The organism is Pseudomonas sp. S30_BP2TU TE3576 (assembly GCF_050436025.1).
In the GTDB taxonomy this organism is placed as follows: domain Bacteria; phylum Pseudomonadota; class Gammaproteobacteria; order Pseudomonadales; family Pseudomonadaceae; genus Aquipseudomonas.
In genome coordinates, this window is record NZ_JBNDLK010000001.1 from 2127731 (window position 1) to 2185401 (window position 57671).

The 57671-nt window shown below is 59.6% G+C and carries 56 protein-coding genes and 1 tRNA gene (2 of these 57 running past the window's edge); 15 read left to right on the top strand and 42 right to left on the bottom strand.

Translation table 11 applies throughout. The features are described 5' to 3' along the window. Positions 1-2076 carry the 5' portion of a phosphoribosylformylglycinamidine synthase gene (purL, locus tag ABIA48_RS09660; protein ID WP_429488236.1) on the bottom strand. The gene continues 1821 nt to the left of window position 1, outside the view, so the window shows 2076 of its 3897 coding nt (coding positions 1-2076); it begins with the start codon at positions 2074-2076; its stop codon lies beyond the left edge, outside the window. Positions 2077-2361: 285 nt separating this feature from the next. Between purL and mltF the strand changes: the two genes are divergently transcribed. Continuing rightward, entirely contained in the window at positions 2362-3822 is a 1461-nt protein-coding gene (mltF, locus tag ABIA48_RS09665) for a membrane-bound lytic murein transglycosylase MltF (RefSeq protein WP_429488238.1), read from the top strand. A 125-nt stretch (positions 3823-3947) separates the two neighbouring features. Here mltF and pdxJ read toward each other — a convergent pair whose 3' ends face one another. The 8 genes from pdxJ to lptF all read right to left on the bottom strand — a co-directional run bounded on the left by pdxJ (position 3948) and on the right by lptF (position 12370). Beyond that, the gene (gene pdxJ / locus ABIA48_RS09670) at positions 3948-4694 is read right to left on the bottom strand and encodes a pyridoxine 5'-phosphate synthase (RefSeq protein ID WP_429488240.1); all 747 of its coding nucleotides are present in this window, start codon (positions 4692-4694) and stop codon (positions 3948-3950) included. A gap of 51 nt (positions 4695-4745) precedes the next feature. Beyond that, on the bottom strand, positions 4746-5435 hold the full coding sequence (gene recO, locus ABIA48_RS09675; protein ID WP_429488242.1) for a DNA repair protein RecO: 690 nt from the start codon (positions 5433-5435) through the stop codon (positions 4746-4748). A gap of 161 nt (positions 5436-5596) precedes the next feature. Beyond that, positions 5597-6499, bottom strand: a complete 903-nt coding sequence (gene era / locus ABIA48_RS09680; protein WP_007994846.1) for a GTPase Era — start codon at positions 6497-6499, stop codon at positions 5597-5599. Next, entirely contained in the window at positions 6492-7181 is a 690-nt protein-coding gene (gene rnc / locus ABIA48_RS09685; RefSeq protein ID WP_007973960.1) for a ribonuclease III, read from the bottom strand. The genes era and rnc overlap by 8 nt, the downstream gene beginning before the upstream one ends. A gap of 185 nt (positions 7182-7366) precedes the next feature. After that, positions 7367-8221 carry a signal peptidase I gene (gene lepB / locus ABIA48_RS09690; RefSeq protein WP_429488245.1) on the bottom strand — a complete coding sequence of 285 codons (855 nt, stop codon included), beginning with the start codon at positions 8219-8221 and terminating at the stop codon, positions 7367-7369. A 5-nt stretch (positions 8222-8226) separates the two neighbouring features. Then, positions 8227-10026, bottom strand: a complete 1800-nt coding sequence (lepA, locus tag ABIA48_RS09695; RefSeq protein WP_007982793.1) for a translation elongation factor 4 — start codon at positions 10024-10026, stop codon at positions 8227-8229. A 171-nt stretch (positions 10027-10197) separates the two neighbouring features. Next, positions 10198-11259: an LPS export ABC transporter permease LptG gene (gene lptG, locus ABIA48_RS09700; protein ID WP_429488248.1), complete on the bottom strand. Its 1062-nt coding sequence runs from the start codon at positions 11257-11259 to the stop codon at positions 10198-10200. Continuing rightward, positions 11252-12370: an LPS export ABC transporter permease LptF gene (lptF, locus tag ABIA48_RS09705; protein ID WP_429488250.1), complete on the bottom strand. Its 1119-nt coding sequence runs from the start codon at positions 12368-12370 to the stop codon at positions 11252-11254. Before lptF ends, lptG begins: the two co-directional genes overlap by 8 nt. Positions 12371-12764: 394 nt before the next feature. Here lptF and ABIA48_RS09710 point away from each other — a divergent pair, with 394 nt between their 5' ends. From ABIA48_RS09710 to ABIA48_RS09720, 3 genes are all read left to right on the top strand, one after another. Further along, on the top strand, positions 12765-14255 hold the full coding sequence (locus tag ABIA48_RS09710; protein ID WP_033063104.1) for a leucyl aminopeptidase: 1491 nt from the start codon (positions 12765-12767) through the stop codon (positions 14253-14255). Positions 14256-14316: 61 nt separating this feature from the next. Beyond that, entirely contained in the window at positions 14317-14745 is a 429-nt protein-coding gene (locus ABIA48_RS09715; protein ID WP_429488252.1) for a DNA polymerase III subunit chi, read from the top strand. 8 nt (positions 14746-14753) lie between these two features. Then, positions 14754-15161, top strand: a complete 408-nt coding sequence (locus ABIA48_RS09720; protein ID WP_108228034.1) for a DNA polymerase III subunit chi — start codon at positions 14754-14756, stop codon at positions 15159-15161. 138 nt (positions 15162-15299) lie between these two features. Here ABIA48_RS09720 and ABIA48_RS09725 read toward each other — a convergent pair whose 3' ends face one another. Then, positions 15300-16067 carry a sulfite exporter TauE/SafE family protein gene (locus ABIA48_RS09725; RefSeq protein ID WP_429488254.1) on the bottom strand — a complete coding sequence of 256 codons (768 nt, stop codon included), beginning with the start codon at positions 16065-16067 and terminating at the stop codon, positions 15300-15302. Between the two features lie 200 nt (positions 16068-16267). Between ABIA48_RS09725 and xseA the strand changes: the two genes are divergently transcribed. The 3 genes from xseA (at position 16268) to leuA (ending at position 20610) form a co-directional block, all read left to right on the top strand. Beyond that, positions 16268-17647, top strand: coding sequence for an exodeoxyribonuclease VII large subunit (xseA, locus tag ABIA48_RS09730; protein WP_429488256.1), 1380 nt, complete (start codon positions 16268-16270; stop codon positions 17645-17647). A 3-nt stretch (positions 17648-17650) separates the two neighbouring features. Then, entirely contained in the window at positions 17651-18472 is an 822-nt protein-coding gene (locus ABIA48_RS09735; protein ID WP_429488258.1) for a peptidoglycan DD-metalloendopeptidase family protein, read from the top strand. Positions 18473-18930: 458 nt separating this feature from the next. Then, positions 18931-20610, top strand: coding sequence for a 2-isopropylmalate synthase (leuA, locus tag ABIA48_RS09740; protein ID WP_429488260.1), 1680 nt, complete (start codon positions 18931-18933; stop codon positions 20608-20610). Positions 20611-20795: 185 nt separating this feature from the next. Here the strand turns inward: leuA and ABIA48_RS09745 are convergent, their stop codons facing one another. The 21 genes from ABIA48_RS09745 to trmJ all read right to left on the bottom strand — a co-directional run bounded on the left by ABIA48_RS09745 (position 20796) and on the right by trmJ (position 39686). Continuing rightward, on the bottom strand, positions 20796-21587 hold the full coding sequence (locus tag ABIA48_RS09745) for an amidohydrolase (protein ID WP_429488262.1): 792 nt from the start codon (positions 21585-21587) through the stop codon (positions 20796-20798). Continuing rightward, positions 21575-22723, bottom strand: a complete 1149-nt coding sequence (locus tag ABIA48_RS09750; RefSeq protein WP_429488264.1) for a pyridoxal phosphate-dependent aminotransferase — start codon at positions 22721-22723, stop codon at positions 21575-21577. Before ABIA48_RS09750 ends, ABIA48_RS09745 begins: the two co-directional genes overlap by 13 nt. A gap of 131 nt (positions 22724-22854) precedes the next feature. After that, a complete protein-coding gene (gene der, locus ABIA48_RS09755) occupies positions 22855-24327 on the bottom strand; it encodes a ribosome biogenesis GTPase Der (RefSeq protein ID WP_007973987.1) in 1473 nt (490 codons plus the stop codon). A gap of 219 nt (positions 24328-24546) precedes the next feature. Next, positions 24547-25698 carry an outer membrane protein assembly factor BamB gene (gene bamB / locus ABIA48_RS09760; RefSeq protein ID WP_033063099.1) on the bottom strand — a complete coding sequence of 384 codons (1152 nt, stop codon included), beginning with the start codon at positions 25696-25698 and terminating at the stop codon, positions 24547-24549. Beyond that, entirely contained in the window at positions 25691-26332 is a 642-nt protein-coding gene (locus ABIA48_RS09765; RefSeq protein ID WP_429488267.1) for a YfgM family protein, read from the bottom strand. Before ABIA48_RS09765 ends, bamB begins: the two co-directional genes overlap by 8 nt. 41 nt (positions 26333-26373) lie before the next feature. Next, positions 26374-27663 carry a histidine--tRNA ligase gene (gene hisS / locus ABIA48_RS09770; protein ID WP_429488269.1) on the bottom strand — a complete coding sequence of 430 codons (1290 nt, stop codon included), beginning with the start codon at positions 27661-27663 and terminating at the stop codon, positions 26374-26376. A 38-nt stretch (positions 27664-27701) separates the two neighbouring features. Then, complete coding sequence (ispG, locus tag ABIA48_RS09775; RefSeq protein ID WP_003185136.1) at positions 27702-28811, bottom strand: flavodoxin-dependent (E)-4-hydroxy-3-methylbut-2-enyl-diphosphate synthase; 1110 nt, start codon at positions 28809-28811, stop codon at positions 27702-27704. A 3-nt stretch (positions 28812-28814) separates the two neighbouring features. Next, entirely contained in the window at positions 28815-29834 is a 1020-nt protein-coding gene (locus ABIA48_RS09780) for a RodZ domain-containing protein (RefSeq protein ID WP_429488272.1), read from the bottom strand. Continuing rightward, on the bottom strand, positions 29834-30592 hold the full coding sequence (gene pilW, locus ABIA48_RS09785; RefSeq protein WP_429488273.1) for a type IV pilus biogenesis/stability protein PilW: 759 nt from the start codon (positions 30590-30592) through the stop codon (positions 29834-29836). Before pilW ends, ABIA48_RS09780 begins: the two co-directional genes overlap by 1 nt. Before the next feature lie 16 nt (positions 30593-30608). Next, positions 30609-31751 carry a 23S rRNA (adenine(2503)-C(2))-methyltransferase RlmN gene (rlmN, locus tag ABIA48_RS09790; protein WP_007982757.1) on the bottom strand — a complete coding sequence of 381 codons (1143 nt, stop codon included), beginning with the start codon at positions 31749-31751 and terminating at the stop codon, positions 30609-30611. A gap of 28 nt (positions 31752-31779) precedes the next feature. Beyond that, positions 31780-32205, bottom strand: a complete 426-nt coding sequence (gene ndk / locus ABIA48_RS09795; protein WP_108216518.1) for a nucleoside-diphosphate kinase — start codon at positions 32203-32205, stop codon at positions 31780-31782. Positions 32206-32293: 88 nt separating this feature from the next. Beyond that, positions 32294-32494: a Fe-S cluster assembly protein IscX gene (gene iscX, locus ABIA48_RS09800; RefSeq protein ID WP_429488275.1), complete on the bottom strand. Its 201-nt coding sequence runs from the start codon at positions 32492-32494 to the stop codon at positions 32294-32296. A gap of 14 nt (positions 32495-32508) precedes the next feature. Beyond that, a complete protein-coding gene (gene fdx, locus ABIA48_RS09805; protein ID WP_223460248.1) occupies positions 32509-32850 on the bottom strand; it encodes an ISC system 2Fe-2S type ferredoxin in 342 nt (113 codons plus the stop codon). 2 nt (positions 32851-32852) lie between these two features. Then, the gene (hscA, locus tag ABIA48_RS09810; protein WP_429488278.1) at positions 32853-34715 is read right to left on the bottom strand and encodes a Fe-S protein assembly chaperone HscA; all 1863 of its coding nucleotides are present in this window, start codon (positions 34713-34715) and stop codon (positions 32853-32855) included. A gap of 51 nt (positions 34716-34766) precedes the next feature. Next, positions 34767-35288: a co-chaperone HscB gene (gene hscB, locus ABIA48_RS09815; protein WP_429488279.1), complete on the bottom strand. Its 522-nt coding sequence runs from the start codon at positions 35286-35288 to the stop codon at positions 34767-34769. An 8-nt stretch (positions 35289-35296) separates the two neighbouring features. After that, positions 35297-35620 carry an iron-sulfur cluster assembly protein IscA gene (iscA, locus tag ABIA48_RS09820; RefSeq protein WP_003227904.1) on the bottom strand — a complete coding sequence of 108 codons (324 nt, stop codon included), beginning with the start codon at positions 35618-35620 and terminating at the stop codon, positions 35297-35299. Positions 35621-35654: 34 nt separating this feature from the next. Beyond that, the gene (gene iscU / locus ABIA48_RS09825; protein ID WP_007982746.1) at positions 35655-36041 is read right to left on the bottom strand and encodes a Fe-S cluster assembly scaffold IscU; all 387 of its coding nucleotides are present in this window, start codon (positions 36039-36041) and stop codon (positions 35655-35657) included. A 101-nt stretch (positions 36042-36142) separates the two neighbouring features. After that, complete coding sequence (locus ABIA48_RS09830) at positions 36143-37357, bottom strand: IscS subfamily cysteine desulfurase (RefSeq protein WP_429488281.1); 1215 nt, start codon at positions 37355-37357, stop codon at positions 36143-36145. Positions 37358-37407: 50 nt separating this feature from the next. Continuing rightward, positions 37408-37899, bottom strand: coding sequence for a Fe-S cluster assembly transcriptional regulator IscR (gene iscR / locus ABIA48_RS09835; protein ID WP_007982741.1), 492 nt, complete (start codon positions 37897-37899; stop codon positions 37408-37410). Between the two features lie 237 nt (positions 37900-38136). Then, entirely contained in the window at positions 38137-38913 is a 777-nt protein-coding gene (gene cysE / locus ABIA48_RS09840; RefSeq protein WP_116260466.1) for a serine O-acetyltransferase, read from the bottom strand. 2 nt (positions 38914-38915) lie between these two features. Further along, a complete protein-coding gene (gene trmJ / locus ABIA48_RS09845) occupies positions 38916-39686 on the bottom strand; it encodes a tRNA (cytosine(32)/uridine(32)-2'-O)-methyltransferase TrmJ (protein WP_310057126.1) in 771 nt (256 codons plus the stop codon). Positions 39687-39832: 146 nt separating this feature from the next. Between trmJ and suhB the strand changes: the two genes are divergently transcribed. After that, positions 39833-40651 (top strand): type III secretion system regulator SuhB, encoded by an 819-nt coding sequence (suhB, locus tag ABIA48_RS09850; protein WP_007982736.1) that lies wholly within the window; start codon positions 39833-39835, stop codon positions 40649-40651. A 251-nt stretch (positions 40652-40902) separates the two neighbouring features. Here the strand turns inward: suhB and ABIA48_RS09855 are convergent, their stop codons facing one another. The 6 genes from ABIA48_RS09855 to queA all read right to left on the bottom strand — a co-directional run bounded on the left by ABIA48_RS09855 (position 40903) and on the right by queA (position 46994). Continuing rightward, the gene (locus ABIA48_RS09855; protein WP_116260464.1) at positions 40903-41454 is read right to left on the bottom strand and encodes a glycine zipper 2TM domain-containing protein; all 552 of its coding nucleotides are present in this window, start codon (positions 41452-41454) and stop codon (positions 40903-40905) included. Positions 41455-41575: 121 nt separating this feature from the next. Continuing rightward, the gene (gene secF / locus ABIA48_RS09860; RefSeq protein WP_007982733.1) at positions 41576-42490 is read right to left on the bottom strand and encodes a protein translocase subunit SecF; all 915 of its coding nucleotides are present in this window, start codon (positions 42488-42490) and stop codon (positions 41576-41578) included. A 9-nt stretch (positions 42491-42499) separates the two neighbouring features. After that, complete coding sequence (gene secD / locus ABIA48_RS09865; protein WP_429488285.1) at positions 42500-44368, bottom strand: protein translocase subunit SecD; 1869 nt, start codon at positions 44366-44368, stop codon at positions 42500-42502. 64 nt (positions 44369-44432) lie between these two features. Further along, complete coding sequence (gene yajC / locus ABIA48_RS09870) at positions 44433-44771, bottom strand: preprotein translocase subunit YajC (protein WP_016773317.1); 339 nt, start codon at positions 44769-44771, stop codon at positions 44433-44435. A gap of 43 nt (positions 44772-44814) precedes the next feature. Beyond that, complete coding sequence (gene tgt, locus ABIA48_RS09875; RefSeq protein WP_162130405.1) at positions 44815-45930, bottom strand: tRNA guanosine(34) transglycosylase Tgt; 1116 nt, start codon at positions 45928-45930, stop codon at positions 44815-44817. 14 nt (positions 45931-45944) lie between these two features. Further along, positions 45945-46994: a tRNA preQ1(34) S-adenosylmethionine ribosyltransferase-isomerase QueA gene (gene queA / locus ABIA48_RS09880; protein WP_102702730.1), complete on the bottom strand. Its 1050-nt coding sequence runs from the start codon at positions 46992-46994 to the stop codon at positions 45945-45947. 107 nt (positions 46995-47101) lie between these two features. On the opposite strand from queA, the gene ABIA48_RS09885 reads away from it, so the two are divergent. Both ABIA48_RS09885 and ABIA48_RS09890 read left to right on the top strand, forming a co-directional pair. Further along, positions 47102-47186 (top strand) — tRNA-Leu (locus tag ABIA48_RS09885). A gap of 162 nt (positions 47187-47348) precedes the next feature. Then, on the top strand, positions 47349-47678 hold the full coding sequence (locus ABIA48_RS09890; RefSeq protein WP_429488288.1) for a hypothetical protein: 330 nt from the start codon (positions 47349-47351) through the stop codon (positions 47676-47678). An 89-nt stretch (positions 47679-47767) separates the two neighbouring features. On the opposite strand, the gene ABIA48_RS09895 is transcribed toward ABIA48_RS09890, so the two are convergent. The 3 genes from ABIA48_RS09895 to ABIA48_RS09905 form a co-directional block, all read right to left on the bottom strand. Then, positions 47768-48481, bottom strand: a complete 714-nt coding sequence (locus ABIA48_RS09895) for a hypothetical protein (protein ID WP_429488289.1) — start codon at positions 48479-48481, stop codon at positions 47768-47770. Between the two features lie 98 nt (positions 48482-48579). Next, positions 48580-49077, bottom strand: coding sequence for a DUF4411 family protein (locus tag ABIA48_RS09900; RefSeq protein ID WP_429488291.1), 498 nt, complete (start codon positions 49075-49077; stop codon positions 48580-48582). Then, positions 49074-50210 carry an ImmA/IrrE family metallo-endopeptidase gene (locus ABIA48_RS09905; protein ID WP_429488293.1) on the bottom strand — a complete coding sequence of 379 codons (1137 nt, stop codon included), beginning with the start codon at positions 50208-50210 and terminating at the stop codon, positions 49074-49076. The genes ABIA48_RS09900 and ABIA48_RS09905 overlap by 4 nt, the downstream gene beginning before the upstream one ends. A 658-nt stretch (positions 50211-50868) precedes the next feature. Between ABIA48_RS09905 and ABIA48_RS09910 the strand changes: the two genes are divergently transcribed. The 5 genes from ABIA48_RS09910 to ABIA48_RS09930 all read left to right on the top strand — a co-directional run bounded on the left by ABIA48_RS09910 (position 50869) and on the right by ABIA48_RS09930 (position 56898). Continuing rightward, positions 50869-51180: a DUF3077 domain-containing protein gene (locus ABIA48_RS09910; RefSeq protein ID WP_429488295.1), complete on the top strand. Its 312-nt coding sequence runs from the start codon at positions 50869-50871 to the stop codon at positions 51178-51180. A gap of 594 nt (positions 51181-51774) precedes the next feature. Beyond that, positions 51775-52251 carry a formate dehydrogenase subunit gamma gene (locus ABIA48_RS09915; RefSeq protein WP_056855147.1) on the top strand — a complete coding sequence of 159 codons (477 nt, stop codon included), beginning with the start codon at positions 51775-51777 and terminating at the stop codon, positions 52249-52251. Next, on the top strand, positions 52251-53810 hold the full coding sequence (locus tag ABIA48_RS09920; RefSeq protein WP_429488297.1) for a formate dehydrogenase beta subunit: 1560 nt from the start codon (positions 52251-52253) through the stop codon (positions 53808-53810). Before ABIA48_RS09915 ends, ABIA48_RS09920 begins: the two co-directional genes overlap by 1 nt. Further along, on the top strand, positions 53807-56680 hold the full coding sequence (fdhF, locus tag ABIA48_RS09925; RefSeq protein WP_429488299.1) for a formate dehydrogenase subunit alpha: 2874 nt from the start codon (positions 53807-53809) through the stop codon (positions 56678-56680). Before ABIA48_RS09920 ends, fdhF begins: the two co-directional genes overlap by 4 nt. Further along, positions 56677-56898 carry a formate dehydrogenase subunit delta gene (locus ABIA48_RS09930; RefSeq protein WP_111281100.1) on the top strand — a complete coding sequence of 74 codons (222 nt, stop codon included), beginning with the start codon at positions 56677-56679 and terminating at the stop codon, positions 56896-56898. Before fdhF ends, ABIA48_RS09930 begins: the two co-directional genes overlap by 4 nt. Positions 56899-57027: 129 nt before the next feature. Here the strand turns inward: ABIA48_RS09930 and ABIA48_RS09935 are convergent, their stop codons facing one another. Together ABIA48_RS09935 and ABIA48_RS09940 are read right to left on the bottom strand one after the other, a co-directional pair. Next, positions 57028-57372 (bottom strand): potassium channel family protein, encoded by a 345-nt coding sequence (locus tag ABIA48_RS09935; protein WP_429488302.1) that lies wholly within the window; start codon positions 57370-57372, stop codon positions 57028-57030. 286 nt (positions 57373-57658) lie between these two features. Further along, positions 57659-57671, bottom strand: the 3' portion of a protein-coding gene (locus ABIA48_RS09940; protein ID WP_429488304.1) for a fatty acid--CoA ligase. It continues 1631 nt past the right edge of the window; only the last 13 of its 1644 coding nucleotides appear in the window; the start codon falls outside the window, past its right edge; the stop codon is at positions 57659-57661.

Genomic DNA, 57671 nt, shown 5'->3' on the forward strand with positions numbered 1-57671 from the left:
GGCTTCACCGGTGTAGACGTCGAAGCTGGTGGCGGTGACGGCAACGTCGGCCACCGGAACCTGCCACGGGCCGACCATCTGGTCACGGGCCACGAGGCCGGTGATGGTGCGGTCGCCGATGGTGATCAGGAAGCTCTTGCTCGCCACGGCCGGGTGATGCAGGACGCGCTCGACGCATTCGGCAATGTTCAGGGTCGAAGGATCGAAGTCGTCGCCCAGTTCGGCTTCACGAACCACCGAACGGTGCATGCGCGGCGCCTTGCCCAGCAACACTTCCAGTGGCATGTCCACCGGGCTGTTGCCGAAGTGGCTGTCAGTCACGGTCAGCTGTGGTTCGGCAGTGGCTTCGCCGACCACGGCAAACGGGCAGCGCTCACGTTCGCAGATCGCCTTGAAGCGTTCGAAATCCGCCGGCCCGACCGCCAGGACATAACGCTCCTGGGATTCGTTGGACCAGATTTCGTGCGGGGCCATGCCCGGTTCGTCGTTTGGAATGTTGCGCAGTTCGAAACGGCCACCGCGGTCGCCGTCGTTGACCAGTTCCGGGAAAGCGTTGGACAGACCGCCCGCACCCACGTCGTGGATGAAGCTGATCGGGTTTTTGTCGCCCAGTTGCCAGCAACGGTCGATGACTTCCTGGCAGCGACGTTCCATTTCCGGGTTTTCGCGCTGTACCGAAGCAAAGTCCAGGTCCGCCGAGCTGGTGCCGGTGGCCATGGAGGAAGCCGCGCCGCCGCCCAGGCCGATCAGCATCGCCGGGCCACCAAGCACGATCAGCTTGGAGCCGACAACGATCTCGCCTTTCTTGACGTGCTCTTCACGGATGTTGCCCATGCCGCCAGCCAGCATGATCGGCTTGTGGTAGCCGCGAACTTCGTCACCGTGTGGCGTGGTAATCGATTGTTCGAAGGTACGGAAGTAACCGGTCAGGGCCGGACGGCCGAATTCGTTGTTGAACGCGGCGCCGCCCAACGGGCCTTCGATCATGATGTCCAGCGCGGTAACGATGCGCTCAGGCTTGCCGTACGGCACTTCCCACGGCTGTTCGAAGCCCGGGATCTGCAGGTTCGACACGGTGAAACCGGTCAGGCCGGCCTTTGGCTTGGCGCCACGACCGGTCGCGCCTTCGTCGCGGATTTCGCCACCGGAACCGGTGGACGCGCCCGGGAACGGGGCAATCGCGGTCGGGTGGTTGTGGGTTTCAACCTTCATCAGGATGTGCACCGGTTCCTGTACCGCGCCGTACTGGCGGGTTTCAGGGTCCGGGAAGAAGCGACCGGCCACGGAGCCGACGATCACCGAAGCGTTGTCCTTATAAGCCGACAGGACACCTTCGTTGTGCATCTGATAGGTGTTCTTGATCATGCCGAACAGGCTTTTTTCCTGGCTCTCGCCGTCGATATCCCAACTGGCGTTGAAGATCTTGTGACGGCAGTGCTCGGAGTTCGCCTGGGCGAACATCATCAGTTCGATGTCATGCGGGTTGCGCGAAAGGCCCACGAAGGCGTTGACCAGATAGTCGATCTCGTCTTCGGCCAGGGCCAGGCCCAGCTCGGTGTTGGCTTTTTCCAGCGCGGCGCGGCCGCCACCCAGCACGTCAATGGCGGTCAGGGGTTTCGGTTCGGCGTGGCTGAACAGGCCGGCGGCCTGTTCGAGGTTGCCCAGGACGATCTGGGTCATGCGGTCGTGCAGACCGTCAGCGATCAACCGGGCTTCGGCATCGCTGAACTGGCCGGCCACGTAGAACGCGATGCCGCGCTCCAGGCGCTGGATTTTCGCCAGGCCGCAGTTGCGGGCGATGTCGCTGGCCTTGCTCGACCATGGCGAGATGGTGCCGAAACGCGGCAACACCAGGAACAGACGACCGGTCGGCTCCTGTACCGGAACGCTTGGACCGTACTTCAGAAGGCGCGCAAGCACCTGCTGTTCGTCGCCGGTCAGGACGCCGGTAACTTCGGCGAAGTGAGCGAATTCAGCATACAGGCCGCTGACAGCCGGAACCTTCTGGCTCAGTTGCTCAAGGAGCTTGCTGTGGCGAAAGGCGGAAAGGGCAGGAGCGCCGCGCAGGATCAACATCTTCGGGACAGCCTCGGGAAGGGGTGTGCTTTGAGGCCGTGCATTCTAGCCTAAACAGCCCGCGACATCACCCGAAACGCTACGCACGGTTGCACTCGGGTGTCGATTTGTGTTTCTGCCTCGAAAGTCAGGTTAACCAGGCATGTGACGACAGCTTATTTTTACTGTAACAAAATGCAGACAAGGCCCGTTCCTGCGGGGTTTCGGCCGGATTTGTGATCTCTAGCAGACTAGCCCTTCGCTGTCGAGATATGGCGCCCGTGGTCCTTTGCGTATACTGCGCAGATGTTTTTCCCAACGGCTTTACGTCCGCGGTACGCCAAATGGCTGATCGCAACCGGACTCTTCCTGATGCTCGGTGGCTGTGTTGATAAACCCAACACGCTCGAGCGCGTAAAGGAGGATGGTGTGCTGCGGGTGGTTACCCGAAACAGCCCCGCCACCTACTTTCAGGATCGCAACGGTGAAACCGGCTTCGAATACGAGCTGGTGAAGCGCTTCGCCGACGATCTGGGGGTCGAACTCAAGATCGAGACCGCCGACAACCTCGATGACCTGTTCAATCAGGTAGGCAAGCCCAACGGCCCGGTGCTGGCGGCTGCCGGCCTGGTCAGCAGCGACGAACGCAAGAAGCAGGTGCGCTTCTCGCACTCCTACCTGGAAGTCACCCCGCAGATCATCTACCGCAACGGTCAGTCACGACCGACCGATGCGAAGGATCTGGTGGGCAAGAAAATCATGGTGCTCAAGGGCAGCACCCACGCCGAACAACTGGCGCAGTTGAAACAGAATTTTCCCGGCATCGAATACGAAGAGTCTGACGCGGTCGAGGTCGTCGATCTCCTGCGCATGGTGGACGAAGGTCAGATCGACCTGACCCTGGTCGACTCCAACGAAGTCGCGATGAACCAGGTGTATTTCACCAATATCCGGGTCGCCTTCGACCTCGGTGACGCCAGCAACCAGAGCTGGGCCGTCGCGCCGGGCGACGACAACAGCCTGCTCAACGAAATCAACGAATACCTCGACAAGGTCAAGAAAAACGGCACCCTGCAACGCCTCAAGGACCGCTACTACGGGCATGTCGACGTTCTCGGCTACATGGGCGCCACCACGTTTGCCCAGCACTTGCAGCAACGCTTGCCCAAGTACGAACAGCACTTCAAATCGTACGCCAAGAAAGAGAAAGTTGACTGGCGCCTGTTGGCGGCCATCGGTTACCAGGAGTCGTTATGGCAAGCGGCCGTCACGTCCAAGACCGGCGTGCGTGGCCTGATGATGCTGACCCAGAACACCGCGCAGGCCATGGGCGTGTCCAACCGCCTGGACCCCAAGCAGAGCATCATGGGCGGCGCCAAGTACCTGGCCTACATGAAAGACCAGCTCGACGCATCGATTCAGGAGCCGGACCGCACCTGGTTTGCCCTGGCGGCCTACAACGTCGGCAGCGGCCACCTGGATGACGCCCGCAAACTGGCGGCCAAGGAAGGGTTGAACCCGGACAAATGGCTGGATGTGAAGAAGATCCTGCCGCGCCTGTCGGAAAAGAAGTGGTACAGCAAGACCCGTTACGGCTACGCCCGTGGCGGCGAACCGGTGCATTTCGTGGCGAACATCCGTCGCTACTACGACATCCTGACCTGGGTTACACAGCCGCAGCTTGAAGGCGACCAGGTTGCCGAGGGCAAACTGCTTGTCCCGGGGATCGACAAGACCAAGCCGGCGCAGGAACCTTCGCCGCTCTGACAGAACAACCTGGATCAAATGTGGGAGCGGGCTTGCTCGCGAAAGCGGTTTCTCATTCAACATCTCTGTTGGCTGACACTCCGCTTTCGCGAGCAAGCCCGCTCCCCAGGGTTTTGTGTTGGCTTTCAGGCCTTGGCAGCCGCCGCCAGAATCAGCGTCTTCATCTCCGAAACAGCCGACTTGAAGCCAACGAACAGCGCATGGGCCACCAGCGCATGGCCGATGTTCAGTTCGTTGATGCCCTTGATCGCCGCCACGGCTTCGACATTGTGATAGTGCAGGCCATGGCCGGCATTGACGATCAGGCCCTGGGCCAGGCCAAAGGCCACGCCATCGGCCACACGCTTGAGCTCTTCGGCGACTTCGGTCGGCGTCTCGGCATCGGCGTATCGCCCGGTGTGCAGTTCGATGGCTGGCGCGCCGATACGGCGAGAGGCTTCGATCTGCCGCTCATCGGCGTCAATGAACAGCGACACTTCGGAGCCGATCTTCGACAGGCGCTCGACCGCCGCCTTGATCCGCGCCTCCTGACCCGCCACGTCCAGGCCACCTTCGGTGGTCAGTTCCTGACGGGTTTCCGGCACCAGGCAAATGTGTGCCGGGCGGATGCGCTCGGCAAACTGCATCATTTCTTCGGTGACGCCCATTTCGAAGTTCATGCGGGTTTGCAGCACGTCCTTGAGCACCAGCACGTCGCGTTCCTGGATGTGCCGACGATCTTCGCGCAGGTGCACGGTAATGCCATCAGCGCCCGCCTCTTCCGCGTCCAGTGCGGCCTTGACCGGATCCGGGTAACGGGTGCCCCGGGCCTGACGCAGGGTGGCAACGTGGTCGATGTTCACGCCAAGAAGAATGCGGGTGCTGGTGGTCACGGAAGCGCTCCAGAAGAAGAGAAAGTTCGGTGCACAGCATACATGCAGAATTTACGGTTTTCGAAACAACTCGCGGGAAACCAAAGGTCGGCCCCCAAGATGCACTGCCAGTGCCTGACGCATCAAGCGTTTGGCCGCCGACAGCGCGCCAGGAGCGGACCAGTCCGCCTCAGCCATGGCCAGCAGTTCAGTGCCGTTGAAGAGACCCGGTTGCAGTAGATAGACCTGCTCCAGCCCGGCATCCACCTGCAAACGGTAAAGACCGTTCGGCGCAATGGGATCACCGTGAATGTCGGTATTGAGGGAAAAGCCGTAGCCAAGATCATCGAGCAATCGCCACTCGAAAGAGCGCAGCAACGGCTCCAGCGGCCGACCTTCAGCCAGGGCCAGCAAAGTCGCGGCGTAATGATCGAATACACCGGGATGCGGATCTTCGGCGGGCAACAGGCGAATCAACAGCTCATTGAGGTAAAGGCCACTGAACAACGCCTCACCGTTGAGCCAGGTGGAAACACCGGCACTTTCCATGCGCCCGACGTTCTTCAACTCACCACGTCCACGGAACTCGACCTCCAACGGCACGAACGGCCGAGCGAGCGTCCCGGCCTTGCCCCGCGCACTGCGCAACACCGCCCGCAGCCGACCTTGCGGCGTGAGGAAATCCACCAAAGCACTGTTTTCGCGGTAGGCGCGGGAGTGCAGGACGTAGGCGGGCTGGCCGATTGGCGGGGTTGAGGACATGGGTATCTCGTTGGAGGAGCGCCATCGTGAGATCAACACAAACCAAATGTGGGAGCGGGCTTGCTCGCGAAGGCGGCGTGACAGTCAACCAGGATGTTGAATGTTAAACCGCTTTCGCGAGCAAGCCCGCTCCCACATTTGAATCTTTGTACAGTCTGAGATTACAGGTCGCCGTAACCCAGCGAACGCAAGGCACGTTCGTCGTCGGACCAGCCGCCCTTAACCTTGACCCACAGGTTGAGCATGATCTTGGAGTCGAACAGCAGCTCCATGTCCTTGCGCGCTTCGGTGCCGATGCGCTTGATACGCTCGCCCTTGTCGCCAATGATGATTTTCTTCTGGCCATCGCGCTCAACGAGGATCAAGGCATGAATGTGCAGGGTCTTGCCCTGCTGCTTGAACTCTTCGATTTCGACGGTGATCTGGTACGGCAGCTCGGCGCCCATCTGGCGCATGATTTTCTCGCGCACAAGCTCCGCGGCGAGGAAACGGCTGCTGCGGTCGGTGATCTGGTCTTCCGGGAAGAAGTGATCGTTTTCCGGCAGATGCCCGGCAATCACTCGCTCCAGCGCATCGAGGTTGTGCCCGTGCTGCGCGGAAATCGGCATGATCTGCGCATTCGGCAGCTGCTCCTGCAACCAGCTCAGGTGCGGCATCAGCTCGGCTTTGTCTTCGATGCGATCGGTCTTGTTCAGCGCCACGATCAGTGGGCCGGTCACGTACTGGACGCGCTCGAGAACCATCTGGTCTTCTTCGGTCCACTTGGTGCGATCGACCACAAAGATCACCACGTCGACGTCTTTCAACGCCGCCGAAGCGGTCTTGTTCATGTAGCGGTTCAGGGCCTTTTCGCCACCCTTGTGCATACCAGGGGTGTCGACGTAGATCGCCTGCACATCACCCTCGGTCTTGATACCGAGCATGTTGTGACGGGTGGTCTGCGGCTTGCGCGAGGTGATTGCCAGCTTCTGGCCAAGAATGTGGTTCAGCAGCGTGGACTTGCCCACGTTCGGACGGCCGACGATGGCAACATAGCCACAGCGAGTTGCAGTTGTATCAGTCATTGCCATTCTCCACACCCAGGGCAATCAGTGCTGCGGCGGCCGCTACCTGTTCGGCAATACGACGGCTCACACCCTGACCTCGGCTTTTTTCATTCAGTAAGATGATTTCGCATTCGACGAAGAACGTCCGGCAATGCGGTTCACCCTGGATATCCACCACTTCGTAACGCGGCAGCTCACAACCACGGGACTGCAGAAACTCCTGCAGGCGGGTCTTTGGATCTTTGTTGGTATCGACCAGCGTCAGGCCTTCGAACTCTCCGGCCAGCCAGGCGAGTACACGCTCGCGGGCCACTTCCATGCCGGCATCGAGGTAGATCGCACCGATCAGCGCTTCCAGGGCGTCGGCCAGAATCGACTCGCGACGGAAACCGCCGCTTTTCAGTTCACCGGAGCCCAGGCGCAGGTATTCGCCCAAATCGAAACCACGAGCCAGTACGGCCAGGGTCTCACCTTTCACCAGGCGCGCGCGCAAACGCGACAACTGGCCTTCGCGGGCCAGCGGGAAACGCTCGAACAGCGCCTCACCGGCGACGAAGTTGAGGATGGCGTCACCGAGGAATTCCAGGCGTTCGTTGTTACGCCCGGCAAAACTGCGGTGAGTCAGGGCCAGGACCATCAGTTCCTGATCCTTGAAGGTGTAGCCGAGCTGACGCTCTAGACGGCTTAAGGAGACGCTCACGGTTTACCCACGCTGAGTTCGTGGCTGGATTCCACCGCCATCGCCGTGATGGGGCGCAGGCTTGGGACAATTAACGCTGTGTTCAAAAATTACGTCCTGAATATCATTGGCTTCATGCTTTCAGGCCCCGAATGTGCCGGTTCCAGAAATGCATTCGGCGCTGTGTTCAACAGCGCCGTGTTTGATTACTTGATCAGGCCAACCCGCGAGAAATTCGGCAGGTGGCTGAGTTTTGGTTCCGGCCAGCTCATCCAGACCGCAAAGGCCTTGCCGACGATATTCTTGTCGGGAACCATGCCCAGCAGATCCTTGGGAATGCTCGGATCATCCCAGTAGCGACTGTCGTTCGAGTTGTCGCGGTTGTCGCCCATCATGAAGTAGTGCCCGGCCGGCACAGTCCATGAATGGTCCGGCGTTGCACGGTAGCGGCTCATTTCCTTGCGGATCATGTGCTCGACAGCGCCGAGTTTTTCCTTGTAGAGCTCAGCGCTGCCCAGCGTTCCCGGCTCGGAGCCGACCAATTGTTCGGCAATCGATTGACCGTTGACGAACAGACGCTTGTCGGCGGTATAACGAACCGTGTCGCCCGGCAGGCCGACTACACGCTTGATGTAGTTGACGTTCGGATCGCTCGGGTAACGGAACACCATGACATCGCCGCGCTGTGGATCACCGACCTCGATGATTTTCTTGTCGATCACCGGCAAGCGGATCCCGTAAGAAAACTTGCTCACCAGAATGAAGTCGCCGACATCCAGGGTTGGCTTCATCGAGCCGGAAGGAATCTGGAACGGTTCCACCAGGAACGAACGCAGCACCAGCACGATGAACAACACCGGGAAGAACGACTTGCCGTATTCAACCAGCAGCGGCTCTTTATTCAGCTTCTCGACCACGACCATGTCAGGCTGGCTAACGCTGTCCTGATAGGAGGCGATGGCGGCGCGCCGACGTGGCGCCAGGATCAACAGATCGAGCAACGCCAACAGGCCGCAGACGAACACGGCGATGACCAGCAACAGCGGGAAATTTAGTGACATAGGACCTAACTATCCAACCTGAGCACTGCAAGGAAGGCTTCCTGTGGAATTTCCACGTTGCCGACTTGCTTCATGCGTTTTTTACCGGCCTTTTGCTTTTCCAGCAGCTTTTTCTTACGACTGACGTCACCGCCGTAGCATTTGGCCAATACGTTCTTTCTGAGCGCCTTGACGGTTGTCCGCGCCACAATCTGCCCGCCAATGGCGGCCTGGATTGCCACGTCGAACATCTGCCGCGGAATCAGATCCTTCATTTTCTCGGTCAACTGGCGACCTTTGTAGTGCGAGTTGTCGCGGTGCACGATCAGCGCCAGGGCGTCGACCTTGTCGCCGTTGATCAGCACGTCCAGTTTCACCAGGCTGGCCGATTGGTAACGATCGAAATGGTAGTCCAGAGAAGCATAGCCGCGACTGGTGGATTTCAGACGATCGAAGAAGTCCAGCACCACTTCGTTCATCGGCAAGTCGTAGGTCACTTGTACCTGGGAGCCGAGGAACAGCATGTCGACCTGTACGCCGCGTTTTTCGATGCACAGGGTAATGACGTTGCCCAGGTGCTCTTGCGGCACAAGAATATTGGCGCGCACGATCGGCTCGCGCATGTCTTCGATGGCGGACAGGTCCGGCAGCTTCGACGGGTTGTCGACGTAGATCGTCTCGCCGGTCTTGAGCAGCAGCTCGAAGATTACCGTCGGCGCGGTGGTAATCAGGTCCAGGTTGTACTCGCGCTCCAGGCGCTCCTGGATGATTTCCATGTGCAACATGCCGAGGAAGCCGCAACGGAAGCCGAAGCCCAGTGCGTCGGAGCTTTCAGGCGTGTATTGCAGCGACGAATCGTTGAGGGTGAGCTTTTGCAGCGCCTCGCGGAAGTCTTCGAAGTCGTCGGAGCTGACCGGAAACAGACCGGCGTACACCTGCGGCTGGATGCGTTTGAACCCCGGCAGCACGTCGACGTCCGGCGTCGTGCTCAAGGTCAGGGTATCGCCCACTGGTGCACCGTGAATGTCCTTGATGCTGGCGATGATGAAGCCCACTTCACCAGCCTTCAGGTCGGCGGTAGGGGTGTGTTTCGGGTTGAACACGCCGACGCTGTCCACCAGGTGGATCTTGCCGGTGGACTTGACCAGAATCTTGTCACCCTTCTTCACGCGGCCGTGGCGAACGCGAACCAGGGAGACAACGCCCAGGTAGTTATCGAACCAGGAGTCGATGATCAACGCTTGCAGCGGATCTTCGATGTTACCGGTCGGCGCCGGAATGGTGGTTACCAGGCGCTCGAGCACTTCATCGACGCCCAGACCGGTCTTGGCAGAGCAAGTGACCGCGTCAGTGGCATCGATGCCGATGATTTTTTCGATTTCTTCCTTGACGCGCTCCGGATCGGCCTGTGGCAGGTCGATCTTGTTCAGCACCGGCATTACTTCCAGGCCCTGTTCGATCGCTGTGTAGCAGTTGGCAACCGACTGCGCTTCAACGCCCTGACCGGCATCGACCACCAGCAGCGCGCCTTCACAGGCAGCCAGCGAACGGCTCACCTCATAAGTGAAGTCAACGTGGCCGGGGGTATCAATGAAGTTGAGCTGGTAGTTGATACCGTCTTTGGCTTTGTAATACAGAGTAACGCTGTGCGCCTTGATGGTGATCCCGCGTTCGCGCTCGAGGTCCATGGAGTCCAGGACCTGGGCTTCCATTTCGCGCTCGGCCAGGCCGCCACACATCTGGATGAAGCGATCGGCCAGCGTCGACTTGCCATGGTCAATGTGGGCGATGATGGAGAAATTGCGGATATGACTCAAATCACTCACGGATCAACACTCAAAAAGGCTGCAGGCATAGCCCGCCGAAAAATAGCCGGGAATTGTACCTGATCCACGGCGCAAGCGTCACGTTCGCAGGTCAGACGGCACCTACAAAAACGCCCCGGTCTGGCGACAAGGGCGTTTTTCATCGTCAAAACGGTCGGGAAATGCCCGCCATCAGCCTGCCCGGCGCATCAACCAGAGCCCCGCCACGGCACAAATACCCGCTGGCACCAGCACCGAAAGCAAGGGAGGGAAGCCGAACACCTGGCTCGACGGCCCCAGCAGATCCTGAACGATACGGAAGGTGAAACCCACCAGCACGCCGGTGAACACTCGTTGACCCAAGGTCACCGAACGCAGCGGACCGAAGATGAAGGAAATCGCCATCAACACCAGGGCGGCGGTCACCAGCGGCTGCAACACCTTGACCCAAAATGCCAGCCAATAGCGGCTGTTGTTCAACCCCTGCTCCGCCAGATAGTGGATATAACTCCACAGACCGCTGATCGACAGCGACTCCGGCACCATGACCACGGTGCTCAGCAATTGCGGACTCAAGGCTACTTCCCAGCGCTCGATCGGAGTTGACACCACTTCAGTGCTGCTCTCGTGGAACAGCGTGGTCGTGACGTCCGTCAACTGCCAGTGATCCGTGTCGAACTCGGCACGTTTGGCGAAGCTCGCCGACAGCATGTGCCGTTCGTTGTCGAAACGGTAGCGGGTCACGCCGTACAAGATACCGTTGGGTTGCACCGAGTTGACGTGAATGAACTCGTCGCCCTGGCGGTGCCACAAGCCGTGCTTGGCGCTTTGTGCATCGCCGCTGCCCTGGGCCAGCGAGCGATTGGCCTGTGCGGCGGTTTCGGCAGGCGGTGCGATGTACTCGCCGACCAGCACACCGGCGAGCATCAATACCAGCATCGGCTTCATGACCGCCCAGACGATCCGGCCGATCGACACACCGGCGGCGCGCATGACGGTCAGTTCACTGTTGCTGGCCAGACTGCCCAGACCGATCAGGCAGCCGATCAGCGCAGCCATCGGCAGCATTTCGTACATCCGGCGTGGCGCAGTCAGCGTCACATAACTCAGAACATCGAGCAGGGTGTAGGTATCGCTGACTTCACTCATCTCGTCGATGAAGGCAAACAGTGTCGCCAGGCCAAGAATGATCCCGAGCACTGCCAGAATCGCCATGAACACGCTGCTACCAATGTAGCGATCCAGCTTAACCACGGGCCACCTCCAGCGCGCTGCGGCGACTCGCCCTCTTCAATCGCAAGGGTTCCCAATAGAGCAGGCCCAGGCCGATGGCCAGGAAAATCCCGTGTACCCACCACAAACCCAGTGCCGCGGGGATCTTGCCCTTGTCCAGGGCGCCGCGGGCGGCAATCAGAATGGTCAGGTAAGCCATATAAAGAAGAATCGCCGGCAGTAATTTGAGGAAGCGGCCCTGACGCGGGTTGACCCGCGACAGCGGCACCGCCATCAAGGTCACGATGAACACCAGCAATGGCAGTGACATACGCCATTGCAATTCGGCGCGCAAACGAATGTCTTCACTGCCGACCAACGTACTGGTCGGCATCGCATCACGGTCGGTGACTTCGTCACTGACGTCGGGTTTTGGCAGCAACACACCGTACTCGTCGTACTTGATCGCCCGGTAGTCGGCCTGCCCCGGACTACCGTCGTAGCGATAGCCGTTATCAAGGATCAGGTAGCGGTTACCGTCCGGGCGAATTTCCTGACGTCCCTTTTCTGCCACCAGGACAGAGATGCCGCGATCCTTGTTATTGGAACTGATGTTTTTTTGCGAGATGAACACACCACCCAGATTGACGCGGTCATCGGACATGCGCTCGGTGTAGGTAACCCGGGTACCGTCACGCAGGGCCTGGAAGCGCCCCGGCTCCAGGGTATCGAATTCGGTCAGGGCATCCTGCTTGTTCAGCAGCAGTTGAAACTGATTGGCCCCCTGTGGCGCCAGGCTCAAGCTCAACCACGCCACGACGATCGCAACCAGGGTGGCCGGAAAAAGGGTCATGCAAACCAGCCGCTGCTGGCTCATGCCAGTGGCCGAGAGCACGGTCATTTCACTTTCGAGGTACAGGCGCCCGTAGGACAACAGGATCCCGAGAAACAGCCCCAACGGCAGGATCAGCTGCAGGAACCCCGGCAGGCGAAAGCCCATGATCAGGAACAGCGAGCCCGGATCCAGCAGGCCCGAGGCCGCCTGGGCGAGGTATTTGATGAAGCGACCGCTCATGATGATGACCAGCAGCACGGCACTGACGGCGCTCAAGGTCAACAGGACTTCGCGGGATAGATAACGGAAGACGATCAAACCAGACACTCCAGGGTTGTCAGGCTAAGGCGGCCAAACAAGCAAACGTATCGGACAGCCCGCAAGACAGAGCCGCCGAAAAAAGATGGCGCATTATCCTGTGATTGGGTGCGCCTGTCACTGCGCAATGCATGGGGGCGGTGTGCAGGAGCGAGCTCGCTCGCGAGAGTCGTCAACGATAACGCGCAAAGCCTGAAACCCCGCGCGACCTCAGGTTCTTCGCGGGCAAGCTCGCTCCGACAATCGTACAACCGAGGGTTGTCAGGCGCCGGTAGCGAGGTTCAAACTGCGGCCTTTGTCGCCGGTCGATCCTGGCGCCTTTCTATTTATAGGCAAGTGACGCACATACGGTGTCGGGCGCTTGCGTGCTAACCATCAATTCAGGGACCCGGACATGGAACTGGTTGTAAAAAGCGTCAACCCGGAAACGTTGAAGACCGCCACGCTGGTGGTTTCCGTCGGCGAGGGCCGCAAGCTCGGTACGGTTGCCAAGCAACTCGACGAATTGAGCGGCGGCGCGATCAGCGCAGTGCTCAAGCGCGGCGACCTGGCCGGCAAGGTTGGCCAGAGCCTGTTGCTGCACAGCCTGCCGAACCTCAAGGCCGAGCGCGTGCTGCTGGTGGGCGTGGGCAAGGACGACGAACTGGGTGACCGCCCGTTCCGCAAAATCATCGCGGGCATCCTCAATACCCTCAAAGGCCTGGGCGGCAGCGATGCGGTGCTGGCCCTGGATGAAGTGGTTGTCAAAGGCCGCGACAGCTATGGCAAGACCCGCCTGCTGGCCGAAACCCTGGTGGACGGCGAGTACACCTTCGAGCAGTTCAAGAGCCAGAAAGCCGATCCCCGCGCCCTGAAAAAAATCACCCTGCTGACCATCAAGGCCGCTCAGGCTGAAGTGCAACGCGCCGTGACCCACGCCACCGCCATCGCCAACGGCATGGCCTTCACCCGTAATCTGGGCAACCTGCCGCCGAACATCTGCCACCCGACCTTCCTCGGTGAGCAGGCAAAAGAGCTGGGTAAAGAGTTCAAGGACCTGAAAGTCGAAGTCCTCGACGAGAAGAAGATCAAGGCTTTGGGCATGGGTTCGTTCTACGCCGTAGGCCAGGGCAGCGCCCAACCGCCGCGCCTGATCGTCATGCAATACAACGGTGGCAAGAAATCCGAGAAGCCGTACGCGCTGGTCGGCAAGGGCATCACCTTCGACACTGGCGGCATCAGCCTCAAGCCGGGCGCCGGCATGGATGAAATGAAGTACGACATGGGCGGCGCCGCCAGCGTGTTCGGCACCCTGCGCGCCGTGCTCGAACTGAAACTGCCGGTCAACCTGGTGTGCATCCTGGCCTGCGCCGAGAACATGCCAAGCGGCAATGCTTCGCGTCCAGGTGACATCGTCACCACCATGAGCGGCCAGACCGTGGAAATCCTCAACACCGACGCCGAAGGCCGTCTGGTGCTGTGCGACGCCCTGACCTACTCCGAGCGTTTCAAGCCACAAGCCGTTATCGACATCGCGACCCTGACCGGCGCCTGCGTGGTCGCCCTGGGTTCCCACACTTCGGGCCTGCTGGGTAACAATGACGAACTGATCGGCCAACTGCTGAGCGCCGGCAAGGCTGCCGACGACCGCGCCTGGCAACTGCCGCTGTTCGATGAGTACCAGGAACAGCTGGACAGCCCGTTCGCCGACATCGCCAACATTGGCGGCCCGAAGGCCGGCACCATCACCGCGGCCTGCTTCCTGTCACGCTTCACCAAGAACCTGAACTGGGCGCACCTGGATATCGCAGGCACTGCCTGGACCAGCGGCGGCAAGGACAAGGGCGCCACTGGCCGTCCGGTTCCCCTGCTGACCCAATACCTGCTGGATCGCGCCAAAGCCTGAAACCGATGACTTCACGTGGCGTCACTTATGCGGTGACGCCAGGTGAAGCTCAGGAACCGCAATGACCAAAGTCGACTTCTATATCCTGCCCAGCGCCGATCCATCGGCACGCCTGGATTTCGCCTGCAAGCTCACCGAAAAAGCCTGGCGCATGGGTCACAGTGTCTACCTGCATTGCAGCGACGCCTCCCAGCGCGACGATCTCGACGCGCGCCTCTGGGCATTCAAAGGTGAAAGCTTCGTGCCCCACGGTCCCGCCGAAAACGAACCGGACGGCTTGATCGTCCTGGGTCTGGGTGACGATTGCGGTCAGCATCAGGACCTGCTGGTCAATCTTGACCTGAAAGTCCCGGCCTTTGCCCAGCATTTCGCCCGCGTGGCAGAAGTGGTGGTGGAAGACCCGACGATTCGCCAGGCCGCGCGGGAGAGTTTCCGTTTCTACCGCGAACAGGGCTATCCTCTGCAAGATCACCGTTTACAGCGACTCTGAGCCTTCCAATGGACACTCCAAAACCGCTGCAACAGTCCGCGCACCTGCTGGACGACCTTGAGTCGATCCGCCAATTGCTCGGCGATGACAACCTGCAACCGCCCCTGCTGACCGACACGGTCGAGGAAGGCGATCAGGAACAGATTCCCATGTTGTTCGACGCCGTGAGCGAGCCTTCGCCGCCCGTCGTAGCGACACCCCCTGCCCCGATCGTTGAACCCGTCGCCGCGGCGACGTCGACACCGGCCGCCAGCAAGAACCCGGATGACTTGCTGCACCTGGACAGCGAATTGCGCGCCGCCGCGCAGTTGATCATGCAAGACGTGATCGACGATTTCGCCCCGCACATCGAAACCGAAATCAAACGCCGCCTCAGTGCACGACTTGAGCGATTGTTGAGCCAGTACAACGACTGAACAACTTGCGGCGAGGGCTCTACTGTGGGAGCGAGCTTGCTCGCGATAGCGGTCGAACAGACACATCAATGTTGAATGTGACGCCCTCATCGCGAGCAAGCTCGCTCCCACAAAAAGCCCCCGCCACAGGTTGAATCTTCAGGTACTGAGATAGCGCCCGATCAACGCGATCCCGCTGGCCAGCACCAGCCACGTCACCAGGCGCACGAACGCCTCGCGGGACAAGCGCATGGTCAACCGTCGACCGAACCACAGCCCCAGCGCCATGGCCGGCAACAGACACACCGCCAGCGCCAGCAATGGCAAATCGGCGTACACACCGGCGATTGCAAACAGGCTCAAACGCACCACCGTACTGCAACTGATCAATGCACTCTGGGTCGCCCGGGCCGCCTCCTTGGGTAAACGGCTGTTCAGATAGATCGCATAGAGAAAGCCGCCGCTGCCAAACAACGCGCCAAACATTCCGCCCACCGTTCCCATCGGCAGCGCCCACACGGCGGACAGTTGAGTCGGGCGGACTTTGATCCACAGGCTGTAAATCGCATAGGCGGTGATGAACAACCCCATCAAAAGCAGCAACAAGTCGGACTTGAGGTTCAGCAGAAAAATCACTCCAAGCGTGCACCCCACCGCCATACAGGGCAGCAACCGCAACAACTCCGGCCTCGCCACATCGCGCCGCGAAGGCAGCAGATTGCCGAATGCCGCGACAAAATCGAGCAACACCAGCAACGGCACGATCTTCGACAGCGGCATGAACAGGATCAGAATCGGCCCCGCCACCAGTGCGGTGCCGAAACCGGCGATGCCGAACACGATGTAGGCCAGGGCGATGCCCGCACCGATGACCAGCCAGTCCAGCGAGCCGAATGGCCACTGGTTCAACAGTTCAAACACATTCATTCACGTATCTTCCTTGAGTACCCGTCGGTGACTTTACCCTTGTGGGAGCGGGCTTGCTCGCGAAAGCGGACTAACATCCCGGATCAACGTGGCTGACACACCGCCTTCGCGAGCAAGCCCGCTCCCACATCAAGCGGCGCCACAAGGGATTTATGCTGGGCCATGGAGATTGCCGGGCAAATGCCTTTAAACTGCGCCCCATGATTAAAGATCCCTTTGCAAGACTCGGCCTGGACCGCGAAGTCCTGACCGTCAGCCAGCTCAACGGCCGCGCGCGGGTGTTGCTCGAAGACGTGTTCAGCAACATCTGGGTCGAAGGCGAAATCTCCAACCTCGCCCGCCCGGCGTCGGGCCACGTGTATTTCACCCTCAAGGACAGCGGCGCCCAGGTGCGTTGCGCGCTGTTCCGGCAGAACGCGGCACGGGTTCGCCAGGCGTTGAAGGACGGGCTCGCGGTCAAGGTGCGCGGCAAAGTCTCGCTGTTCGAAGGGCGCGGTGATTATCAGTTGATCCTCGACACCGTGGAGCCGGCCGGCGACGGTGCCTTGCGCCTGGCCTTCGATGCACTCAAGGAAAAACTCAGCGCCGAAGGTCTGTTCAGTGCCGAGCGCAAGGTCCCGCTACCGGCGCATCCGCAACGCATCGGCATCATCAGTTCGCCCACCGGCGCGGTGATCCGCGACATCATCAGTGTGTTCCGCCGTCGCGCACCGCAGGTGCAGTTGACGCTGATCCCCACCGCCGTACAGGGCCGCGAAGCCACCGCACAGATTGTCCGCGCCCTGAAACTGGCGGATGCCCGCGGTTTCGACGCCCTGATCCTGGCCCGGGGCGGCGGTTCGCTGGAAGACCTCTGGTGCTTCAACGAAGAAGCCGTGGCTCGCGCCGTAGACGCTTGCGTGACGCCGATTGTCAGCGCGGTCGGCCATGAAACCGACGTGTCGATCAGCGACTTCGTGGCCGACGTTCGCGCCCCCACCCCCTCCGCTGCCGCCGAATTGCTGGCACCGGACTCCAGCGATCTGGTGCGTCGGGTCGACAGCCTGCATCGACGATTGGTGATGCGCATGCGTGACCGTTTGATGCGCGATCGACTGCGCCTGGAAGGTATCTCTCGCCGCCTGCGCCATCCCGGCGAGCGTCTGCGCCAGCAAGCGCAACGCCTGGATGACCTGGACATGCGCATGCGCCGTGCGTTCGAGCGTAGCCTCAACACCCGTCGCGAACGCTTGATCCGCCTGGAAACCCGTCTGGCCGCACAACATCCAGGCCGGCAATTGGCAATGCTGCGCCAGCGCCTCGACAGCCTGGCCGAACGTCTGCCGCGCGCCATCCGCGAAGGCTTGAAGAACCGTCGCCTTCAGTTGCAAAGCCAGATGCAGACATTGCATGTGGTCAGCCCGCTGGCGACCCTCGGCCGTGGTTACAGTATTTTGCTGGATGAGCGCGGCAACGCGATCCGCAGCGCCGCGCAGACCCATACCGGTCAACGCCTGAAAGCCAAACTGAGCGAAGGCGAACTGCAAGTGCGGGTCGAAGACAATCACCTGACGCCCGTCACCCTTTCTTTACTGGACTGATCCATGCCGCGCTTCCTGGCTCCATTGCTGTTGCTGTGCCTGACCTTCAATGCCCACGCCGATAGCTACATCACCCGCCTGTTGAACAAACCGGTGCCGGGCGGCGTTGCGGTGGTGGACCTGGGCACATCCGCCCAGGCGCCAAAAGCCAGTTATCAAGGCAAACCGGTGCTGGTGGTCAGGGAACAGGAAAACTGGCTGGCCATCGTCGGCGTGCCGCTGACGGTCAAACCAGGGGCTCAATCGATCAGCAGCGGCGGTCGTAATCTGAATTTCACGGTTGGCAGCAAGACATACCCGGAACAGCGCATCACCCTGAAGAACACCCAACAGGTCAATCCGGACCCGGAAAACCTCAAGCGCATCGAGCGTGAATTGGCCGAACAGATTGCCGCTTACCGCACGTTCAGCCCCAACACCCCGAGCAACGTGCTGCTGGACAAACCGGTGAACGGGCCGCTGTCGAGCAAGTTCGGCGTGCGTCGTTTCTTCAACGGTGAGGAGCGTAATCCTCATTCGGGTCTGGATTTCGCCGTGGGCGCCGGCACGCCGATCAAGACCCCGGCCGCGGGCAAGGTAATCCTGATCGGCAACTACTTCTTCAATGGCAACACGGTGTTCGTCGACCATGGCCAGGGCTTTATCAGCATGTTCTGCCACATGTCGAAAATCGACGTGAAGGTGGGGCAGCCACTGGCCCGTGGTGACGTGGTCGGCAAAGTCGGCGCGACTGGCCGCGCGACCGGGCCGCACATGCACTGGAACGTCAGCCTGAATGATGTGCGGGTGGATCCGGCCATCTTTATTGGCGCATTTCAGCCCTGATTTTTCGCTGAGGCTTCTGGCCCCTTCGCGAGCAAGCCCGCTCCCACAGTGTCCGTGTTCACGCAGATCCAATGTGGGAGCGAGCTTGCTCGCGATGGCAATTTCACAGGCACCGAAAGTCGTCCAGCCATGCCCCACACCAATTGCGCACCACTCAAACCTTGCGCAAACAACAAAACAATCATTGCCAATCACAGCAATAAAATCTCGATAAATACTCGCTCACGAGTATTCCTCTCAATTTTTTTCGACTGCTTGCCAACCTTCACCCCCGCGGTTAGGGTTGAGGCATGAAAACCTCTCACACCCTCATTCAGCTCCGCCAGCACAGCAGCCTGTGCCTTGTCAGCGCACGACTGCCGGGCTGAATCGTGGTGCCTCGTCCCAAGCGTTACTCCAAGAACTTTTGATCCACCGGCAGGCCGCCTTTTTTCGGCCCACACAATAAGGATTTCCTGATGAGCATGCTCAAAGACCCGTCTTCGAAATACCGCGCGTTCCCGACCATCGACATTCCGGACCGCACCTGGCCATCGAAAACCATCACCGCCGCGCCGATCTGGTGCAGCTCCGACCTGCGCGACGGCAACCAGTCGCTGATCGAGCCGATGGACGCGGTCAAGAAGCTGCGCTTCTGGAAAACCCTGGTTCAGGTCGGCGTGAAGGAAATCGAAGCGTCGTTCCCGGCCGCGTCGCAAACCGACTTCGACTTCGTCCGCACCCTGATCGAAGGCAACCACATCCCGGACGACACCACCATCCAGGTGCTGACCCAGGGCCGTGAAGACCTGATCGAGCGCACCTTCGAATCCCTGCGCGGCGCGAAGAAAGCCATCGTTCACCTGTACAACGCGACCTCCCCTTCCTTCCGCCGCATTGTCTTCAACCAGGACAAGGACGGGATCAAGGCCATCGCCGTGAACGCCGCCAAGCTGTTCGTCAAATATGCGGCCATGCAGCCGGACACCGAGTGGACCTTCGAATACTCGCCAGAAACCTTCAGCGCTACCGAACTGGAGTTCGCCAAGGAAGTCTGCGACGCGGTGATCGAAGTCTGGAACCCGACGCCCGAGCACAAGATGATCCTCAACCTGCCGGCCACCGTCGAATGCGCGACGCCGAACATCTATGCCGACCAGATCGAATGGTTCGGCCGTCACATCAACCGTCGTGACAGCGTGATCATCAGCCTGCACACCCACAACGACCGTGGCACTGGCGTTGCAGCAACCGAGCTGGGCCTGATGGCTGGCGCCGACCGTGTCGAAGGCTGCCTGTTCGGCAACGGCGAGCGTACCGGTAACGTCGACCTCGTGACCGTGGCCCTGAACCTCTACACCCAGGGCGTGAACCCTGAGCTGGACTTCTCCGACATCGACGGCGTGCGCAAAGTCGTCGAAGAGTGCAACCAGATCCAGGTGCACCCGCGTCACCCGTACGTCGGCGACCTGGTGCATACCGCGTTCTCCGGCTCGCACCAGGATGCGATCCGCAAGGGCTTTGCCCAGCAGAAACCGGACGAGTTGTGGGAAGTGCCATACCTGCCGATCGACCCGGCCGACATCGGCCGTAGCTACGAGGCGGTCATCCGCGTCAACAGCCAATCGGGCAAGGGTGGTATCGCCTACCTCCTGGAACAGGAATATGGCATCAGCCTGCCGCGCCGCATGCAAATCGAGTTCAGCCAGGTCGTGCAGCGTGAAACCGACCGCCTGGGCCTGGAAATGACCGCCCAGCAAATCCACGCGCTGCTGCACAGCGAATACTTGCAGGCCAACACCCCGTACGCGCTGGTCAGCCATCGCCTGCAGGAAGAGAACGGCCACAGCGCGGTGGAAGTCGAAGTCGCCAGCCAGGGCCAGGGCGAAACCAACCTGCACTGGCGCGGCAAGGGCAACGGCGCCCTGGAAGCGCTGGTAGCCGGCCTGCCGGTACCGGTGGAAATCATGGACTACAACGAGCACGCCATCGGTGCGGGCACCAACGCAAAGGCCGCGGCCTACATTGAACTGCGCGTCAACGGTGAACGTGCGGTACACGGTGTCGGCATCGACGAAAACTTCACCACCGCCAGCTTCAAGGCCCTGTTCAGCGCGCTGAACCGTTCGCTGAGCCAGCCGGAAGCGAAAGCGGCGTAAGCTGTTAGCCGAAAAGCAAAAGGCCCCGATGGTGTGAACCCCGGGGCCTTTTTTTGCCTGCTTGTTTTATGTTGTTTGTCCCGGCCCCATCGCGAGCAAGCTCGCTCCCACAGTTGTTCAATGTGAACACGGACAATGTGGGAGCGAGCTTGCTCGCGATGGGGCCCTGTCAGTCAGCGAAAATCTCAGGTGAACTCGAACGTGTCCGCATCCAGATTCGCCGGAAACCGCTGCCGATACGCCGCCAGTTCCACCGCATCCAAAGTCACCTTGAACACCCCGTCAGCCTCTCCGGCACCGAGCAACGTTTCGCCCTGGAAATCCAGTACCTGACTGTCACCGGTATACGCAAAGCCCTTGCCATCAGTCCCGATGCGATTGACCGCCGCCACGTAGCACAGGTTTTCGATCGCTCGCGCAGGCAGCAAGCGGTTCCAGTGCTGACGTCGAGCGCCCGGCCAGTTCGCGGTGTACAGCAGCAGGTCCGTGTCCTGAGCGTCGCGACTCCACACCGGGAAGCGCAAGTCGTAGCAAATCAGCGGCCGCACTCGCCAGCCCTTGAGCTCAAACTGCACCTGGCGCTCGCCGGGGGTGTAGTGGTTGTGCTCGCCGGCCATGCGGAACAGGTGACGCTTGTCGTAGTGCAACACTTCGCCGTCCGGACGCGCCCACAGCAGACGATTGCGGTGGCTGCCGTCGGCAGCCTGAACGATGACACTACCGGTGATCACCGCATCCAGCTTCGCCGCCTGAACCCGCAGCCACTTGCTGGTGGGACCGTTTTCCGGCTCGGCGAGTGTCTCGGATTCCATGGAGAACCCAGTGGTAAACATTTCCGGCAGGATGATCAGGTCAGCGCCGCGAGCCTGCTCCAGCAACGGTTCGAAATGCTCCAGGTTAGCCTGACGGTCGTGCCAGGCCAGGGATGTCTGGATCAGCGCCACGTTCAGATTGGGCAATGCACTCAGATCACGCATAGTTTTTCCGCTGCCTCACGCAGGGTCTCCTCACGCTTGGCAAAGCACAGCCGCACCAGGCGCTGGCCTTCAGGAGGCGTCTGGTAGAACACCGAGATCGGGATACTTGCCACGCCATGCTCGCGAGTCATCCACAGGGCCATCTCGACGTCATTGAGGTCCGGGCGGATCTGTGAGTAATCGACCAACTGGAAATAAGTACCGGTCACCCGGGTGAAGCTGAAGCGCGACGGCGCCAGCAGATCGCAAAACAAATCACGCTTGGCCTGATAGAAGTCCGGCAGCTCTTCGACGTGTTCCGGGTGTTCGGCCATGAAGTCGGCCAAGGCGTATTGCAGCGGCGTCACACCACAGAAATTGACGTACTGGTGCACCTTGCGCAATTCCGCCGTCAGGGCCGGCGGCGCGACCACGTAGCCGGTTTTCCAGCCGGTGACGTGGTAGGTCTTGCCGAACGAGCTGACCACGAAAGCACGCTGATACAGCTCTTCATGGGCCAGCACGCTGACATGGGGCACACCGTCATACACCAGGTGTTCGTAGACTTCGTCGCTGATCAGATAGATGTCGCGATCGCGGATCAACGTCGCCAACTGGTCCAGTTCGGCACGACTGATCAGCGCACCACTGGGGTTGTGCGGGGAGTTGAGAATGATCATCCGCGTGCGCGGGCTCAGTGCCTGAGCAAGCTTCTCGAAGTCGATACTGAAATCGTTCAAGCCCAGTTGTACGTGCACGCAACGACCGCCGGCCAGCTCTACCGAAGGCTCGTAGCTGTCGTATGCCGGGTCAAACACGATGACTTCGTCGCCGCTGTGGATAACCGCCTGAATGGCACAGAAAATCGCTTCGGTCGCGCCTGGGGTGACCGTAACTTCAGTATCCACATCCACCTGCGTGCCATAGCTGCGGGCGATCTTCACCGCAATCTGCTGACGCAACACCGGCAACCCGGTCATCGGCGAATACTGGTTATGGCCACTGGCGATATGCCGGCCAACCGCATCGCACAGGGCCTGTGGGGCCGCGAAATCGGGAAAACCCTGGGACAGATTGAGCGCGCCGGTCTGTGCCGCGAGCTGAGACATCTGAGTGAAGATAGTGATGCCGACATTCGGCAGCTTACTGGTGATCATCGGTGAGCCCCTGCAGGTGAGCTGCAAGTTTCAAGCTGCAAGCTGCAAGTGGTCAAGCGTCAAACCTCCAGACGCAAAAAAGGGCCCTGGAAAGGACCCTTTTCGCTTTGACTTGAAGCTTGCAACTGCTTTTATCGCTTGTCGCGACGCTTCTTGTCGGCTTTCTTGTGGTGCGACATCAAGCGACGCTTCTTGTTGACCTGGCGGTCGGTGAGCGTGTTCTTGTTGCCTTCGTACGGGTTCTCGCCACCCTTGAACTCGATGCGGATCGGCGTACCGACCAGTTTCAGCACACGACGGTAAGTGTTTTCCAGATAGCGCACGTAAGACTTCGGCACTTTCTCGATCTGGTTGCCGTGGATCACGATGATCGGCGGGTTCGCACCACCGAGGTGGGCATAACGCAGCTTGATCCGGCGGCTGTTGACCATCGGCGGCTGGTGTTCGCTCACCGCGTCTTCGAGAATCTGGGTCAGGCGGCTCGTCGGCCAGCGGGTGACCGCGGACTTGAACGAGTTCTGTACCGAGGCGTAGAGGTTACCCACGCCAGTGCCGTGCAGGGCCGAGATGAAGTGAATATCGGCGTAGTCAACGAAGAACAGGCGACGCTGCAGTTCGACCTTCACGAAGTCGCGCTCGCTCGGCGTCATGCCGTCCCACTTGTTGATTGCGATCACCAGCGCACGACCCGATTCAATGGCGAAGCCCAGCAGGTTGAGGTCGTGATCGACCACACCTTCGCGGGCGTCCATCACAAAAATCACCACGTTGGCGTCTTTGATCGCTTGCAGGGTTTTGACCACGGAGAACTTTTCGACTTCTTCGTGAATCTTGCCGCGCTTGCGCACACCGGCGGTGTCGATCAGCGTGTACTTCTCGTCGTTACGCTCGAACGGGATGTAGATACTGTCGCGGGTGGTGCCGGGTTGGTCATAGACGATAACCCGGTCTTCACCGAGCATGCGGTTGACCAGGGTCGACTTGCCGACGTTAGGACGGCCGATGATCGCGATCTTGATCCCGTCTTTTTCGCTTGGGCCAGGAATGCGCTTGGCTTCCTCGCCTTCGGCGACGACCTCTTCCTCTTCGCCTTCCTGCGGCTCGTCTTCGTCACGCGGGAATTCACTCAGTGCCGCTTCCAGCAACTGGGTGATACCACGGCCGTGGGCACCGGCGATCGGGATCGCATGGCCCATGCCCAACGGGGCGAATTCGGCGCGGGCCATTTCCGGGTCGATGTTGTCGACCTTGTTGGCCACCACGTGGGAACGCTTGTTACGTTTGCGCAAATGCTCGGCGATCATCTGGTCGGCGGCGGTGAAACCGGCCTTGGCATCTACCAGGAACAGAACGACATCTGCTTCTTCGATGGCCAGCAGCGACTGCTCGGCCATCTTTTCGTCCATACCGTGCTCGTCACCGGAGATACCGCCGGTGTCGATCAGAATGTAGGAACGCCCTTGCCACTTGGCCTCACCGTACTGGCGATCACGGGTCAGACCGGACAAGTCGCCAACGATGGCGTCACGAGTCCTGGTCAGGCGGTTGAACAAGGTGGACTTGCCGACGTTCGGTCGGCCCACCAGGGCGATTACGGGAACCATGCGGCTCTCCACTTCGTTATTTCAGAAAATACAAAAGCCGCTGCGAGGCAGCGGCTGGTGCTCGGGGGCAACACTGTGGGAGCGGGCTTGCTCGCGAAAAACCGTAACAGCACCAAGTTTATCCAGGCTGTACGCGTCATCGTTGACACCCTTCGCGAGCAAGCCCGCTCCCACAAGTGAAGCAGCCTGGGGTGGTTAACCCCAAGCATAGTCAAACCTTTACTTTATGGTCAGGGCTTCCAGTTTGCCGCTGTTGCCATACACATAAATCGTGTCACCCACCACCAGCGGACGGGCACGCAGGCCGTCGCTGTCGATGCGTTCACGGCCGACGAATCGACCGTCCACCTGACTCAGCAGGTGCAGGTAACCTTCCAGGTCACCGACTGCAACGTAACTGGAGAACACTTCCGGGGCCGACAGTTGACGACGGGCCAGCGAATCGTTGCTCCACAAGGCCGAGGTAGAACGTTCGTCGACGCCTTCAACGGTGCCCGAAGACAGGCTCACATAAACGGAGCCCAAACCCTGGGCGACACCGGCGTAGCTGGAAGCATCACGCTGCCAGAGCTGACGGCCGCTTTGCAGGTCCAGTGCGGCAACGCGCCCTTGATAGCTGGCGACATACAGCGTCCCGCCCGACAGCAGCAAGCCACCGTCGATATCGACCACACGCTCCAGCTCCGAACGACCTTGCGGGATCGCTACGCGCTGTTCCCACACCGGCACGCCGTTGGAGATATCCACGGCAACCACTTTACCGGTCGACAGGCCAGCCACCGCGAGGCGGTTGGTCACGATCGGCGCACTGGTACCACGCAGGGTCAGTACCGCAGGGGTGCTGTCATAGATCCAGCGGCGGTTACCGGTGGAGGCATCCAGACCGATCAGACGATCGTCCTGGGTCTGAACCACCACAACGTCACCGTTGTTGGCTGGCGGAGCCAACACTTCGCTGGACACGCGAGCGCGCCACTTTTCTTCACCGTTGATCGCGTCCAGGGCAACGATTTCACCCTTGAGCGTACCGATGGTGACCAGACCGTAACCGACACCGACAGCGCCGGAAACAGGCAGTTCGAGATCTTTCTTCCATTTGACGTCGCCCGTGTTGCGGTCCATCGCCATCAACACGCCAGTGACGTCGGCGGCATAGATGGTTTCGCCATCAATGGCCGGAACCAGCATGTTGTAGGTTTCGCCCTGACCGTCACCGATCGAACGACTCCACTGCTTGTGCAGAACCACTTCTTCCTTGAAGTCGACCAGTTCGGCCGGAGGCAATTCTTTCTTGCTGTTGCTGCTGCAACCCGCGGCCAACAAGGCCAGAGCCAGCAATGCTGCATGTTTCCAACGAATCACGTCACGCATCCCCTTTGGCCAGGTCGTCCAGCTTGATTTGCAGGCCACCGACCGCCGCTTCATCCGACAGTGCCGCCTTGGCTTTTTGATACGCCGCGCTCGCCTCATCGGTACGACCCAACTGCACCAGCAGGTCGCCCTTGAGCTCTTCGCGAGTGGCCAGGAATGCCTTGTCGGCATCGCCTTCAAGCAGTTTCAACGCTTCGTCGGCCTTGTTCTGCGCACCGAGTACCTGGGCCAGACGCTGACGGGCGATTTCGCCCAGTGCCGGGTTGGCCGGTTTGTCGACAATGGCTTTCAGCTCGCTGGCCGCGTCGTCCAGCTTGCCGCTGTCCACCGCCACTTTGGCCACGAACAGGCTGCCGTACTGCGCGTAGGCGCTGCCGCCGAACTCGCTGTTGAGCTTGCCGGCCAGGTCCGAAACACGCGCCGCATCAGGCTTGCCGTCAGGCGTCAGCGTGGTTTCGAGCAATTGCTGAAAGAGAATCGAGGCGCCTTGCGACTGATTGCTCTGATACTTGTGGAACGCCTGCCAGCCGAACACGATGACCAGCGCCAACAGGCCGCCAGTAACCAGGGGCTTACCGTTGCGTGACCACCATTCCTTCAATTCCGCCACATGTTCGTCTTCGGTACTCGACACCCCAATACTCCTTAATCGCTAATTCGGCTGTTTAGACAGCTTCAATCCTGCACGACGCAGGTGGCCAGGTGTGCTGCAAGCGCATCCCAGGCAATGCTTTGTTGTTCGCCCTGGCCACGCAGGGGTTTGAAACCTACCACTTGCTGGGCCATTTCGTCGTCACCGAGGATCAGCGCGTACAGCGCACCGCTCTTGTCGGCCTTCTTGAACTGGCTTTTGAAACTGCCGGCGCCGGCATTCACTTGCAGGCGCAGGTTGGGCAACTGATCACGCACACGCTCAGCCAGGGTCAGGCCAGCCAGTTCGGCGGCTTCACCGAAGGCGCAGAGGTAGACGTCGACCTGACGGGAGATCTCTTCCGGGATCTGCTCCAGGGTTTCCAGCAACAGCACCAGGCGTTCGATGCCCATGGCAAAACCAACGCCGGCGGTCGGCTTGCCGCCCATCTGCTCCACCAGACCATCGTACCGGCCACCGGCACACACGGTGCCCTGGGCGCCGAGTTTGTCGGTGACCCACTCGAAAACGGTCTTGCTGTAGTAATCCAGCCCGCGGACCAGCTTCGGGTTGATCACGTAAGGAATGCCGGCGGCGTCCAGGCGAGCCTTGAGGCCCTCGAAGTGCACGCGGGATTCTTCATCGAGGTAGTCGGCCATTTTCGGCGCATCGACCAATACCGCCTGGGTGTCGGCGTTCTTGGTATCAAGAACCCGCAGCGGGTTGGTTTTCAGGCGACGCTGGCTGTCTTCGTCGAGCTTGTCCATATGCGCCGAGAGGTACTCGACCAGCGCTTCACGATAACGGCCACGGGACTCGCTGGTGCCCAGGCTGTTGAGCTCGAGTTTTACCGCATCGCGGATGCCCAGTTCGCCCCACAGGCGCCAGGTCAGCACGATCAGCTCGGCGTCGATGTCCGGACCGTCGAGGTTGAACACTTCGACACCGATCTGGTGGAACTGGCGATAGCGGCCTTTCTGCGGACGCTCGTGGCGGAACATCGGGCCGATGTACCAGAGTTTCTGAACCTGGCCACCACCGGTGATGCCGTGCTCCAGCACTGCACGCACACAGGCCGCCGTGCCTTCAGGACGCAGGGTCAGGGAGTCGCCGTTGCGGTCCTCGAAGGTGTACATCTCTTTTTCGACGATGTCGGTCACTTCACCGATGGAACGCTTGAACAGTTCGGTGAACTCGACGATCGGCATGCGGATCTGCTTGTAACCGTAGTTATCCAGCAGGCGCGAAACGGTGCCTTCGAAATGACGCCACAGGGGCGTCTGTTCGGGCAGGATGTCGTTCATGCCACGAATGGCTTGCAGAGACTTGCTCACTTAAATTCCTTAATTCGTTCGGCTCTTTTTAGCCAGGCTTAGCCGCGCGCAATAACGGCAGCGTCAGCTTCGACCTTTTCGGCCGCTTTCTGGCGGATCAAGCGCTCAAGCTCATCCACCAGATTGTCATTCGTCAGTTTCTGCGACGGCTTGCCGTCGATGTAAATCAGGTTCGGCGTACCGCCGGTCAAGCCGATATGGGCTTCCTTGGCTTCGCCCGGGCCGTTGACCACGCAACCGATGACCGCAACATCCAGCGGCACCAGCAAATCTTCGAGGCGCCCTTCCAGCTCGTTCATGGTCTTGACCACATCGAAGTTCTGCCGCGAGCAGCTCGGGCAGGCGATGAAGTTGATGCCACGGGAACGCAGGTGCAGGGATTTGAGAATGTCGTAGCCGACTTTCACTTCCTCGACCGGGTCGGCCGCCAACGAGATGCGGATAGTATCGCCAATCCCTTCGGCGAGCAGCATACCGAGGCCCACGGCAGATTTCACCGTGCCGGAACGCAAACCACCGGCTTCGGTGATGCCCAGGTGCAGCGGCTGGACGATTTCCTTGGCCAGCAAGCGATAGGCCTCGACGGCCATGAACACATCGGAAGCTTTAACGCTGACCTTGAAGTCCTGGAAGTTCAGGCGTTCAAGGTGCTCGACGTGACGCAAGGCAGACTCGACCAGCGCAGCCGGTGTCGGCTCGCCGTATTTCTTTTGCAGGTCTTTTTCCAGGGAACCGGCGTTCACGCCGATACGGATCGGGATCCCGCGGTCACGGGCGGCATCGACCACCGCGCGCACGCGGTCTTCACGACCGATGTTGCCCGGGTTGATCCGCAGGCAATCGACACCCAGTTCGGCTACGCGCAACGCGATGCGGTAGTCGAAGTGAATGTCGGCAACCAAGGGCACCTTGACCAGTTGCTTGATCTTGCCGAAGGCTTCGGCAGCGTCCATGTCCGGTACGGAGACCCGCACGATATCGACGCCGGCCGCTTCCAGGCGATTGATTTGCGCAACGGTGGCCGCGACATCGTTGGTGTCGCTGTTGGTCATGCTCTGCACAGCGATAGGCGCATCGCCGCCCACAGGCACGTTACCGACCCAGATCTTGCGGGATTCGCGACGTTTGATTGGAGATTCGCCGTGCATGACTTATTGACCCAACTTCAGGCGAGCAGTCTCGCCACTGGTGAACGGAGCGACATCAACCGGCTGGCCGTTGTAGCTGACCTGAGCGCCGCGCGCAAAACCCAGACGCACGGTAAACGGTGGTTTGCCATTGACTGCCAGGCGGTCGCCTTTGCGCTTGAGACCGCTGAACAGCACCTTGCTGCTACCGTCGGTCACTTGTGTCCAGCAATCGGCGGTGAACTGCACCTGAACCTGGCCTTGACCGGCCACAGGCGCGGTTGCCGCTGGAGCTGGAGCACTCGGGGCTACCGGCGCAGTGACCACCGGGGCCGGGGCGGCAGGAGCTGCCGGGGCCGGAGTTGCCGGGGTCACCGGCGCTGCGACAACGGGTGCGGCGGGTGTGGCCGGCGCAGCAGGGGCTGCGGCCGGTGCAGTCGCCTGCGCCTGCTCAGGTGTTTCAGCCGGAGTGTCGGCCTGTGGCAGCGCGAGGGCGGTTCCGCCTTCGGTCTGACCTTCCACGACGGCCTGGTCTTCCGGCTCGTCCAGCGGATGAATCTGTGTGGTACCGTCGGCGCCTTCGACTTCAACGTGTTCCGGAGCCAGCCCGATCAGGTCCTTGGTGCGCATCGAGGTTTGGTCCTGCCACCAGACAAAACCGCCACCGATCACCGCAATCAGCAACAGCAGGCTGACAATTCGCAAAATGGTGTGGGAAACCCGAACCGGCTCTTCGATACGGCCCAGGCTGTGGACGTTGCTGCCCTGGGAGTCGCTGCCGGTGGATTGATCGAACTGCTGGACCAGAACGGCCTGATCCATGCCGAGCAACTTGGCGTAGGCACGAATATAACCGCGGGCAAAGGTATGCCCAGGCAGTTTGTCGAATTGGCCCGCTTCAAGATTGCTCAGGGAATTGACGGTGAGGTTGAGCTTGAGGGCCACTTCGGCCAGCGACCAGCCATTGCTTTCGCGGGCCTGGCGCAGTGTCTCACCGGGGTTAACGCGATTCGCTGCTACAACTTCGGGATGCGCCGCTTTCATCATTGCTCCGACAGGTATTGCTGATATTCCGGCGTACCGGGATAGAGTCGTTTTAGTTGCAGGCCGGCACTTGCGGCCTTGTCGCGATCTTCAAACACTTTTGCCAGTCGAACGCCGAGCAATAGACTACGTGCATTTTGTTCGGCGAGCTGGTTAAAACGGTCGTAGTAATCGCGCGCGGGCACATAATGCCTGTCTTCGTAAGACAACTCAGCCATTTCCAGCAATGCACGTGGTTGTTGGCGATTCAGGCGCAGGGCTTTTTCCAGTTGCTGCCGGGCCAAATCGCGCTGACCGAGCATTGCAGCGGTCATACCCAGGTTCTCGAACACCCGCGAACGCTCAGGATACAGGGTATCGGCAGCGGCTTGTTCAAAGCGCTCATAGGCTTCCTTGTAACGTTGCTGCTCGAACAAAAAACTGCCGTAGTTATTGAGGATTCGTGCATCGCCGGGACGGGAAGACAGTGCCTGGCGAAAATGCTCGTCGGCAAGTGCAGGTTCCATCTCGGCCTGGAACACCAACCCCAGCGCCGCATTGGCATCCGGGTCGGAGCCATCCAGCTCCAACGCTTTTTTCAGCGGAACCTTGGCGCGCTCGGTCATGCCTTGTTGCAAATATCCAATACCGAGTTGCACATACGCCGCACGCGCTTCATCACGGCCCTTGCTGGTCTTCATCGGGTTGTAGTCGCCCGAAAGCACGCAGCCAGCACACAGGCTGGCCAACAGCAAAAGCAGCGCAAAGCGCAGTGACATAGAGATCCTCTCTCGGTTATTCCGCAGCGTTTTGAGCCATATCGTTGTCAGCGTTCAACTCACGCACGGCGATATAACGTTCGCTGCGACGGGTGCGATCCAGCACCTGCCCTACCAATTGACCACACGCGGCGTCGATGTCTTCACCACGGGTGGTGCGGACAGTGACGTTGAAACCGGCATGATGAAGCTGATCCTGGAAACGACGAATCGCGTTATTGCTCGGACGCTCGTAACCGGAATGCGGGAACGGGTTGAACGGGATCAGGTTGATCTTGCACGGGATGTTCTTGAGCAACTCGATCATTTCCACCGCGTGCTCGACCTTGTCATTGATGTCTTTGAGCAAGGTGTACTCGATGGTCAGCACGCGCTTTTCGCCGAGATTCGACATGTAGCGCTGGCACGACTCGAGCAGCATCTTAAGCGGATACTTCTTGTTGATCGGCACCAATTGGTTACGCAATGCGTCATTCGGTGCGTGCAGGGACAACGCCAGGGAGACGTCGATGTGCTTGGAGAGCTCATCGATCATCGGCACCACGCCGGAGGTCGACAGGGTCACACGGCGCTTGGAAATGCCGTAGCCCAGGTCGTCCATCATCAAATGCATGGCCGCGACGACGTTGTCGAAGTTCAGCAGCGGCTCACCCATGCCCATCATCACCACGTTGGTGATGGCACGGTCGACGGTTGCCGGGACGCTGCCAAAGGATTTGTTGGCAATCCACACCTGGCCGATGACTTCGGCAGCGGTGAGGTTGCTGTTGAAGCCTTGCTTGCCGGTGGAGCAGAAACTGCAATCCAGGGCACAGCCTGCCTGGGACGAAACGCACAAGGTGCCGCGCTTGCCCTGGGGAATGTACACGGTCTCGACACAGCTGCCGGACGCCACGCGCACCACCCACTTGCGGGTGCCGTCGCTGGAGATATCCTCGCTGACCACTTCGGGACCACGGACCTCAGCAACAGCCTTGAGCTTTTCGCGCAAGGCCTTGCTGACGTTCGTCATGGCGTCGAAATCATCGACACCAAAGTGGTGAATCCATTTCATTACCTGACCGGCACGGAAACGCTTCTCCCCGATTGAGTCGAAGAATTTTTCCATTTCCAGCTGAGTCAGACCCAGCAGGTTAGTTTTTACAGTCGATGTAGTCATGGATTCACCTTCACTCTTAAGCCGATGCTTAGCGAGTGGTTACTTCAGTAGCTGCGAAGAAGTATGCGATTTCGCGAGCGGCAGCGGCTTCGGAGTCCGAACCGTGTACGGCGTTGGCGTCGATGGAGTCAGCGAAGTCAGCACGGATGGTGCCCGGAGCTGCTTCTTTAGGGTTGGTAGCGCCCATCAGCTCACGGTTCAGAGCGATAGCGTTTTCGCCTTCCAGAACCTGAACGACAACCGGACCGGAGATCATGAAAGCAACCAGGTCGTTGAAGAAACCACGAGCGCTGTGCTCAGCGTAGAAGCCTTCAGCTTCGGCTTTGGACAGTTGCTTCAGTTTCGAAGCTACAACGCGCAGACCAGCTTTTTCGAAACGAGTGGTGATCTCGCCGATCACGTTTTTAGCAACGGCGTCAGGCTTGATGATGGAGAAAGTACGTTGAACAGCCATGGTGTAACTCCAGAAACGGTAATTTACGAAAAATTAAACCCGCGAATTATACGCGGGTTCTTGGGTATTGCCTAACCTGCGGCGTGGCTCAGTCGCGTTCTTCGATCCAGTGGGCCTGAATGGCCTCCAGGATCTTCTCGCCACAATGCTCAGGCATATCATCGAAATCGGGCAATTCCATCACCCAATTACGCAGATCGACGAAGTTGACCGACATAGGGTCCACGTCGGGCTTGCTTTCGGCCAGCTGGATCGCGATCTCCAGCACATCAGTCCACTTGAGTTTCATGACAATTCCTTGAATCAGTGCGCTGCTTCGGCTGCATGGTTGAGCGAGTACTTCGGAATTTCGACGGTCAGGTCTTCAGTCCCGACCTTGGCCTGACAGCCCAGGCGCGACTGGGCTTCCAGACCCCAAGCCTTGTCAAGATAGTCCTCTTCCAGCTCGTCAGCCTCTTCCAGCGAGTCGAAACCCTCGCGAATGATGCAGTGACAAGTGGTGCAAGCGCAGACGCCACCGCAAGCGCTTTCCATCTCGATATGGTGCTCATGGGCCAGTTCAAGGATGGAAATACCCGTCTCAGCCTCAACAACCATGCCTTCGGGGCAAAACTTCTCGTGTGGCAGAAAAATGACCTGCGGCATCGTTATTCCTCAATCTCATTCAGGTTGCGCCCCGCCAGCGCGGCTTTCACCGTCGAGTCCAGGCGGCGGGCAGCAAAGGCATCGGTCACTTGCGACAGACGCTTGGTCTGCTGCTCGATGGCGTAACCATCAGTACCTTTCATCAGTTCGGTCAGTTCCTGCACCTGCATCTCGATGACCATGCGCTCTTCGGCGTCGAGCAGACGATCGCCATCAGCCTCCAGAGCACCCTGCACCGCTTCGATCAGGCGCTGGGCATCGACCTGCTGCTCGCGCAACACGCGGGCGACCTTGTCGTCATTGGCGTGCTGGAACGAGTCCTTGAGCATTTTGGCGATTTCGCCGTCGGTCAGGCCGTAGGACGGCTTGACCTGAATGCTGGCTTCGACGCCAGAACCCAGTTCGCGGGCGGAAACGCTGAGCAGACCGTCGGCATCGACCTGGAAGGTCACACGAATCTTCGCAGCACCAGCAACCATCGCCGGAATGCCGCGCAATTCGAAGCGTGCCAGGGAGCGGCAGTCGCTGATCAACTCGCGCTCGCCCTGCAATACATGGATAGCCATGGCCGACTGGCCATCTTTATAAGTGGTGAAGTCCTGGGCGCGGGCGACGGGGATGGTGGTGTTGCGCGGAATCACCTTCTCCATCAGGCCACCCATGGTTTCCAGCCCAAGGGACAACGGGATCACGTCGAGCAGCAGCAATTCGTCACCGTCGCGCTTGTTGCCGGCCAGCGTATCAGCCTGGATCGCGGCACCGATGGCCACCACTTGATCCGGGTCGATTTCTGTCAGCGGCTGGCGAGCGAAAGCTTCGGCGACGGCTTCACGAACACGAGGCACGCGAGTCGAACCACCGACCATGACCACGGCATGCACGTCTTCCAGTTCAATACCGGAATCGCGAACGGCGCGACGGCAGGCTTTCAGGCTGCGGGCCACCATCGGCTCGATCAGCGCATTGAAAGCTTCACGGGACAGTTCGGCCTTCCAGTCGCCATAGGCAACTTCAACGACCGCAGCATCGGTCAGTGCTTCCTTGGCCGCGCAGGCGGTTTGCAGCAAATTGCGCTGCACACCCGGATCGAGGTCAGCGGACAGACCGGCGCCCTCGATGATCCAGCCAGCGATCGCGTGGTCGAAGTCATCGCCACCCAGGGCGCTGTCGCCGCCGGTAGCCAGGACTTCGAACACACCGCCAGTCAGACGCAAAATCGAAATGTCGAAGGTGCCGCCACCCAGGTCATAAATGGCGACCAGGCCTTCGGCATGCTGATCCAGACCGTAAGCCACCGCCGCCGCCGTTGGCTCATTGAGCAAACGCAGCACGTTCAGACCGGCCAGCTTGGCCGCATCCTTGGTGGCTTGACGCTGAGCATCGTCGAAATAGGCCGGAACGGTGATTACCGCCCCCACCAATTCACCACCCAAGGTCGCTTCGGCGCGTTGACGCAGGACCTTGAGGATATCGGCAGAGACTTCGACCGGGCTTTTCGGCCCCTGGATCGTCTCGATGAACGGCATGTGCGACTCGCCGTCAACAAAACGGTACGGCAGTTGCTCGCCCAATTGCTTGACATCGGACAGACCACGACCCATCAAGCGCTTGACCGACAGCACGGTGTTCAAGGGATCGGTGGCGGCAGCCAGCTTGGCCGACTCGCCGACTTCGACGCGATCGGCGTGGTAGCGCACGGCAGACGGCAGGATAACCCGCCCTTCTGCGTCGGCAAGTGGCTCGGAAAGACCACTGCGCAATGCAGCGACCAGCGAATTGGTAGTGCCCAAGTCGATCCCCACAGCCAGACGACGCTGGTGCGGTTGAGGACTTTGGCCGGGTTCGGCGATCTGCAGTAGGGCCATCGTTATCAGGACTTATCTGTATATCAGGCGTGCGACCGGAGCGGCACTGGGTTAATCGTCGAGGCGCTCTTCTAACTGGCGCACTTCGTAGGTGAGCTTGTCGAGGAACTGCATGCGCCGCATCAGGCGTTCGGCCCGTTCGCGTTGCGCGGCATCGTTCCAGCAAGCTGCGAAGCTTTGGTTCAGCTCATCCTGGGCTGCCTTCAGGCGGCGCTTGAAGACCGCAACGCCGTTGAGGTCGGCACTGTCCTGCAGGTCTTCGAGCTCCTCACGCAACTCCATCTGTTGCAGAAGAAACTCCGGATCATGCACCGTGACTTCCAGCGGCAGCTCGCCACCATTCAAGGCGAGCAGGTAGCGCGCGCGCTTGGGCGGACTCTTGAGCGTCTGGTAGGCCTCGTTGAGGCTCGCCGATTGCTCCAGGGCCAACCGTTGTTCGCGTTCGGAAGCGTCGGCAAAGCGGTCCGGATGAACACCGCGCGCCAGCTCGCGATAGCGCGCAGCCAGCTGATCGAGGTCCAGGTTAAAACTCGGTTGCAGCTCGAATAAAGCGAAATGACAAGGAGTACCCACGACAAGCCTCAGATGTTGAAGCTTTCGCCGCAGCCACATTCACCGCGTACGTTGGGGTTGTTGAACTTGAAGCCTTCGTTCAACCCTTCCTTGACGAAATCGAGCTCGGTGCCGTCCAGGTAGGCCAGGCTTTTCGGGTCGATGATCACTTTTTCGCCGTGACTCTCGAACACCTGGTCCTCTGCAACCACCTCGTCGACAAACTCCAGCACGTAGGCAAGGCCGGAACAGCCTGTGGTGCGAACACCCAGACGAATCCCTTCACCTTTGCCGCGCCCGTCGAGGGAGCGCCGCACGTGTCGAGCAGCCGCTTCTGTCATGCTGATAGCCATCGGTGACTCCTTACTCGTCGCCAAAACTCGAAAATCAGATCAAGCCTTTCTTCTGCTTGTAATCGCGAACAGCCGCCTTGATGGCGTCTTCAGCGAGTACCGAGCAGTGGATTTTCACCGGCGGCAGGGCCAGTTCTTCAGCCAGCTGAGTGTTCTTGATGGTTTCTGCTTCGTCCAGGGTCTTGCCCTTCATCCACTCGGTGGCGAGGGAGCTGGAAGCGATAGCCGAACCGCAGCCGTAGGTTTTGAACTTGGCATCTTCGATGATGCCGGCGTCGTTGACCTTGATCTGCAGGCGCATTACGTCGCCGCACGCCGGAGCGCCGACCATGCCGGTGCCGACATCAGGATCTTCCGCGTCCATCTTGCCGACGTTGCGCGGGTTTTCGTAGTGGTCGATGACCTTTTCGCTGTAAGACATGATTCTCAATCCTCACTCATCAGGGCCGCTCTTGAGGTCCTGCAGTTACGCTGCGTCAGTCGCCGCGTTGCTACAGGACCTGTATCCGGCGGCTTCTATAGTTAGTGTGCCGCCCACTCGATCTTCGAGATATCGACACCGTCTTTGTACATGTCCCACAGCGGCGACAGAGCACGCAGCTTGATAACGGCCTCGCAGACTTTCTGCGCGGCGTAGTCGATTTCTTCTTCGGTGGTGAAACGACCGAAGGTGAAACGGATCGAGCTGTGTGCCAGTTCGTCGTTGCGGCCCAGGGCGCGCAGTACGTACGAAGGCTCAAGCGATGCCGAGGTGCAGGCCGAACCGGACGAAACCGCCAGATCCTTGAGCGCCATGATCAGCGACTCGCCTTCAACGTAGTTGAAGCTCAGGTTCAGGTTGTGCGGAACGCGGGCGGTCATGCTGCCGTTGACGTACAGCTCTTCCAGGTGCTCGACCTGCTTGAAGAAACGGTCGCTCAGGGCCTTGATGCGCACGTTCTCGGCAGCCATGTCTTCCTTGGCTACACGGAAAGCTTCGCCCATACCGACGATCTGGTGGGTCGCCAGGGTACCGGAACGCATGCCGCGCTCGTGACCGCCGCCGTGCATGGTCGCTTCGATACGTACGCGCGGCTTGCGGCTGACGTACAGGGCGCCGATGCCTTTAGGACCGTAGGTCTTGTGGGCAGAGAACGACATCAAGTCGACTTTCAGCTTCGACAGGTCGATATCGACCTTGCCGGTGGACTGAGCAGCGTCGACGTGGAACAGGATGCCCCTGGAGCGGGTCAGTTCGCCGATGGCTGCGATGTCGTTGATGGTGCCGATTTCGTTGTTCACGTGCATGACCGAAACCAGGATGGTGTCATCACGCAGTTCTGCTTCGATCATTTCAGGCGTCACCAGGCCATCGGTGCGAGGCTCGATGTAGGTGACTTCAAAACCTTCACGCTCCAGTTGGCGCATGGTGTCGAGGACAGCCTTGTGCTCAATCTTGGTGGTGATCAGGTGTTTGCCTTTGGTGGCATAGAAATGCGCCGCACCCTTGATTGCCAGGTTGTCGGACTCGGTGGCACCGGAGGTCCAGACGATTTCACGCGGATCGGCGTTGACCAGGTCGGCGACCTGACGGCGAGCGTTTTCAACGGACTCTTCGGCCTTCCAGCCGAACACGTGGGAACGGGACGCCGGGTTACCGAAGTTTCCGTCGACCAGCAGGCATTCACTCATTTTTTGCGCGACACGCGGATCAACCGGGGTGGTCGCAGAGTAATCAAGGTAAATCGGCAATTTCATGGACTATCTCCTAAATCAGGCTGGCTGGCGTGCCGCTAGCTCTTTGGCTGTCATTCGACGGCGGACGCTTCAATCTTGTCCAGGCGTGGCACCTTGCTGTTGCAACGGCGCTGGTCCTGACGCTGGGCTACTTCTTGCACCTCACGGCGAGTCACAAGATCAGCCAAGCTGATACCGCTCAGAAATTCGTGAATCTGCAGGCTCAGGTCGCACCACAAGTGGTGAGTCAGGCAAGTGTCGCCGGAATGGCAATCACCCTGCCCCTGGCATTTGGTGGCATCGACCGATTCGTTCACCGCATCGATCACCTGGGCGACCTGAATGCCCTGCATGTCGCGGGACAACTGGTAGCCGCCGCCCGGACCACGCACACTGGACACCAGGTTGCTGCGGCGCAGCTTGGCGAAAAGCTGTTCGAGGTAGGACAGGGAGATGCCTTGGCGCTCGGAGATATCGGCCAGGGACACGGGCCCGTGCTGCGCGTGTAACGCCAGGTCAAGCATGGCGGTCACGGCGTATCGGCCTTTTGTAGTCAGTCGCATGGACAATTACCACGGAGTTCGGAATGAGGCGAGTATGCAATTCCCGAGTATTTAAGTCAACTATAAGACCTAGTGCTTTAGTCAGGTTTACCCGCAAAAGAGCGGCCGCATCATAACAAAGGCTGGGCGTGTATCACCAGTAAATGCGCGTTATCGTTCTTCGCGAGCAAGCCCGCTCCCACAGGAACGATGAACATCCTGTGGGAGCGGGCTTGCTCGCGAAGGGAGCGACGCGATCTAGCTGGCCTGACTCTGATCCTTGTCCTTGACACAGGCGAAGTCTTCTTCGCGCAGTTCAGGCAGATCTTTCGCACAGTAATTACTGCCCAGATCCTTCAACGCACCGCACATCCCCTCCAGACGCCCATCGACCGCCTGCAGGTGGTCGAGCAACTGGTTAATGGCGCGAGCGACCGGGTCAGGCATGTCTTCAGTCACACCGTAGGCATCAAAACCAATCTTCTCGGCCATGGCCTTGCGCCTGGCGTCCTGCTCTTCGTCGGATTTGACAATAATCCGCCCCGGAATCCCGACCACGGTCGCACCGGGCGGCACCTCCTTGGTCACGACAGCATTGGAACCCACCTTGGCACCGGCACCGACAGTGAACGGCCCGAGCACCTTGGCGCCCGCCCCGACCACTACGCCATCACCCAAGGTCGGGTGCCGCTTGCCCTTGTTCCAGCTGGTGCCGCCCAGGGTCACGCCCTGATAAAGAGTAACGTCGTTGCCAATCTCGGCGGTCTCACCGATGACGATACCCATGCCATGATCAATAAAGAAGCGACGCCCCACTTTGGCGCCCGGATGGATCTCGATCCCGGTCAGCCAGCGACCGAAGTTCGACACCAGCCGCGCCAGCCACTTCAGGTCCGCGCGCCACAGCATCGCCGACAAACGGTGAATCCAGATGGCGTGCATGCCGGGGTAGCAAGTCAGGACTTCAAAAGCGTTACGCGCCGCCGGGTCTCGGTGGAATACGCTCTGGATATCTTCACGCAAACGCTCGAACATCGTTAATCCTTCCGCTTTAGTAGCTCACCACGGGCCGCTTTTTGGGTTTCCGTGAGGATGCCACGCAAAATATTCATTTCCGCCCGGCTGACCGAGCTGCGTCCGTACAACCGGCGCAGGCGCGCCATCAAGTGCCGTGGCTTTTCCGGATCGAGGAATTCGATGGCCACCAGGGTCTGCTCCAGGTGTTCATAGAATCGCTCCAGTTCATCCATGGTCGCCAGCTCAGCGCTTTTGACCGAAGCCACTTCTTCCTTCTCGACCTTGCTCGGCTGGCCTTGGGCCGCCAGCCACGACATGCGCACTTCATAACCCAACACCTGCACCGCCGCCCCAAGGTTCAGGGAACTGAACTCAGGGTCTGATGGGATGTGCACGTGATAATGACATCGCTGCAGCTCTTCGTTGGTCAGGCCGGAATCTTCACGCCCGAACACTAGGGCGATTTCCGCGCCCTGCCCCGCCTCCTCGACCACTTTCGCTCCGCATTCGCGGGGATCGAGCAGTGGCCAGGGAATGCGCCGGTCGCGGGCGCTGGTGCCGAGCACCAGGTTGCAACCGACCAAGGCATCTTCCAAGGTGGCGACGACTTGCGCGTTTTCAAGGATGTCCCCGGCCCCCGAAGCACGGGCGTCGGCTTCGTGGTGCGGGAACTGACGAGGCTCGACCAGCACCAGCCGCGACAGCCCCATGTTCTTCATGGCACGCGCAGCCCCGCCGATATTGCCCGGATGGCTGGTATTGACCAGGACGACACGAATGTTTTGCAGCAAGGGAGGCGCTCTCGAACACGATAATCGGGAGCAGAATCTTACAGCTACACCTACCGTTAAGCTATGAAAGCGAACGTCGTCCTTCTCCTGTAGAAACTTTCTGATAGAATGCCCGGCTTTCTTTAACAACCTTAGGTGACACATCCATGCAGCCCATGCTGAATATCGCGCTGCGCGCCGCCCGCAGCGCCAGTGAATTGATCTTCCGCTCCATCGAGCGCCTGGATACCATCAAGGTCGACGAAAAAGACGCCAAGGATTACGTATCCGAGGTGGATCGCGCCGCCGAACAGAAAATCATCGACGCCCTGCGCAAGGCCTACCCGAATCACTCGATCATGGGTGAAGAGACCGGTATGCACGCCGGCACCGGCATCGAAGGCGAAGAGTACCTGTGGATCATCGATCCGCTGGACGGCACCACCAACTTCCTGCGCGGCATTCCTCACTTCGCTGTCAGCATCGCCTGCAAATACCGCGGTCGCCTGGAACACGCCGTTGTTCTGGACCCGGTTCGCCAGGAAGAATTCACCGCCAGCCGCGGTCGCGGCGCTCAACTGAACGGTCGCCGCCTGCGCGTCAGCGGTCGTACCAGCCTGGACGGCGCCCTGCTGGGTACCGGTTTCCCGTTCCGTGACGACCAGATGGACAACCTCGACAACTACCTGGGCATGTTCCGCGCCCTGGTTGGCCAGACTGCCGGCATCCGCCGCGCAGGTTCCGCGAGCCTGGACCTGGCCTACGTGGCTGCCGGCCGTTTCGACGCGTTCTGGGAGTCGGGCCTGTCCGAGTGGGACATGGCTGCAGGCGCCCTGCTGATCCAGGAAGCCGGCGGCTTGGTGAGCGACTTCACCGGCGGTCACGACTTCCTTGAAAAAGGCCACGTCGTTGCCGGCAACACCAAATGCTTCAAGGCAGTCCTGACGGCCATCCAGCCGCACCTGCCGGCCTCGCTGAAGCGCTAAGCTTCCAGCGACAGAAAAAGCACCCTGCGGGGTGCTTTTTTATGCCTGGAATCCAGCCCCAATAACACCAAAGAACCAATGTGGGAGCGGGCTTGCTCGCGAAGGCGGCGTGCCAGCCAACATCAATAGTGACTGATACACCGCCTTCGCGAGCAAGCCCGCTCCCACAGGGGGATTGGTGGTGATGCAGAAATTGCGGGCACAAAAAAGCACCCCGCAGGGTGCTTCTTTTTCAATCCGGCTTCAGCTGATCACTGAGCCGCCTGATTCTCCGACAAGATCAACTTGCCTTCTTTATCCACAGGAATCTGATTGCCTGGATCGCGATCCATGCGCACTTTGCCTTCCTTGCCGTCCAGCGAATAACGCACGTCGTAACCTACAACCTTGTCACTGATGTCGTTAACCGTGTTACAGCGGGTCTGGGTCGTGGTGTAGGTATCACGCTCTTGCATGCCTTCCTGCACCTTGTTGCCAGCATAACCACCACCGACAGCACCCGCGACCGTGGCGATCTTCTTACCGGTGCCGCCACCGATCTGGTTACCCAGCAAACCACCTGCCAACGCACCGACCACCGTACCGGCAATCTGATGTTGATCTTTCACCGGCGCCTGCCGGGTGACCGTTACATCCTTGCATACTTCACGTGGAGTCTTGATTTGTGTCTTGACCGGCTCAACGGCTAATACCTGAGCAAACTCAGGACCGCTTTTTTTAACCAGGCTGTAGGTGGCCACAGCACCCCCGGCAGTCACACCGACAGCACCCAGTACCGCACCAACCAGCATCGACTTGTTCACATGAACCTCCTGGACCATCACATGCGGAACGTGTCCGCGCTTCTCCCAGCCTTGGAGCACAAAAAAAGGCGCGAGTTCAACTCGCGCCTTTTTTGGACTACACCGCCAGAAGAATTACCTTTCAAGGACGGTCGTCGACTTCCTTCTCGGTATTGGCAGGAGGAATCAGGTCTTCCGTACTCAGATTCAGCCAGATCAGCACCACGTTAGCGATGTAGATCGACGAGTAAGTACCCGCCAGAACACCGATGAACAGGGCGATGGAGAAGCCGAACAGGTTGTCGCCGCCGAAGAACAGCAGGGCCGCGATCGCCAGCAAGGTGGAGATCGAAGTCGCCATGGTCCGCAGCAGGGTTTGCGTGGTCGAGATGTTGATGTTCTCGATCAGGGTGGCCTTGCGCAGTACACGGAAGTTCTCGCGAACCCGGTCGAATACCACGATGGTGTCGTTGAGCGAGTAACCGATGATCGCCAGTACCGCCGCCAGCACCGTCAGGTCGAAGGTGATCTGGAAGAACGACAGGATACCGATGGTCACGATCACGTCGTGGATCAAGGACACGATTGCACCGACCGCAAACTTCCACTGAAAGCGGAAAGCCAGGTAGATCAGGATGCCGCCCAGCGCCATCAGCATGCCGAGGCCGCCCTGGTCGCGCAGCTCTTCACCCACCTGCGGGCCGACGAACTCGACTCGTTTGACCGTCGCCGGGTTCTCGCCGCCGACCTTCTGCAAGGCTTCAGCCACCTGGTGACCCAGTTGCGGGTCTTCGCCAGGCATACGCACCAGCAGGTCGGTGGTTGCACCGAAGTTCTGCACGATGGCTTCGTGATAACCCGCGGTCACCAGTTGCTCACGCACCTTGGTGACATCGGCCGGACGCTCGTAGGTCAGCTCGATGAGCGTACCGCCGGTGAAGTCCAGGCCCCAGTTCATGCCCTTGTGGAAGACACTGAACATTGCCAGCGCAGTAAGGAACAATGTGACGCCGAACGCAAAGTTGCGAACGCCCATGAAGTTGATTGTACGTAACATGGCAGCCCCTTAAATCCACAACTTCTTGAAGTCACGACCGCCGAAGATCAGGTTGACCATCGCGCGGGTCACCATGATGGCCGTGAACATCGAGGTAAAGATCCCGAGGGACATGGTCACTGCGAAGCCCTTGACCGGGCCGGTACCCATGGCAAAGAGGATGCCGCCGACCAGCAGGGTGGTCAGGTTGGCGTCGAGAATCGCGGTGAATGCCCGGCCGAAGCCTTCGTTGATTGCGCGCTGCACGGTCATGCCGGCGGCGATCTCTTCACGGATCCGCGAGAAGATCAGCACGTTGGCGTCGACCGCCATACCCATGGTCAAGACGATACCGGCGATACCCGGCAGGGTCAGCGTTGCACCCAGCAGCGACATCAGGGCCAGCAGCATCACCATGTTCACCGCCAGAGCGACGGTGGCGATCAGGCCGAAGAAGCGGTAAATGGCCATGATGAACAGCGAGACAAACAGCATGCCCCACAGCGATGCATCGATACCCTTGGTGATGTTGTCGGCACCCAGGCTCGGACCAATGGTGCGCTCTTCAGCAAAGTACATCGGTGCAGCCAGACCACCGGCACGCAGCAGCAGCGCCAGCTCGGACGATTCGCCCTGGCCGTTCAGGCCGGTAATGCGGAACTGCGCACCCAGCGGCGACTGGATGGTCGCCAGGCTGATGATCTTCTTCTCTTCCTTGAAAGTCTGAACCGGCACGTCTTTCTCGACGCCGTTGACCATCTGCTTGGTGTAAGTGGTGATCGGACGCTGCTCGATGAAGATCACCGCCATGCTGCGACCGACGTTCGAACGGGTCGCTCGGTTCATCAGCTCGCCGCCGTGACCGTCCAGACGGATGTTCACTTCCGGTGTGCCGTGCTCGCCGAAGCCAGCCTTGGCGTCAGTCACCTGGTCACCGGTGATGATCAGGCCACGCTCGATCAGAGCAGGAGGACGCTTGCCCTCACGAAACTCGAATTCCTCGGAAGTGGCTTTCGAAGCACCCGGCTCAGCAGCCAGACGGAACTCCAGGTTCGCCGTCTTGCCGAGAATACGCTTGGCTTCTGCGGTGTCCTGCACGCCCGGCAGCTCAACCACGATACGGTTGGCGCCCTGACGCTGGACGATCGGTTCGGCAACACCCAGCTCGTTGACGCGGTTACGCACCGTGGTCAAGTTCTGTTTGATGGAGTATTCGCGGATTTCCGCCAGCTTGGCCGGGGTCATCGCCAGACGCAGCACCGGTTGACCATTGAGGTCGGCCGGAACAATGTCGAAATCGTTGAAGTTCTTGCGAACCAGCACTCGGGCCTGTTCGCGGGTTGCTTCATCGAAGAAGCCCAGCTGAATGGCACCATTGAGTTGCGGCAGGCTGCGATAGCGCAGCTTTTCTTTACGCAGCAGGCTCTTTACATCGCCTTCGTAGACTTTCAGGCGTGCGTCGAGGGCTTTGTCCATGTCCACTTCCAGCAGGAAGTGCACACCACCGGACAAGTCCAGACCCAGCTTCATCGGGTGCGCAGCGAGGTTGCGCAGCCATTGCGGGGTGGTTTGTGCCAGGTTCAATGCAACGACGTAGTCATCACCCAACGCCTTGCGTACAACGTCCTTGGCCGGTAGCTGGTCTTCAGCCTTGGTCAGGCGAATCAGGCCGCCCTTGCCGTTGGCAGACAGGGTGGCTGCCTTGACGTTGATCCCGGATTCCTTGAGCGCTGTGCTCACACGATCCAGATCAGCCTGATTGACCAGAAGCGCAGTGCTTGCACCGCTGACCTGAATGGCCGGGTCATCAGGATAAAGATTGGGAGCGGAATAAATCAGACCGACCGCCAGCACCGCCAGGATCAGAATGTATTTCCACAGAGGATATTTGTTCAGCATCACGCCGCCCGTTTATGACGCGTGGCGCCTTGCGCGCCCCGTCGATTGAATATGAAGTTGAAACTTAGATCGCTTTGAGCGTGCCTTTTGGCAGCGTGGCGGCAATGGCGCCTTTCTGGAATTTCATTTCGACAGTGTCGGAAACTTCCAGAACGACGAAATCGTCGGCCACTTTAGTGATTTTGCCGGCGATACCGCCGGTGGTCACAACTTCGTCGCCCTTTTGCAGGCTGCTCAGCAGGTTTTTCTGCTCTTTGGCGCGTTTGGCCTGTGGACGCCAGATCATCAGGTAGAAGATGACCAGGAAGCCGACCAGGAAAATCCACTCGAAACCGCCGCCCATTGGGCTGGCAGCAGCAGGTGCAGCAGCGTCAGCCATGGCATTAGAGATAAAAAAGCTCATTTAGCACTCCAGTTGCAAATGTTGAATCTTGGGGTCAGAAAACTCAGTCCAAAGGCGGAACAGGCAACCCGCGTTTGGCGTAGAAGGCATCGACAAAGGCGGCCAATGTACCCTGTTGAATAGCCTCGCGCAAACCAGCCATAAGCACTTGATAATGGCGCAAGTTATGGATGGTATTGAGCATGCTTCCCAGCATTTCGCCACACTTGTCCAGGTGATGCAGATAAGCGCGGGAGAAGTTCTGGCAGGTATAGCAATCGCAGGTCGGATCGAGCGGCGAATCATCATGGCGATGGAACGCGTTTCGGATCTTCAGCACGCCGGTATCAATGAACAGATGCCCATTGCGGGCATTACGGGTTGGCATCACGCAATCGAACATGTCCACACCGCGGCGCACACCCTCAACCAAGTCTTCCGGTTTGCCAACGCCCATAAGGTAACGAGGTTTGTCAGCCGGCATCTGGCCCGGTAGGTAATCCAGCACCTTGATCATTTCATGCTTGGGCTCGCCCACCGACAGACCGCCGATGGCCAGGCCGTCGAAGCCGATCTTGTCGAGGCCTTCCAGGGAACGCATGCGCAGGTCCTGGTGCATGCCGCCCTGAACGATACCGAACAGCGCCGCCGTGTTGTCGCCGTGAGCGTTTTTCGAGCGCTGGGCCCAACGCAGGGACAACTCCATGGACACGCGAGCGACGTCTTCGTCGGCCGGGTACGGCGTGCATTCGTCGAAAATCATCACGATGTCGGAGCCCAGATCACGCTGGACCTGCATCGACTCTTCCGGACCCATGAACACCTTGGCGCCGTCGACCGGAGAGGCGAAGGTCACGCCCTCCTCCTTGATCTTGCGCATGGCGCCCAGGCTGAACACCTGAAAACCACCGGAGTCAGTCAGAATCGGGCCTTTCCACTGCATGAAATCGTGCAGGTCGCCGTGCTTCTTGATCACTTCCGTGCCCGGGCGCAGCCACAGGTGGAAGGTGTTGCCCAGAATGATTTCAGCGCCAGTCGCCTCGATATCCCGTGGCAGCATGCCCTTGACCGTGCCGTAGGTGCCCACCGGCATGAAGGCCGGGGTCTCGACGGTACCGCGCGGGAAGGTCAAACGACCGCGACGAGCCTTGCCATCGGTGGCAAGCAGCTCAAAAGACATACGACATTGGCGACTCATTCTGTTTCCTCAGGGCCACGTGGCGCGGGGTTACGGGTGATAAACATCGCATCACCGTAGCTGAAAAAGCGGTACTCGTTGTCGACGGCGGCTTTATAGGCGGCCATGGTCTCGGGATAACCGGCGAACGCCGAAACCAGCATCAACAGCGTGGATTCGGGCAAATGGAAGTTGGTGACCAGGGCATCGACCACATGAAACGGCCGGCCCGGGTAGATAAAGATGTCGGTGTCGCCGCTGAACGGCTTGAGTACGCCATCGCGGGCGGCGCTTTCCAGGGAACGCACGCTGGTGGTCCCCACCGCCACCACGCGACCACCGCGAGCGCGACAGGCGGCAACGGCATCCACCACATCCTGGCCGACTTCCAGCCATTCGCTGTGCATGTGGTGGTCCTCGATCTTCTCGACCCGCACCGGCTGGAACGTACCCGCGCCAACGTGCAAGGTCACGAACGCCGTCTCGACGCCCTTGGCGGCAATCGCCTCCATCAGCACCTGATCGAAATGCAGCCCCGCCGTCGGCGCTGCAACCGCGCCCAAACGCTCGGCGTAGACGGTCTGGTAACGCTCGCGGTCGGCGCCTTCATCCGGGCGGTCTATATAAGGAGGCAACGGCATGTGCCCGACGCGGTCGAGCAGCGGCAACACCTCCTCGGCAAACCCCAGCTCGAACAACGCATCGTGCCGCGCCAGCATCTCAGCCTCGCCACCGCCGTCGATCAGGATCTTCGACCCAGGCTTGGGCGACTTGCTCGAACGCACATGGGCCAGCACGCGATGACTGTCGAGCACCCGCTCCACCAGGATTTCCAGCTTGCCGCCGGAAGCCTTCTGGCCAAACAGCCGCGCCGGAATCACCCGGGTATTGTTGAACACCATCAAATCGCCGGGGCGCAAATGCTCCAGCAAATCAGTGAATTGACGGTGTGCCAGGGCGCCGCTGACCCCATCCAGGGTCAACAGACGACTATTGCGACGCTCGGCCAAAGGATGGCGGGCGATCAGCGAATCGGGGAGCTCGAAAGTAAAGTCAGCAACGCGCATGATGGGGTTCGTCTAGCAGGGCCGGGAAGTCTAGCGGAATTATCAAAAATTCTCCATGTACCTGATTGACCAGCGGTTATCTCATCTCTATACTTCGCCGCCATTGAGCCCTGATGGCGGAATTGGTAGACGCGGCGGATTCAAAATCCGTTTTCGAAAGGAGTGGGAGTTCGAGTCTCCCTCGGGGCACCAAAATTAAGAAAGGTCTTGCTTAGCAAGGCCTTTTTTTTCGCCCATCAAAAAGTGATCCACCCCGCCGCTCTCTGTAGCAGCTGCCGAAGGCTGCGATCGTTTTTGACCTTGTCCGGCCTTCTCCGTCGTGCGCCGACAGAACATTTCACAAGGATTCCCCCCATGGAATTGCACCTGGAAACCGTCGCCCTCTTCTCCCTCAAACTGGCTTATGAGTCGGAAGGTCAGAGCCCGATTTTGCGGGATGATTTGGTGATGGGTGATTACCAGCGGGATGTGTTTGAGCTGCTGGTGCGGCGGGGGGATGTTGAGGGGATTCAGGTGAAGGTGGGTGAGTGTGTGGGGTTGGCGCTGGAGGCTGTTGGGGGTGTGGATAAGCCGTTGGGGCGGGAGTTGAATAGGTTGACGGCTGATTTCAGTAGTGCGCAGACGATAGAGCAATTGGGCATACCACTGCTCGCGATCAAGGATTATTTGAACGATATTTTGTGAGGAAGGGGCTTGGGGACCTATCAACTATCCAAGATCGGAAAAATCAGCCCGCATTTCCGCAAAAACAGATGATGAAGCTGAACCCAATTTCAGAGCTCTGCGTAGGTCTTTTCGAAATTATCTAAAGCTTGGTCGACCTTGTATCGAAGCATCAAAGACGCAGAAAGTTTCACCATCGCCTCGAAAAGCATATGCCCTGCTGGAACCTCACATTGGCCAACGCATCGACCGGAAAAATCACCAGGCTCATACGCATAGACGGTATAAAAAACACCACGAGGCTCTCGGTACAACCCTGCAATGATATGCGTAACCGAAGCATCCCCGTCACTGGTCTCAGGCAGCGAAAACTCCAATACATCATCAAACGGAATGAACATCGCAGAAGCAGACATTACAAAAAGACTCGCGACATCCAACGACTCTTCTACTGATTGAAGATCAGGAGCTTTGTATTCGTGCTCAAGAATATTCCTCATGTTAACTACTTTGCGCAAAAGGCTTGGTGCCAAAAGGCCGAGTGCATGCAATCGCTCTATTTTCTTCGGTACATTCCATTTGAGTGATGGATAACCAAAAGAAATCAGCAACTGATCAAGCTGACAGACAATCGCCCGCTTGGCATTGGTCGTCGCGTTAACAAGTGCAGACAGACCGCCCCTTTCAAAATCGTCTTCTGCCAAGTTTAAGAACTCGACAGGCGAAGTTTTTAGCTCCGTCATCGTGAAACTTCCGCCACCTAAATTCACCGCACATTTGCTCATATCGAATTCATGAGCTAGGCAAAACTCTTTGATTTGCATACTTCGACCAGACTGATTGGCAATCCAAAGGACTGCGAAAAAAAGTTTAGCAGTTACATTTACGAATGGCCTTACGCCGTTGGAGCAAGGCGCTTACTTCAAGCCGGCAATACAAACCTTGCTTCAAGCCTATGCAACAATTCAAACGTATTCAGAAAGGAAACATTCAGCTCCTTACAAATATTGGGAATGATGAATTTTCGTTTAGCGTCGAGATTCAGCACCTCATGAGTAACGACTGTACCTCCTGTAGTCATCGCTTTCGCAATTAACCAAGGATCAGCGCCCGCTAAGAATTCTTCCATAGCGCCTGTTTTCATCTTGGGCGCTTGATCAGCCACAAGCCCCACAACTTGCGCGAATGCAAGTTGCGTATCAGGATCGGTGGTGGAGTGAAAGAAATCAGGATTATCCTTCGCCCAACCCGCAAGATCATCATTCCCTTTTGTTAGCTCATCCATCACAGGTGCAATGCTGGCTAAGGCCAATGCTTTATTTTTAAGTAATAACCATTGCCAAAATCCAGGGCAGATAGCCATCCCGTAGTAACGGTTCTTCGCTTCGATCAGCGTGTTAGCGTCGAGTAGATGATTCATTCCGTGATCTTGCTGGCGAGAGTCCTTAATTTGGAAGGTTGCACACCGAGCAAGTGTCCCGCCTCGCGCAGCAGCATCCGGCCACTCATTGCTTCAGTCAGCACTGCCTTGCTTAGGCGGGGGCTGTTTTTCGCGGTGGCGTTGCGGTAATAGTCACCCGCTCCACCTTTTTCATCCTGGAAAGCCTTGAGGATCATTCGATAGTAAGCGCTGTAATGAGCTTGGCTTATATATCCAAGATCCAATGCGCGGCGACCGATGGCTAATTTACTGATGTGAAACCTAGTGGCCAGCGGAGCTAAATTGTCTTCCCAGTTAACATCTACGTTCCACATGGCGCGGAATTGGGCTTCGGGGGCCAGAAATTCGCCTGCAACGGCATTACAGAATCGTTCTTCGTCTCGACCGTTGGCGGTGTTTCCGTCAGACACTCCGCTGCTGCCAATCCAGATATGGGCTAGTTCGTGAAGCAAAGTGAAGAGCCGGGCGGTGGGTGCGTCGGAACTATTGACGAATACAACGGGGGCGTAGGCGTTGGTGATGGCGAAACCCCGAAACTCGCTGACTTCAAGTTTGCGATGGGTATTTCCTAGCGCAATGCCACTGCGCATCACCAAAATGCCGGCCGCTTCTGCAGCCTCGATCAAGGCCCGGCTGTATTTGTCGTAATCCAATCGAGCAGCGCCAGGGGCCACGCCGAGGACCCGGCGGATATCGTCCACCACCTCTGCGACTGGAGATCGGCTACTGAAGCGACCGACAAATGCCAGCGGCTGATGCTCGTGCTGTTGCAAATAGTCCAGATACCAATCCTGCTTGCGTATGGAGTCTCTGACGGTGTCCAGCAGTTCCAGACTGGGACGTTGAGGCGCGATCCCACCGACGGTCCGCAGATCAGGCAAAGGCAATTGTTCGACGGGCGGCTGCTGTAGAAACAGGAATCCGAAAGGGATGTGAGCGACACTCGCCCACTTTTGAGCCTGAAGGAATGTTGGTTTGGTCTCGCCGGCTTCCCACTCCTCTACTCGATCAGGTTTCACTGGCAGCTTTTTAGCAACCTGTTCAGTGGAGAGACCTGCGCGCTCACGAGACCATGTGAGCAGGCTTGGATTGACGAAGGCGGTTTGGCTCATAGGGTCGCAGGTAAATCAGATGTGGCAGGCAACCGTTCGAGGGCATGCTTGGCGGATGCATTCGATTGACACTGGTTCCAGCTATCTGGCATTGCCTTACTCCTTGGCTATTGAATATCTGGTAACCGCATCTACAGATTAGTAGAGAAGCGGAGCTACTGACGGTAGAAGCGGGCGAGTATGAGGTAAATCCGCAACCACCCGAAGCGCAAATATGTAACCCGCGGACAGATGGTATTGACCTGTTTCAACCCGTTTCATTACCCACGTCCGACTCGCCCCAAAGGTTGCAGGAACTAGATCTCCACGATACCCTCCCACCGTCGCTGCCAATTCAGCGACCGGGTGTGGTAACCCGAGTTATTCAAGGCGCAATAGCGCCCCAATCACGTCATCAGGCGCTTTTTTTATGCCTGCGGCGTGAGTCATGGCGGCTGTGCGTGGGACGCCCTCGGGCGTGCCGGTTTCCTTGATACCCGGTTTACCACCCTGCGCACAGCTGTCACCCATTCGTGTGGTAACGAACGTGGCAGCTCCTCATATCAAGGAGTTGGATAATGCGCAGTATCAATCCGTTTGAAATTTGGCTTTTCCCTCAACGCAATTCCCAATCGCGTAACACCCTCCCCCATTGCCTCTCCACCCTCGGAGGTGGCCAATGACTGAACAACCTGAACTCAAAACCATCGGCCTGACGCCGGCCATCTACTGCGCGGATCAAGCGCTGTTTCATGTCACTCGTGATGTTCCGCTCGGGGATGCGTTGGCGATGGCTTCTGACTTTCTGTTTCTGGCCAAGGCGCTGAGTAAGGATGCGGCTTATGCCAGGGATACGGATTATCACGCCTGGGCTGCGCATTATCTGACTTCGATGAGTAAGGCGTTGGTGGATGATGCGGTGAAGGTGCTGACGCGGGATCGGGTTAATGAGTTGGCGTCTAAGCGGGCGGGGGCTAAGGCTGAAGCTTAGTGGTTGAGGCCTGTGGGGTGTGGGTGGCTTGCGAGGGTGGCAGCCGATTCGGCTTTTGTGTTGGCTGTGCTGGCGCTTTCGCGGGCAAGCCCGCTCCCACAGGGATTGCGGTGCACCTTCGGTATTGATGTTGGCTGGGCTGGCGCTATCGCGAGCAGGCTCGCTCCTACAGGGGTTGTGGGTTGGGGTCGCAGCGGCATACGTCAATGAATCTGCTTCGTAGAATTGCCCACGATTCTGATGCTTCTTCTCCCCTGTAATGCTTGCTATACATCCCCCATCGACAGGCCCTCAGGGCATTAGGCCAGTGTGTGAACGCCCCGTGCACCACTCATCTAGACTTAATGGATAGTCGTAGGCAGAACCGAGCACGTCGCTTTGGTGCGGTTCGATCAATGGCGGCGTGGCAAGCTGCCCTTTATGCCCAGTAGAGGTGCGGCGAAGACCGTGCCGGGCACAACAAGATGCCCGCACAGGGTGCCCTGGCCAACGGCCTGAATTGCCACGATACCGTGACGTGGTGTGAGTGCCGCAGCCGACACTTTCGGACGACCGACAACCACATGGTTTGTCCGTGACCGTGAGGATTGCTGAATGCCTGATGAGATGTTGCACCTGCCTGTGGTCAACAGTCTGCTGGAGCGCCACAAGGGCTCTGCGGGTGCGCTGTTGCCCATTCTTCATGATATTCAGGAACGCATCGGTTATGTCCCCGATGTCGCCGTCCCCGAGATTGCCCATGCCCTCAACCTGAGCCAGGCCGAGGTTCGTGGGGTGATCAGTTTTTACCATGACTTCCGTACTGCGCCGCCCGCGCGGCATATCCTGCGGCTGTGCCGGGCCGAGTCCTGCAAGAGTCGCGGTGCCGAGCAGTTGGCCGCGCAGTTGCGCGAACGCCTGCAACTGGACGACCACGGCAGCAGTGCCGATGGCAGCATCAGTTTGCGGCCGGTGTATTGCCTTGGTGCCTGTGCCTGTTCGCCCGCTCTGGAGCTGGATGGTCGAGTGCATGCGCGGCTCAGCGCCGAGCGTCTGGATGCATTGCTCGACGCTTGTCGGGAGGACGCGTGATGCCGACTCTTTATCTGCCCTGTGATTCGCTGGCCTGTGCCGTGGGTGCCGACGAGGTCTCCACGGCTCTGATCACTCAGGCCAAGGAACGCAATCTGCCACTGGAGTTGCAGCGCACCAGTTCGCGCGGGCTGTATTGGCTGGAGCCGCTGCTGGAGGTGGACAGCTCGCAAGGTCGTATTGGCTTCGGGCCGCTGACAGCCGCCGATGTGCCGTCCGTGCTCGATGCGCTGCAAGGCGAGCCGTCCACTCATCCGCTGGCCTTGGGCCTGGTGGAAGAATTGCCGTATCTGAAGACTCAACAACGCCTGCTGTTCGCCCGCGCCGGCATTACCCGGCCGCTGTCGCTGGATGATTACCGAGCCCACGGCGGTTTCGAAGGTTTGAACAGGGCCGTCACCCTTGGCGGCGAGCAGACCGCGACTGCGGTGTTCGATTCCGGCCTGCGTGGTCGTGGCGGTGCGGCCTTCCCCGCCGGGATCAAATGGCGCACGGTGCGTGCGACCGAGGCGGCGCAAAAGTACATCGTGTGCAACGCCGACGAAGGCGACTCCGGCACTTTTGCCGACCGCATGCTGATGGAAGGCGACCCCTTCCTGCTGATCGAAGGCATGGCCATTGCCGGCATTACCGTTGGCGCCACCTTCGGCTACATCTATGTGCGCTCGGAATATCCGGATGCCGTGGCCACGCTGCGTGCAGCGTTGAACATCGCCCGAGATGCCGGTTACCTGGGCGCCAATGTCGGCGGCAGTGGCCTGGCCTTCGATATGGAAGTGCGTGTCGGTGCCGGCGCGTACATCTGCGGTGAAGAAACCGCGTTGCTGGACTCCCTCGAAGGCAAGCGCGGGATCGTCCGCGCCAAGCCGCCGATTCCTGCCTTGAAGGGGCTGTTCGGTCAGCCGACGCTGGTGCACAACGTGCTGACCCTGGCCTCGGTGCCACTGATTCTGGCCAAGGGTGCGCAGTTCTATCGTGATTACGGCATGGGCCGCTCGCTGGGCACCATGCCCTTCCAGCTGGCGGGCAATGTGCGTCATGGCGGTCTTGTGGAGCGTGCCTTTGGCCTGACGCTGCGCGAGCTGGTGGAAGACTACGGCGGCGGGACCGCCAGTGGCCGGCCGCTGAAGGCCGCGCAGGTGGGTGGCCCCCTCGGCGCCTGGGTGCCGCCGTCGCAATTCGACACGCCGCTGGATTACGAGGCCTTCACCGCCATCGGCGCGATGCTCGGTCACGGTGGTGTGGTGGTGGCTGACGACACGCTGGACATGGCCCATATGGCGCGCTTCGCGATGGAGTTCTGCGCCGAGGAATCCTGTGGCAAATGCACGCCGTGCCGTATCGGCTCGACCCGGGGCGTCGAGGTGATCGATCGCCTGCTGGCCGCGCCTGACCAGAGCGGTCGCGATGAGCAGGTGATCATCCTCAAGGACCTGTGCGACACCCTGCAATACGGTTCGCTGTGCGCGTTGGGCGGCATGGTTTCCTTCCCGGTCGCCAGCGCCCTCAAGCACTTCCCCGCCGACTTCGGCTTGCAGCCCTCGGAGGCCGAGCAATGATTACTCTCTTCGACCCGAAAACCGACATCGACCTCGGAACGCCGGCCCGCGACAGCCAGGTGCAAGTCACCGTGAACATCGACGGCCGCAGCATCAGCGTTCCCGAAGGCACTTCGGTGATGCGCGCCGCTGCGCTGCTGGGCACCACCATTCCCAAACTCTGTGCCACCGACAGCCTGGAAGCCTTCGGTTCCTGCCGCATGTGCCTGGTGGAGATCGATGGCATGCGCGGTTATCCGGCGTCCTGCACCACGCCGGTCAGCGAAGGAATGACCGTACACACCCAGACGCCCAAGCTCGCGACGCTGCGGCGCAACGTCATGGAGTTGTACATTTCCGATCACCCGCTGGACTGCCTGACCTGCTCGGCCAACGGCAACTGCGAGCTGCAAACCGTGGCCGGTCAGGTCGGCCTGCGGGAGGTGCGTTACGGCTATGAAGGCGACAACCATCTGGCCGACGTGAAGGACACGTCCAACCCCTACTTCGACTACGACCCGAGCAAGTGCATCGTCTGCAACCGCTGCGTGCGCGCTTGCGAAGAAACCCAGGGCACCTTTGCCCTGACCATTACCGGACGCGGTTTCGAATCTCGCGTGGCCGCTGCCGGTGGCGAGAATTTCCTCGAATCGGAATGCGTGTCCTGCGGCGCCTGCGTGCAAGCCTGCCCGACCGCGACGCTGATGGAAAAAAACGTGGTCGAACTGGGTCAACCGGAACGCAGCGTGATCACCACTTGCGCCTACTGCGGCGTGGGCTGCTCGTTCCGCGCCGAGATGAAAGGCGACCAGCTGGTGCGCATGGTTCCGGACAAGAACGGCCAGGCCAACCACGGCCACTCCTGCGTCAAGGGGCGCTTTGCCTGGGGCTACGCCACCCACCCGGATCGCATCACCAAACCGATGATCCGCAAGCACATCAACGATCCGTGGCAGGAAGTCAGCTGGGATGAAGCGGTGACCTACGCTGCCAGTGAGTTCCGTCGGTTGCAGCAGAAATATGGCCGCGACTCCATTGGTGGCATCACCTCCAGCCGCTGCACCAATGAAGAAACCTATCTGGTGCAAAAACTGGTACGCGCCGCGTTCGGCAACAACAACGTCGACACCTGTGCGCGGGTCTGCCACTCGCCGACCGGCTATGGCTTGAAGCAAACCCTCGGCGAATCTGCGGGCACCCAGAGTTTCGATTCGGTGATGCAGGCCGACGTGATCCTGGTGATAGGCGCCAACCCCAGCGATGCCCACCCGGTGTTCGCCTCCCAGCTCAAACGTCGCCTGCGTGAAGGCGCGCGGCTGATCGTCATCGACCCACGACGCATTGATCTGGTGGATACGGTGCACGCTCGCGCCGAACTGCACCTGGCCCTGCGCCCTGGCACCAACGTCGCCATGCTCAACGCCTTGGCCCACGTTATCGTCACCGAAGGCCTTCTCAACCAAGCCTTCATCGACGCCCGTTGTGAAGGCAGCGATTTCGCCCGCTGGAGTGAGTTCGTCAGCCGCGCGGAAAACTCGCCGGAAGTCCTTGGCGCCATCTGTGGTGTCGCCGCTGCCGACATCCGGGCCGCCGCTCGTCTGTATGCCACTGGCGGCAATGCCGCGATCTATTACGGCCTGGGCGTCACCGAGCACAGCCAGGGCAGCACCGCGGTGATGGGCATCGCCAACCTGGCCATGGCCACTGGCAACATCGGCCGCGAAGGCGTGGGCGTGAACCCGCTGCGTGGACAGAACAACGTGCAGGGTTCCTGCGACATGGGCTCCTTCCCCCATGAGCTGCCGGGTTACCGACACATCTCCAACGAGGTCGTTCGCGCAGAATTCGAACAGGCCTGGAATGTCACCCTGCAACCCGACCCGGGCCTGCGCATTCCCAACATGTTCGAGGCAGCCTTGAGCGGCAGCTTCAAGGGTTTGTATTGCCAAGGTGAAGACATCGCGCAGAGCGACCCGAATACCCAACACGTCACCGCAGCCCTGTCCGCGATGGAATGCATCGTGGTGCAGGACATTTTCCTCAACGAAACCGCCAAGTTCGCCCACGTGTTCCTGCCGGGCAGTTCGTTCCTGGAAAAAGACGGTACCTTCACCAATGCCGAGCGGCGTATATCCAGGGTGCGCAAGGTCATGGAGCCGCTGGGCGGCAAGGCCGACTGGGAAGGCACCGTGGCCCTGGCCAACGCCTTGGGTTACCCGATGAACTACCGGCACCCGTCAGAAATCATGGATGAAATTGCCAGCCTGACGCCGACCTTCACCAACGTCAGCTACAACGAACTGGATCGCCACGGCAGCCTGCAATGGCCGTGCAATGCCGAGGCACCGGACGGCACGCCAACCATGCACATCGAGGAGTTCGTGCGCGGCAAAGGGCGCTTCATGCTCACCGGCTACGTGCCTACCGAGGAAAAGGTCAACAGTCGCTATCCGCTGCTGCTGACCACCGGGCGCATCCTCAGCCAGTACAACGTCGGCGCCCAGACCCGGCGTACCGACAACGTCGCCTGGCACGACGAAGACCGCCTGGAAATCCACCCGAGCGACGCCGAGAGCCGTGGCATCAACGAAGGTGACTGGGTTGGCATCGGCAGCCGCGCCGGCCAGACCGTACTGCGTGCGCGGGTCACCGAACGGGTCGCCCCGGGCGTGGTGTACACCACTTTCCACTTCCCGGAATCGGGGGCCAACGTGATCACCACCGACAACTCCGACTGGGCCACCAACTGTCCGGAGTACAAGGTCACCGCCGTGGAAGTCAGCCGTGTCTATCACCCTTCCGAGTGGCAAAAACGCTATCAGGAATTCAGTGACGAACAGCATCGTCTGCTCAACGAACGCCGTCAGGCGAAAGCGGAGGCACGCCGATGAGTACTGAGAACCTGATCAAGATGGCCAACCAGATCGCCCAGTACTTCACCAGCGAACCGGACCAGCAACAGGCCGTGCTCGGCGTGCGCAATCATCTGCAGATGTACTGGACGCCCGGCATGCGCAAGGAGTTGCTGGCCTGGCAGACGGAGCATCAGGGGGCAGACTTGCACCCGCTGGCGCAGGCGGCGGTGAGTGGGGCGGGCTGGGAGGCTTAGTCTGAAGGATGAATAACTGTGGGAGCGGGCTTGCTCGCGAAGGCGTCAGTCCAGGCGACATTGATGTTGAATGTACTGGCCCCTTCGCGAGCAAGCCCGCTCCCACAGGAGAGTGAATGTTGGTTGCCCCTACTCCTTGCCCTTCGCTGCCGCCGTCACAGTCACTTCAATCGCCCGGACACTGATCGCCGCAAACGTCGCGGTCATCAGCACCCCATTGAAACCCAGCAAGATCGCCAGCACTCGTGACACGCCCAGTTTGGGCACCAGTTCTCCGTAGCCGATGGTCAAGCCAGTCACGAAGGCGAAGTAGACGCCGTCATACGGGCTCCACCCTTCCAGGTAGGCGATGATGAGGCCGAACGCAATGATCACTAGCAGCAATACCGAGAAGATCGGCCACACCACTTTGAAGTAGAACCAGACGGCCTTGTAGAACTCGTGACGGACGCTTGATGCACGGGTGAGGTTCATGTCGTGGGCTTCCTGGGGTTTGACTGATGCACGGCGGTTCAACACCCCGTTCAGCTTGGCACAAGCGCTGAAAACTGCGACCAACGGGGTGTTATCTCTGGCGAGGACTATGACAAAGATGACGCCCCGCAAACTATCCAGAAACCGCCCACTGTTGGATTCCTTGTAGGAGCGAGCTTGCTCGCGATGGTCGTTAACGATTACGTGTATTTCCTGATTAAACGCAGCGCTCTCTAGTCCATCGCGAGCAAGCTCGCTCCTACAACAACAGTGCCAGGTTTATCCCTCAGTTCGCTTCG

Bases quoted from the DNA above. Each gene is read 5' to 3' on its own strand.
- iscA (WP_003227904.1), bottom strand. From the start codon at position 35,620: ATGGCTATCAGCATGACAGAAGCGGCTGCTCGACACGTGCGGCGCTCC.
- bamB (WP_033063099.1), bottom strand. From the start codon at position 25,698: ATGCGTGACGTGATTCGTTGGAAACATGCAGCATTGCTGGCTCTGGCC.
- tgt (WP_162130405.1), bottom strand. From the start codon at position 45,930: ATGTCTTTTGAGCTGCTTGCCACCGATGGCAAGGCTCGTCGCGGTCGT.
- ABIA48_RS09745 (WP_429488262.1), bottom strand. From the start codon at position 21,587: ATGCGTGATCTGAGTGCATTGCCCAATCTGAACGTGGCGCTGATCCAG.
- ABIA48_RS09750 (WP_429488264.1), bottom strand. From the start codon at position 22,723: ATGATCACCAGTAAGCTGCCGAATGTCGGCATCACTATCTTCACTCAG.
- ABIA48_RS09915 (WP_056855147.1), top strand. From the start codon at position 51,775: ATGCCTGATGAGATGTTGCACCTGCCTGTGGTCAACAGTCTGCTGGAG.
- ispG (WP_003185136.1), bottom strand. From the start codon at position 28,811: ATGCACGGCGAATCTCCAATCAAACGTCGCGAATCCCGCAAGATCTGG.
- pilW (WP_429488273.1), bottom strand. From the start codon at position 30,592: ATGTCACTGCGCTTTGCGCTGCTTTTGCTGTTGGCCAGCCTGTGTGCT.
- ndk (WP_108216518.1), bottom strand. From the start codon at position 32,205: ATGGCTGTTCAACGTACTTTCTCCATCATCAAGCCTGACGCCGTTGCT.
- ABIA48_RS09780 (WP_429488272.1), bottom strand. From the start codon at position 29,834: ATGAAAGCGGCGCATCCCGAAGTTGTAGCAGCGAATCGCGTTAACCCC.
- ABIA48_RS09735 (WP_429488258.1), top strand. From the start codon at position 17,651: ATGCCGCGCTTCCTGGCTCCATTGCTGTTGCTGTGCCTGACCTTCAAT.
- iscU (WP_007982746.1), bottom strand. From the start codon at position 36,041: ATGTCTTACAGCGAAAAGGTCATCGACCACTACGAAAACCCGCGCAAC.
- ABIA48_RS09900 (WP_429488291.1), bottom strand. From the start codon at position 49,077: ATGAATCATCTACTCGACGCTAACACGCTGATCGAAGCGAAGAACCGT.
- ABIA48_RS09895 (WP_429488289.1), bottom strand. From the start codon at position 48,481: ATGCAAATCAAAGAGTTTTGCCTAGCTCATGAATTCGATATGAGCAAA.
- leuA (WP_429488260.1), top strand. From the start codon at position 18,931: ATGAGCATGCTCAAAGACCCGTCTTCGAAATACCGCGCGTTCCCGACC.
- secD (WP_429488285.1), bottom strand. From the start codon at position 44,368: ATGCTGAACAAATATCCTCTGTGGAAATACATTCTGATCCTGGCGGTG.
- yajC (WP_016773317.1), bottom strand. From the start codon at position 44,771: ATGAGCTTTTTTATCTCTAATGCCATGGCTGACGCTGCTGCACCTGCT.
- lepB (WP_429488245.1), bottom strand. From the start codon at position 8,221: ATGTCACTAAATTTCCCGCTGTTGCTGGTCATCGCCGTGTTCGTCTGC.
- hscA (WP_429488278.1), bottom strand. From the start codon at position 34,715: ATGGCCCTACTGCAGATCGCCGAACCCGGCCAAAGTCCTCAACCGCAC.
- iscX (WP_429488275.1), bottom strand. From the start codon at position 32,494: ATGAAACTCAAGTGGACTGATGTGCTGGAGATCGCGATCCAGCTGGCC.
- ABIA48_RS09910 (WP_429488295.1), top strand. From the start codon at position 50,869: ATGACTGAACAACCTGAACTCAAAACCATCGGCCTGACGCCGGCCATC.
- der (WP_007973987.1), bottom strand. From the start codon at position 24,327: ATGGTTCCCGTAATCGCCCTGGTGGGCCGACCGAACGTCGGCAAGTCC.
- ABIA48_RS09890 (WP_429488288.1), top strand. From the start codon at position 47,349: ATGGAATTGCACCTGGAAACCGTCGCCCTCTTCTCCCTCAAACTGGCT.
- ABIA48_RS09935 (WP_429488302.1), bottom strand. From the start codon at position 57,372: ATGAACCTCACCCGTGCATCAAGCGTCCGTCACGAGTTCTACAAGGCC.
- era (WP_007994846.1), bottom strand. From the start codon at position 6,499: ATGACTGATACAACTGCAACTCGCTGTGGCTATGTTGCCATCGTCGGC.
- mltF (WP_429488238.1), top strand. From the start codon at position 2,362: ATGTTTTTCCCAACGGCTTTACGTCCGCGGTACGCCAAATGGCTGATC.
- ABIA48_RS09920 (WP_429488297.1), top strand. From the start codon at position 52,251: ATGCCGACTCTTTATCTGCCCTGTGATTCGCTGGCCTGTGCCGTGGGT.
- fdx (WP_223460248.1), bottom strand. From the start codon at position 32,850: ATGCCGCAGGTCATTTTTCTGCCACACGAGAAGTTTTGCCCCGAAGGC.
- ABIA48_RS09720 (WP_108228034.1), top strand. From the start codon at position 14,754: ATGGACACTCCAAAACCGCTGCAACAGTCCGCGCACCTGCTGGACGAC.
- cysE (WP_116260466.1), bottom strand. From the start codon at position 38,913: ATGTTCGAGCGTTTGCGTGAAGATATCCAGAGCGTATTCCACCGAGAC.
- xseA (WP_429488256.1), top strand. From the start codon at position 16,268: ATGATTAAAGATCCCTTTGCAAGACTCGGCCTGGACCGCGAAGTCCTG.
- queA (WP_102702730.1), bottom strand. From the start codon at position 46,994: ATGCGCGTTGCTGACTTTACTTTCGAGCTCCCCGATTCGCTGATCGCC.
- rlmN (WP_007982757.1), bottom strand. From the start codon at position 31,751: ATGACTACATCGACTGTAAAAACTAACCTGCTGGGTCTGACTCAGCTG.
- ABIA48_RS09725 (WP_429488254.1), bottom strand. From the start codon at position 16,067: ATGAATGTGTTTGAACTGTTGAACCAGTGGCCATTCGGCTCGCTGGAC.
- ABIA48_RS09930 (WP_111281100.1), top strand. From the start codon at position 56,677: ATGAGTACTGAGAACCTGATCAAGATGGCCAACCAGATCGCCCAGTAC.
- ABIA48_RS09905 (WP_429488293.1), bottom strand. From the start codon at position 50,210: ATGAGCCAAACCGCCTTCGTCAATCCAAGCCTGCTCACATGGTCTCGT.
- recO (WP_429488242.1), bottom strand. From the start codon at position 5,435: ATGTCCTCAACCCCGCCAATCGGCCAGCCCGCCTACGTCCTGCACTCC.
- ABIA48_RS09715 (WP_429488252.1), top strand. From the start codon at position 14,317: ATGACCAAAGTCGACTTCTATATCCTGCCCAGCGCCGATCCATCGGCA.
- ABIA48_RS09830 (WP_429488281.1), bottom strand. From the start codon at position 37,357: ATGAAATTGCCGATTTACCTTGATTACTCTGCGACCACCCCGGTTGAT.
- iscR (WP_007982741.1), bottom strand. From the start codon at position 37,899: ATGCGACTGACTACAAAAGGCCGATACGCCGTGACCGCCATGCTTGAC.
- fdhF (WP_429488299.1), top strand. From the start codon at position 53,807: ATGATTACTCTCTTCGACCCGAAAACCGACATCGACCTCGGAACGCCG.
- suhB (WP_007982736.1), top strand. From the start codon at position 39,833: ATGCAGCCCATGCTGAATATCGCGCTGCGCGCCGCCCGCAGCGCCAGT.
- secF (WP_007982733.1), bottom strand. From the start codon at position 42,490: ATGTTACGTACAATCAACTTCATGGGCGTTCGCAACTTTGCGTTCGGC.
- ABIA48_RS09710 (WP_033063104.1), top strand. From the start codon at position 12,765: ATGGAACTGGTTGTAAAAAGCGTCAACCCGGAAACGTTGAAGACCGCC.